The organism is Scandinavium tedordense, assembly GCF_024764965.1.
In the GTDB taxonomy this organism is placed as follows: Bacteria; Pseudomonadota; Gammaproteobacteria; order Enterobacterales; family Enterobacteriaceae; genus Scandinavium; species Scandinavium tedordense.
Window position 1 is genome coordinate 114819 of the sequence record NZ_JALIGG010000050.1, and the last position, 56854, is coordinate 171672.

Genomic DNA, 56854 nt, shown 5'->3' on the forward strand with positions numbered 1-56854 from the left:
GATAACGATTTACGCGGGCTGGAAAAAATCAGTGAACTGCTCCGTTATTCCGCCCCGGTCTGGCTGTGGCAGCTGTGTGACAGCACCTGGTCGCAGGCAAAACGCACTGAACAGACGACAGGGGCCAGTTTCCCGCTGCGTGCTAAGCCTGACGATATTACCCGCCAGCTTGAGATGATGCTGCCGGCCCTGCGAACGCAGGGGATGAGTCAGCTTGCGGAGAACAACGGTCACGACTTCCTGCTGCGCCTGGGCCAGCACCTCAAAGACGGCGGTATCGCCCGCTGGTCGCAACAACTGGTGCCATGGCTGTCTGCCTCACAGCAGCGCGTTCCGCTGCGTGGCCTGATGTTCAGCCTGCCGGACAGCCACCCTGTTCATACGTCAGAGGGAACAGCCGACGCTGAGAAATATATCCCCGAATCACAACGCCATGCGCTGACCCTGCCGGTGACCTGGCAGGGAATTGTTGATGACTGTACCCGCGTGCGTGGCCGCCGTATCGGTATGGCGTGGGAGCAGACGCTTGCCTGGACGCTGATGGCTATTATCGGTGTCTGGGGGGCGGGGACGCTGCTGTCGTTTGCGGTCAACCGTCTGCAGATTGTCTCCGTGGCGCAGCAGGCGCATGCTCTGGTGGAGCATCCTTCCGTATCGGATTATCAGCTGACGGCTCTGCATACGCTGCGTAATGACGCCGGCCGCCTGCAGCACCGTCTTCAGGACGGCGCGCCATGGTATCAGCGCTTCGGTCTGGACCATAACCAGCAGCTGCTCGACGCAATGCTGCCCTGGTACGGCGTGGCGAACAACCGCCTGATCCGCGACACGGCAAATGCCGCCCTGACACAGAAGCTCAGCGCGCTGGCAAACTCCGCACCCAACGGCGACCAGCGGGCACGGCTGGCGAAACCGGGTTATGACCAGCTGAAAGCCTGGTTAATGATGTCCCGTCCGGATAAAACCGACGGCGCATTTTACGCGCAGACCATGAAAGCCGTGCAGCCGACGCGCACGGGTATTTCAACCGGTCTGTGGCAAAGCCTGTCGCCGGATTTGTGGGCTTTCTATATCTCCGAACTGCCAGCGCAGCCGCAGTGGAAAATCACGCCGGATGTGCAACTGGTCAGCCAGAGCCGTCAGGTGCTGTTACAGCAAATTGGACGACGTAACGCTGAAAGCACGCTGTACGAGAACATGCTCAGGTCCGTGCGTCGTAACTTCGCTGATGTGTCTCTGGAAGACATGACCAGTGGTACCGATGCGCGACGCCTGTTTACAACCGATGAGGTGGTGCCGGGCATGTTTACCCGCCAGGCGTGGGAAGGGGGTATTCAGCAGGCTATCGAAAAGGCCGCAAATTCCCGCCGGGATGAAATCGACTGGGTGCTGAGCGACAGCCGAAAAGCGGTTTCCTCAGACCTGTCGCCGGAAGCCCTGAAAGCGCGTCTGACGCAACGCTACTTCACCGATTTTGCCGGTAGCTGGCTGAGTTTCCTCAACAGCCTGCGACTTAATCCGGCAAACAACATTGCGGACGTCACCGACCAGCTGACGCTGATGAGCGATGTCCGCCAGTCTCCGCTGATTGCCCTGATGAACACCATCGCCTGGCAGGGGCAGACCGGCCAGCAAAGCGAAGGTCTTTCAGATTCCATCATCAAATCGGCTAAAGACCTGGTTGGCGGAAAAGACAAGCCTGCGATTGACCAGTCTGCGTCAGGGCCACAGGGGCCGCTCGATGAAACCTTTGGTCCGCTACTGACGTTGATGGGTAAAAACAAAGGCAGCAACGTCATGTCGGCTGACACCTCACTGAGCCTGCAGACGTATCTGACCCGCATCACCCGCGTACGTCTGCGTCTGCAACAGGTGGCCAGCGCTTCAGACCCGCAGGAGATGATGCAGACTCTGGCGCAGACCGTATTCCAGGGTAAAAGCGTGGATCTGACCGACACCCAGCAATACGGCAGCCTGATTTCGGCAAGCCTTGGCGAAGAGTGGAGCGGTTTTGGCAGCACGATGTTTGTGCAGCCACTGACCCAGGCCTGGGAAACCGTTCTGCAACCCTCTGCCGCCAGTCTCAATGACAAATGGAGCCGCTCGGTTGTCTCGAACTGGCACACCGCCTTTGACGGGCGCTTCCCGTTCGCGGCGAGTAAAAGTGATGCCTCTTTGCCGATGCTGGCTGAATTTTTGCGCAAGGACAGCGGACGTATTGAGCGCTTCCTGACCACAGAGCTTAACGGTGTGCTGCACAAAGAGGGTAGCCAGTGGGTACCGGATAAGGTCAACAGCCAGGGACTGAGCTTTAACCCGGCCTTCCTGAAGGCCGTTAATCAGTTGAGCCAGCTGTCAGACATTCTGTTTACCGATGGAAGCCAGGGCATCAGCTTTGAGCTGCAGGCGCGCCCTGTACCGCAGGTGGTGGAAACCCAGCTGACCATCGATGGTCAGCCGCTGCACTACTTCAACCAGATGACCGACTGGCAGAGCTTCCGCTGGCCGGGAGACACTTATAAGCCGGGAACCATGCTCACCTGGACCACAGTCAACGCCGGTGCGCGTCTGTTCGGGGATTACAGCGGGACCTGGGGCTTCATTCGCTGGCTGGACCAGGGCAAGCGCCAGCAGCTTGACCGCAGCCAGTGGATGATGAGCTTTACCGCCCCGGATGGTCGAACCCTGCAGTGGGTACTGCGCTCACAACTCGGAAAAGGTCCGCTGGCGCTGCTGGATTTACGCGGTTTCACGCTGCCGGATCAAATATTCAGTGTCGACAGCGCGGCCACCGCACAGGCGCTGATGGCCAACACCGGAAACAGTGACATGGATGGAGTCGAATAATGAGCACTTTGCAGAATCTGGTTGCCGCCTGTCAGGCTGACGACACTCAGCTGCGTCAACAGGCGCAGGTCCGCACGGAAAACTGGCAGCCCTGGCTTGCTCCGGTAAATGACACCAGTCCGACCGGAGAAGATCCGGGCTATGACGATGATTTTCAGCGTATCCGCGAAGAGGTCAATAAGCTCTCCGGTATCGATACCGGGCTGATTTGCACGCTTGCCGAAAAACTGCTGACCACCACGGCCAAAGATATCCGGATTGCCACCTATTACTGCTGGGCGCGTCTGCACCAGGACGGGGAAACCGGTTTTGCCGAAGGGCTTGAGCTGCTGGCGGGATTGCTGCAGCGCTATGGTACGCAGCTTCATCCGCAGCGTGAGCGGAGCCGTAAACCGGCGCTGGAGTGGCTGGCAGGCTCCCGTGTTCTGGACAGCCTGTCACTCTGGCCGGAAGTGGTACGCGACGATGCACTGCGTACCGCCGGTGCACTGTTGCTCATCCGCGACAGTCTGGAGTCAGAACCGGAAGCGTCACGGCCAGAATTGAATGCCCTGTACAGCGCGCTGGAATCTCGCCTGATGAAAGCCGGTGGCGTGGATGCTGTGGTGCCGCAGAACGCCGGTAACACGACGCAGGCCCCGCAGAGTTCAGACTTCACCGACCCAAATGCGCCGGTGCTCAGCCGTATCACCTCAGGACAGGATTTGCTGGCCCAGGCCCGTACCCTGACGGAGTATCTGCGTGAACAACCCGATGGCTGGCTGGCCGCACACCGTCTGATGAAAAGCCTGCGCCATGACACGCTGAGTGCTATTCCGGCACCGGATACAGAAGGGAAAACGCGCATCGAGCCGCCGCGCGCTGATCAGCGGGCCATGCTCAAACGCCTGTACCTCCAGCAGAGCTGGCTAGAGATACTGGAGCAGGCGGACAGCGCCTTCTCCCGTGGCGCCAATCACCTCTGGCTTGATTTACAGTGGTATATCCACCAGGCCCTGGTGAAGTCGGGGCAGGATGTGCTGGCCTATATCATCGCCGCCGACCTGAAAGGACTGCTGCGGAGGCTCACCGGGCTTGAAACCCTGGCCTTTAACGACGGTACGCCGTTTGCTGATGAGGTCACGCTGAACTGGATAAATCAGAGTGTGCTGGACGATATGCCCGGCTGGCAGGACGAGCCGGTCAGCGCCGTCAGTGAGACAGATAACGATATCCTGGCCCTTGAAACGGAAGCGCTGGAGAAAGCGGACACTGACGGCCTGGATGCCACATTCCGCTGGCTGCAGACTCGCCCTGGCACAGACGCAACAAAAGACAAATGGTTGCTGCGTCTGCTGATGGCCCGCGTGGCTGAGCAGAAGGGCAGGAATGAACTGGCCCTGCATCTGTTGGGTGAGCTCGACAGTGCCGCACAGTCAATCACCCTCATGCAGTGGACACCGGCACTGCTGTTTGAAGTGAAATCACGTCGCCTCAGACTGCTGCGCATGAAAGCCACACGCAGTGAAACCGATAAATCACGGCTTCAGCCTGAGATGGATTTACTTTTGTCCGGTCTGATTGCGCTCGATCCGGCCAGCAGTGCGGTACTTTGCGGGTAACCCGGACTGAATTCAGCAAAAAGGAAAACATATGCCAGCAGAAGGCTTTTATCTGGTGCAGGGCGATAAAACGACCTGTGGCGGGAAAATCACCACGGGTGCAGAGGATCACACGCTGTTTGATAAACCTGTAGCCCGGGAGCAGGACAGTGTGACCTGCGGTCAACATCCCGGGCTTTTCAGGATAGCCGGGGGCATCGACAACGATACCATTCATGACCGGCGAATGGCCGGAACCCTCGACAGCTACAGTACCTGCCCCTGCAAGGCGAAGTTTATTCCGTCGATGATGGATGATACATACGAGAAGAGCAGTGGAGCTTCCGCTGGAGAATCTGCAGCAGGTTTTACAGCGGCTCCTACGCAGACCTCTCCTGAGCTGCCTGATTATCTGACCGGTGAGCAAAAACCGACAGGATTTGTGCCTGATTATCCTGTCTTGATAAATACCCACCACTTACCCGATGACAAACTTCGGGCTATGCTGGAAGCTAATAGACAGGATTGCATGATCCTGACTTTGCCTGAATGCCTTGAAATAATAACGTCATGGGATTTTGTTCAGCATACATGGACCTCTATTACAACGAGCACTCCTGGCAGCATCGTAAAAACCTACTGGACGAATATTAATGATGTAATAAGTGCGTCAAAAATTGTCACTCAGTTGGGTGCAATGGGGATAAAAGGAACCGTATTTGTTAACCATAAAGGAACTGAGCTTATAAAACTCACTGGTTATCCAGGGATCCGAAAAGTTCTTAATGCCCCAGTATTTTCATTGAAACACCCAAAAATCATTGAAATGGCAATTGGCAAATACGGACTGGCAAAGACTGTTGTAGACGGAACCATTGTGGGATTAATTTATGTATCTGCTGTTGATACAGTTGACTTCATTCTCAATGATGAAACATCCCTTGCGGAGTTTATGGGGACATTAGCTACCGATGTCGTAAAAGTTGGTCTTTCGTCAGTTGTGATTTGGGGCGTTGGTTATGCTGTGAATGCATTTTTACCCTTTGTTCTTGGACCTTTAGCAGTTGTTGTATTTGCTGGAGTGGGTACAGCAATAATACTTAATGCTCTTGACAAAGAATATGGTATTACAGATAAGCTGGTAGCCTATATAGAGTCAGCACAGCAGGAGTTTGTTGACAGAGCCAGAGGTATTGAGAGTGGAGTGTGGGATTTGGGGGCTATGTATGTAGATGGCATGCTTGATAAGGGACGACGGGTTATCGAGGCAGAAGTTAAACGCTATATCCGAAATGCTATCCGTGATGTTGGCTTGAGGAGCTTGGAATAAATGTTTCCGTTGAAAGAAAGAATAATTCTTTTCTTTTTAAATATGCTGATTGCATTTTTGATGATTGTATTCACTTATGTGGGTGTTACATCAGTTATTAAATACCTGTCATTTCCAGATGTGTTTGAATACTCAACAGGGTGCGTTATTTTATCTTTTTCAGCTATTGTTCTTGGGCCGGTGTTTATTAGTGGGTTTCCGGTGGTTTTTCTTGGAAGACGGTTTGAGCATAAGATAGCAGCCATTTTAAACAAGGTAATAATTTGGGGGTTTGTTTTAGCTATTTTATCGGGCGTTCTGTTTCGCATCTATTATATTTCGGAAATTAAGAGTCAAGGGTATGTTGAATGTCAAGATAAAAATCTTGGGGCCTTTTCTGCACTGTCGACAAGATATGCTTTAACATTGGATGATTGTGGGCGGTAAAGAAAATAGAGAAATGCCGTATAATAACGTGGGGCTTTGTTGAATAAATCAGATGTGGGGCAAGCATCTTCGTAGCCGGTTGCAGTTGTCAGATAATACGCACGCTTTCTGGCATGCCTGCCTTCGTCATTTTGTTCAGCGCACGCACCATGGCCAAAGCCTCTGCAACCTGACCATCGTAGTCACGCAACGTCAGCGAACCACTGCTTTACCCTGTACATTGCCGTTTCCGCTATCGACCGACGGTTGTAATCTGTTGTCCATTTCCACCGTGCATTGCTTCCGCTCAGCCGTTGATTCGCAACAGCACGATTGCGGTCTGCATACTCACCGGGCGAGTAGCCCGCTCCCTTTCGGGGAGGAATGAGCGCGCTGATTTTCTTGCGACGCAGCTCGTAGTGGCACCGTCTGGTGTCATAAGCCCCGTCGGCGCAGACGGCCCTGATTTTCCTGTGCGTCTGACGGATAAGCCCCGGGAAGACCTCTGCATCCGTCACATTGTTCAGGAAGAGGTCAGCGCAGATAACCTCATGCATAATGGCATCCACGGTCAGATGCAGTTTCCGCCAGACGTGGCGCTTTTCCTGGCCGTGTTTTTTCACTTTCCACTCCCCCTCGTCGAAGACTTTTAAGCTGGTGAAGTCGATAACCGCATGGGTAATTTCGCCGCGCGTGGTGTTTTTGAACGGGATGCTGACGGACTTAGCCCGCCTGCTGACGCAGGAGTAATCCGGACAGCGAAGAGGAACGCCCATCATGGCAAAAATGGAATCAATAAAGCCCTGTGCGGCTCGCAGGGTCAGGCGGAAACACGTTTAACGACCAGGACGGTGGTGATGGCGAGGTCAGAATAGCGCTGAGGCCGTCCCCGCGATGTGTGTGTGGCGGGCTCATACCAGGCCTGAATAACCTCGTCATTAAGCCAGAAAGTGACGGCGCCGCGGTTGATGAGGGTTTTGTTGTAGCTGCGCCAGTTGGTGACTTTGAATTTCTGCTTTGCCATGGGACGGCCAGTGTTGCCGGATGATGCGTGATCTGATCCTTTCACTCAGCAAAAGTTCGATTTATTCAACAAAGCCCGAGTCTGAGATAAAAAAGTATCTTAAGAAGTATATTGGCGACCTTACATCGCAGGTGATTGATTTATGAGCCCTAAACATAGATTTTTTGGTAACCTTATTATTTGGTGCATTTCATCATTAGGCTCTCTGTGGTTCGCAATTGATGCATATAGTGAGTTATTTGGGTTTGGAAGTGACATTGTATTTTCACCGACAGTCTCCGCGTTGCTAATGATTCCGGTTATTCTGATATTTCCATGTATATATTGGTATTTGGCTATGCAGTACGGCGAGGAACAGGCGGTTATTAAATGTAAAAAAACAAGCAGAGCATTTCTAGGTCTGGTTGGTGTTTTCATCGTAAGTTCTGTCATGTTTTCCTACGCGTATACCTCGACTCTTGAGAGTAAAGGCTATGTGAAATGCACCGGCCGCCCTGATGGATGGATGCCGAGGATGGCCACTGAGTATGTACTACCACCATCGGTATGTGGGCAGCATGATAATTAATAAGAGGTTCCTGTCCTCAGGAACATGTTCAGCACAATTTTATTTAGATAATACTATTCATGCGGCAATTACTGAGCAGAAATATATATGGATGATTTAACCCTGCGTTATTATGACGCTGAAATGCGCTATCTGTTGGAAGCCGGAGAAGAGTTTGCCCGCGCTCACCCTGAGCAGGCAGCAATGCTCAATCTCGATAAAGCGGGGGCGCGCGACCCGTACGTGGAGCGCCTGTTTGAAGGCTTTGCCTTCCTGATGGGACGCCTGCGCGAGAAGCTCGACGATGACCTGCCTGAACTGACGGAAGGGCTGGTCAGCCTGCTGTGGCCGCATTACCTGCGTACCATTCCGTCAATGTCGGTGGTGGAGTTCACCCCCGACTGGCGCGAAATGAAAGAGCAGATGCGTATTGTCAAAGGCTTTGAGGTGAACTCGCGGCCGATCGGTGAGAAGGGCACACGTTGCCGGTACACCACCACCAAAGAGATTACCCTTCAGCCATTGTCGCTTGAGAGTGCCAGACTGGCGACCGATCCAGATGGCCGTTCGGTCATCACGCTGCGCTTTAACTGCAGCCATCTCGCCGACTGGAGCCGTGTCGATCTCAGCCAGCTCCCGTTCTACTTCAACGCAGACGCACCGCTGGCCTGCGCCATGCATGAGGCCTTTACCATGAACGCGGCCCGCCTGTGGTTGCGGATGCCGGGTGACATGGACAGAAGACCGCTCGACGGGTATTTCACCGCGCTGGGATTTGGCGATGATGACGACCTGTGGCCGAAGGGTAACAGCAGCTTTAGTGGCTACCAGCTGCTTCTGGAGTACTTCACCTTCCGTGAGAAATTCATGTTCACAGGGCTGCGTGGGCTGGAGACCGTGGTCTTTCCGGCTGAGCTCCCCTGGTTTGAAATCGACGTGGTACTGGCGGAGCGCTGGGAGCATGACTTCAGCTTTACCGAAAAGCATCTGCGCCTGAACTGTGTACCGGTAATTAACCTGTTCCCGCTGGAATCCGACCCGCTGACGCTCAATTCATTGCAGACCGAATACATGTTGCGTCCAATGCGCGTGCAGGATGGCCATACCGAGATATACGCGGTGGAATCGGTGATGTCATCGAGCCAGCATACCTACGTACCGTTTTCGAGTTTCCGCCACAAAGGCGGAATGATGCGTCATGAAGCGCCGGAATATTATTACCACACCCGCGTGCGCCGTGGCCCGTCAGGACTGCATAACACCTGGCTTATCCTTGGCGGTGAAGCCTTTGATAACCACACGGTACCGGAAGACGAGAGCCTGTCGCTGACGCTGACCGGCACCAATGGCCAGCTACCTCGCAGAGCGTTGCAAAGTACCGTGCTTGATACGGTGATGAAAACCACCTCTGCCAGCATCGCCGTGCGTAACCTGTGTGCCCCAACGTTACCCTGTTATCCACCGGCGCAGGACCGTTTCCACTGGCGTGTGCTGAGTCACCTCGGCAGCGGGTTCCTCTCGATGATGGATAATGCTGACGTATTGCGTGGCACCCTGGCGCTGTACGAATGGACCGATAGCGAAATGAACCGCCGTCGCCTGGAAGCCATCATTGACGTTAAGCACAGTGAAACCGAGCGTTTCGAGCAGGGCTATCTGGTACGCGGCGTGCAGATTGAAGTGACGCTGGACAGTAACGGCTTTGCCGGGCGTGGCGATATCTGCCTGTTTGGCGAGATGCTGAGTCGCTTCTTCGCGCTCTACACCGATATCTATCTGTTTAACCGCCTGATTATCATCCTGCAACCGACCGGAGAGCGCCTGGAATGGGAAGAGAAGCACAATCGCCGCATTCCCGGCTGACCCCAAGGCTGGAAGCCGATCTTCACCGGATTAACTTTTACCGATTTTGCCAGCTGCTGGAAAAGCGGAATCCGGGTAAACCGCTGCTGGGCTCAACCAGCCATCCTGTGGATGACCCGGTGCGCTTTGCCCCGCATCCGGGGATGGGGTTCCCGGCAAGCGAACTGAAGGCTGTCGAATATGACGAAGACGATGACAGCAGGCCACCGCTCATCCGCACAACCTTTCTGGGGATGTATGGCGTCGATTCTCCGCTGCCGACCGCGTATCTCGATGACATCACCCAGCGCCAGGAAGGGCACGAGGCGCTGCAGGGCTTTCTGGATATCTTCAGCCACCGCATTCTGACGCAGTTTTACCGTATCTGGCGCAAATACTCCTACCCGGCTACGTTTGAGCCTGGCGGAACCGACAGCATTTCGCAGTCACTTCTGGGTCTGGTAGGGCTGGGTATTCCCGGTACCGCAGAGCATATCGCCACCCCGGTGTCGCGCTTCCTGTCGCTGCTGGGTGTGCTGCAGTTGCCTGGTAAAACCCAGGAGGGGATGCAGGCCCTGGTGAGTCTGTTGGCACCCGATACCAGGGTGCAGGTGCATCCGTATTGCCTTCGTCCGGTGGAGGTCAGTCAGCCATTGGGCTTTTACGGTGATGACGATTTTCTGCTGGACGGTAACACGCCGCTTGGCGACGAAGCGATGGATGCCAACAGTCAGCTGCTGATTGCCCTGTCCACCGATAACGAACAGGAATCGCAGGGCTGGAAACCGGACGGCCTGCTGTATCAGGATTTTCTGGTGATGCTGCGGGTGTATCTGGGCTGGCGCTTTAAGGCAAAAATCACCCTGACCACCGCCACCCGTCTGCTGGCCATTCCGCCGCTTGGCGAAGGCCCATTCTGGCTGGGGATGAATGGCGTGCTGGGCGCGGAAGATGAAGACATCCCGGACGATATCCCGCAGACCTTTACGACGGAACTGGGTTACTACACCGGGCTGGAGCCCGCAACACCACAACAAGGAAACCGACGTGTTACGTACAAGTTTGATTAAACCCGCGTGCTGGCTACCTGCACTGCTGGCGTTCAGCCTGACGGGCTGTGGCGTGACGCAGGGCGTCGCAGATGGCACCAAATCGGTCTATACCGCCGTGTTTTACAAGAAAATCAAAGTGCTCCATCTGGACTTTACGGCGCGTGAAGCTCTGAACACCGATGCGCGCGAAAGCAATTCGCTGTCAGAGCCGGTGGTGGTCCGTATTTACCAGCTGAAAGACCGCAAAGCATTCGACAAAACGGTCTACCAGCAGCTTCTCAAGGACGGCGACACTATCCTGAAAGCTGACCTGCTGGCGACCCGCGATGTGGTGGTGAAACCGGGCGGAGATGCGAATTTCGATATGCCGATGGAAGAAAACGCACAGTTTGTGGCCGTGGTGGGGCTGTTCCGTCACCCGGATATGGTCAACAGCACCTGGAAGCAGGTTCTCAAACGTGAAGATCTCGATCCGGATAAACCCCGTATTCTGGAAGCAGGGAATAACCATCTGACGTTACAGCCGCTGAAGGATGACTGATGCCACAGGGACACAACACACCATCGCTGTATGAAATGCTGAGCGGTCATTTTTCTGGTGGCCTGAGCCTCAGCCAGGTCAGTGAGCAGAACCAGGTGATTTTATCTGTACTCGATAACATGCAGCGGGTGCTTAACTGCCGCGCAGGTACGCTGGCGCACCTGCCGGACTACGGCCTGCCAGATATGACCAAAATCCTGCAGGGAATGCCGGGTACGGCCCATGAACTGATGGGCACCTTGTCGAGCGTATTACTCAAATACGAGCCGCGGCTGAAGAAAATTGACGTGGTGTTGCTTGAGCAGGAAATTCCGGGGGAGCTGCGTTATGCGATTGATGCCGAACTGAAAGGTATTGGCCTTGTGCGCTACGGCACTGAGTTTATGCCAGAGGGAAGGATCCTCATCCGACACCTCAGACAACAACAGTATCTTGATACCCACACGCGTTTGTAAGCGAGTGGTTTATTGAAGGAAATACCATGTCAGTCAAAGAACAATTTCTAAGTAAGCTCCGGGCGCCAAAAAACACTGATGGCCCGTTCAATAATAAGGGACAGGCAGATGTCGCACAGTTTCAGAGCCGGATGATACAGCTCCGTGAGACCATGGCAGGCTGGCTCGAGGGGACGGGAATAGATATTGAATCCATTGACGTTTCATTGATAGAGCTGCTTATCGGTGAGGGAACATTCGGTGTACCCGGCATTGTGCTGCGGCTGGGTGACCACAAGGTAACTTTCACGCCTGTGTTTTTATACGGTCAGGGTGTGACCGGTTGCGTGAATGTTAGTCTTTGTGCGGCTGGTAGGATGAGCCAGTTGTGTCGCTTGTTTATGCGCAGCAGCGAGCATGATAGCTGGAGCTGGAGTCCTGGATATGGCGGAAACAGAAAAGCGCTTGATGAAGAAGCCTTTTTTCTGATTATAGGCGGCTTGTTGGAATAGTGTCTGGCTCGTCAATATCTGCATTATCTCACCATGCACCTGGCGGATCTCGTACGCGCCTGGAAGACTGGGGCTTCGAAAATCGAGCAACAGCACCGAGGGGAGGCGACACTGGTCCCCAACCGGACAAAGAGAGCTGTGGAAAAAGCCTGGGGCCGCTTAATCAGAAAACGGCGGGCGGACTGGATGCCTTTACGGGGAAATAAGCACAAATAAATCCAGCATAACCGAGCCCTGTCAGCAGGGACCTGTGACGCACTGTTGCCTTTCGCCTGGACTTCTCCGGGAATAGCGCGCCGCTGTACCCCATGTGTTTTATCAGACGCAGATACTGGTCCATCAGGCTGGTATCTGCGTCCGGATATGCCAATCATTTTATTTCCAGGGAATTTGTTATGACCGGGACTGCTGCTGCGGGCGTACCTCGTCGCTCGATGGCGATTGCTGCACTGTCGACCATTGTGGAATGGTACGACTTTACGCTCTATCTGTATTTCGCCACGGTGCTGGCCCGCGTGTTTTTTGGCGGCGGGGATGCATCGCTGGGCATTACGTTGGCGGGTTTTGCTGTCTCCTGGCTGCTACGCCCACTTGGCGCATTTTGTTTCGGACGCATCGGTGACCGTTATGGCCGTCGCCGGATGCTCCTGATATCCATGGCGATGATGACCGCAACGATGCTGTTGACCGCGCTTTTACCAACATACGGACAAGCAGGGGGCGCTGCAGGTGTGTTGCTCTTGCTGTTGCGCGGTGTAATGGCTTTCGCGGTCGGTGGGGAATATACCGGCGTCGTGGCATATCTGCTGGAAAGCGCACCAGAACAGAGGCGAGGACTGGTGACCTCACTGGCATCAGCCGCCAGCGAAGTGGGGGCGCTCCTGGCGGTTGGGGTATCGGCACTGACGGTCAGCCTGCTCAGTAATACTGCACTTGCCACGTGGGGCTGGCGTATCCCGTTTGCCGTCGGCTTTGTGCTGGCCGGGGCATTGTGGGTAGCACGCACCGGCCTCGAGGAATCGCCGGCGTTTTTACGCCATCAGCGAGAGTCGACGCCACTGTCGCTGGTCACCTCACTGAAACGCTTTCGTCATGCCATTGGCCAGTCTTTTGCTATCTCTGCGCTGGGGTCAGTGACGTATTATCTTGGTATTACGTATGTACCCGCATTTCTGGTTTCCACGGGAACTTTTTCAGAAAAAAGTGCGCTGTCATTATCTTTCGTGGCTGCACTGTCGGTGATTATCATCACGCCCTTCATCGGCGCACTGTCAGACCGGGTCGGTCGCAAACCCATTTTACTGTTTCTGTTGATGGGAAGTCTCTTTATGCCGTTGTCAGTCTTCTGGCTGATGAGCGGTGGCCATTACCTGATTTCGATGGCTGGTGCTGTGATGCTGGCCTGTCTGGCGGGGGGGATCAGTGCTGTTGGTGCACCTGCAACGGCTGAATTATTCCCGGTGGCCGGCAGGTTGACTGGCCTTGCGCTCGGCACCACCGCGGCAACGGCCGTCTTTGGGGGAATGACCCCCTGGCTTGCCCAGACCCTAATCAACCACAGTGGTAGTCATCTGGCGCCCGGGTTAATTATCACGCTCGTGGCGCTGGGTGTACTGCCAGTGTTTCTGCGCATGCCGGAAACGGCACCGGGTAAACGCAGACACGCGTCTGCCGGGCTGGCTTCAACAAAAACGTAATAAGCGGATCGGCTTCTCCGGAGTCCAGTTTGCTTTTCCCATTCCCCCTTTATCTCGCTGTTTATGGATACGTTCATGCCTGATTTATCTGCACATCAAGTAAAAACGGGTTGTGACCCACGTGCATTACCGGATTTTATTGCCCTGAATAATGAAATGAGCAAGCTGATGCACCCGGCCCGTCCGGATGTAGACTGGATGCGTACGGAGGTGCTGGCCCTGTCTTTGTTTGAACGTAACGGGGTTGAGTTGCAGACAGTGGCCTGGTATACGTTGGCTCGCACCCATCTGGCTCGGGTCAGTGGGATGAACGAAGGCCTGAATATTCTCTGCGCTCTGCTGGGGTATCAATGGGCGCAGTGCTGGCCGTTACAGACTCATGCCAGGGCAGAGATACTGAACAGTCTGATGCAACGATTGCAGAAGATCTTTCGCACCTTTTCACTGGGACCTGGCGATGTCCCGGCTCTTGAGATTGCCGAAAAACGGCTTCAGGAGATAAAAGATATTCTCAGGCGGCAGGAACTGAATCACGCCAGCCAGATGAATCCGCTGGTGCAACTGATACGCCGTGCACTGAGTCATCTCGAGAACAGTCCTCAGCCTGATGTTGACGAAAGGGACGCCACGTTACCTGACCAGACTTTATCCCTGACAGAAGAGGTTGCTGCACAGACCAGCCGCCTGGTGTATGTCATCAATACTAAACCTGAGATTCAGGTAACAGAGGACATCCCGGCGACATCAAAACGCTGGCCTTCTTTTATCGCTGGCATGGCGACGGCACTGATACTCAGTATTGCCACCGTTTTTAGCTGGCAGGCTCTTCATCATCCGGATGAGGCAGCCCAGACGATGGCAGCATCGGTCGCCGGGATACCAGAGCCGATGACCCTACTGCAGATCGACGCCTTCCGCGAAACGGAGAGCAGCCAGTCACATTCCCGGCAGTGGATTGCGCGAATGGCAAACCAGGTAAACTGGATTAAGACACAGGCACCCGGTTGGCGACTTCGCTACGCTCAGGGGCTGGTCTATCAGGCGAAAGCGCTGTGGCCTGATGACCCGGCAACCCGGGCACTGGTGCAGCAGTGGGAGCGGTATCAGGCAGGCAGAACACTGCCATCCAGTGAACTGAATGGCTGGCATGATGGCATGATGCAGCTCCGGGCGTTGTCGGCACAGCTGGATGCACTGGACAGGCACAAAGGAAAATACCTGACGGGTAGCGAGCTGAAGACGATAGTCTGGCGTATCACCCGTACGTTTGCCAGTGCTGTCCCGGTGGAGGAACAGCTTCGACGGTTGGTACCCGACGCGGGAGGCACCGATGCCCCCAAAGCTGACGCTGAGGAGGTAGCACGCCATCTGGATTCGTTGATCCATGTGCTGGAGCAGCTTTCGGCATTTCAGGTCGATGTTTTGGCAGAAAAGCCAGTAATTCCAGCCCTCGATATGAGCAGCACTAAATGATTAAGCTCCATTTGGTTAATGTCCTTATCATTATTGTGATTACTATGTAATTGGAGTGTTAGTGAAAAAGAAAATAATCTGGACAACCTTTTCGGCTTCTAAAGTCATAATGATTGTCGGTCATTTCTACTACGGATGGTGGTAGTCAGTTAACACGGAAAGAGTATGGTTAGCGCCATAATGGCCCTGGTGAATCGCAATCGTAGTTGAACCTCCCCGGTTTTCCTGGAGAGCATTTTCGCCTGAGTAATTAGGTTGCCACATCCCGGACCCTGTACACCATTCTGTAGAAATGCCTTTTCGCAGAAGTGACCGGCCTGGTGGACGCCGAGCTCGATAATAAAACGACACATTACCAGTCGTCAGTTTGGAGTTGTATTATCCATTTTTGCAAAGCTGCCTGGATTGCTTCTGCTCATGCAATGTGGACACGGCTGTAAGCGAGATTCTGGTTTTGAAATTGTTCCGGACTGAGTCGGCCACAGGAGCTATGACGTCGTCATCAACTGTAGTCATGCCCAATATAATTAAGCACTGTCTGCGGCATTATCTCCCGGTAGATAAAGTACTCGCAGTGGAAACTCCACATTCAGGGGGGATTTTTTCCTAACAAAAACTATCGTAACAGAACCTTTTCCACTCATGCTTCAGTCGCGCCTGATAATCAGCTGAGCCGTTTCTGTCGTCGACGCTACAGCTCGTATTGCGGAGAAACCAACCTTATGCCGACGATTTAATCGCCCGAGATTTTAAAGCGGTTTTGCCGAATCAATAATGGTTGTGGTTGATTTGGTCATGTGAGCCACTCAACTGGTTGAGAGTTTAATCACTTAGTCGCGTGCCGCTATTCGCGGGTAGGCGCAGTGGTAGCATTTAGATGGGGGGCAGCTACTTTAGACTGTTGATATTTATGTCTGCGCTATTTAGCACCACTACTCAAGACTGTTAGCTGACAATCTGCTACAGTATTTTAGCACTATGCAAAACATAAATTTTACAGTGTATGAAAAATAAAATAACTCGTGACGAGTTTAATGAAATCAAGCAGCGATTAAAGTCGATAAGTCATACATGGAGTGATTTGTGGGACTTCCTTTCTCTAACGGATATTAAAGTAAGCGAAGCAGTGCAATTACAATACACTGATATTTATGAAAGCCTGCTGGATTGTACACATAACGGCATTGCTTTGGGGTTATCACCTGAGGCTTTAGGCTTGATTAATCGTAGAAAGAAATTAAATTCGAAGGATAGATATATATTTCAAAGTCGCTCTAATCGAGTGAAATACAAAGAGCAGCCTGTAACTGTTATTGCATTTAACGCAGCGCTGAGAAATGTTGGTATATCTATTGGGCTTAATAAGATTAGCAGTAAACATGCAAAATATAAAATCCAAGTAAGACTGCTACCTCCATGTTGAATGGAATTCGCTGGGGGTTTTAATGTTTATTCTGGAAATATAAAATGATGTGGCTCGCAGTGTAAGTATATGCAGGATGCTTACAAGGTGTGTTAGCTTTTGTAAAAAAACAAACAATGCTATTTTAAAGCCCCGGCCCACTGGATGTGGAACGGGGCTTTTATGTTATTTATACCTTTCCGCTGCAGGGTAAGCGTCTCATGGAGGACGTCTGTTGGCGTCCCTCCGGTTCAGAGAAAATAATGTCCATCATTTATAATGGACATTATCGCCATGAAATACCGGACATTACTCCTCGATGCGCTGCACATACATTTTGATGAGCGTTTACTCCGGCTCGAAGTCGGTCGCCGCCTGGGTATTCCTAAAAGCACTATCTGTGATTTTTTTGCTCGCTTCGCAAAGCACGAAATAAGCTGGCCGTTGCCTGCTGACATGCAGTCCGAAAAACTCGAATATCTGGTTTATCCAGGCAAGGGCACAGCACACTTGCCTGAAGCCCCTGAACCTGTTTTACCCGAAGCCCCCGCCGTCTGTAAGCGACCACGCAGGCCCAATTTTCCCCGTGAGTTCAAAATCGCACTGGCAGAAAAGTCGCTGGAGCCGGGGGCTAACGTCGCACAACTGGCACGTGAACACGGCATTAACGAAGGGGGCTCATAAAATTATGGCCTACCTGCCTGATCACCTGGAGGATGCAGAAAATGAGCTCACCACGCTCAGCCGGGAGCTGTTCCATGAGATGTTGCAGGAACTCCAGGACAATCAGCAGCGGATTAAAGCGCTGGATCTGCGTCTTGCGCTTATCAGCCAGCAAAATGAGGATACCCTCAGACTGAAAAGCATACCCGGTATCGGGCCATTAGGGGCTTCTGCCCTGACGGTAGCTCTGGGCGACAGCGCTGATTTTCAGAATGGCCGGCATTTTGCCAGCTATCTGGGGCTGGTTCCGAAGGAGCACAGCAGTGGAGGTAAAGTCAGACTGCTCGGGATAACAAAACGCGGAGATGGTTATCTGCGAGGACTGCTTATTCATGGAGCCCGCTCAGTGGCTTACCGGGTCATTGTAGTGGCACACTGAATTTGGCCACCTGAATAGAGGTGATATCATCGCCTCATCGTCAAACGTAACAGACGAAGGGATTTAGTTCATTTATCTATTGTTCCTGATCGGCCAAAGATATCTGTTTTCCGTGATTGCTTGCCCGGGAGCACTGTTATTGGGTAAGGCACGGAAGGGCGGTACTTTACTGGTCACGTATTTTGGTGAGGAGTTTTAGGTAGGCGAGATGGTGCACGCCGTCGGTGCCACCGAGTCATTGGTATAGCTGATTCGGGGAGGGATGACGCTCGTGATTGCCATTTTTCCTCCCCGGTATCTGCTATCTTTTGTCCACTCTTTCAGGTTCATAAAGATCGTTGATGTAACAGGCGTACCATTGCATCATTTCCCGCCTTCCATCCAGATACTGAGCGTGGTTATATGTGCCGCGAATTGAGTTCTTATCCACGTGAGCGAGTTGCATCTCGATCCAGGCTGTATTAAACCCCTGCTCATGCAGAATGGTGCTCATGGTGTGCCGAAAGCCGTGGCCGGTAGCTTTACCATCGTAACCGATACGTTTGATCACCATGTTAATACTTGCCTCACTCATTGGTTTGTTGATGTTGCAGCGCCCTGGAAATACCAGTTGATACTGACCTGTGTAAGTCCGTAATTCCCGTAGTATTGCCAGAACCTGGTCTGACAAAGGCACCAGATGTTTACGGCGCTTCTTCATACGGCTTTCAGGGATCGTCCATAACGCATTCTCCAGATCAAACTCTTGCCACTCTGCAGCCCGAAGTTCGATCGTACGCACTCCCGTTAATAGCAGCAGACTGGTTGCCATGCGAGTAATGCAACTGCCGTGGTAATTAGCCAGACTGTCCAGAAACGCCGGTAATTCAGATGCCTGAAGGTGAGGGAAGTGCTCGGTCTTTGGCGCGGTCAAAGTACCGGTCAGTTCTGCAGCAGGATTAATCGTCGCACGCCCGGTCGCGATGGCGTAGCGGAAAATCTGATTACAGTACTGCCTGACCTTGCGGAGTTTCTCCAGCGAACCACGTTTTTCAATCAGACGTAAAACCTCCAGCATCTCTAACGGAAGGATCTCTGCGACGGGACGTTTGCCCACATACGGGAAGATATCCTTCTCCAGAGCCTCCAGAACGCTCTCAGCGTAGCTTTCCGACCATGAGATACACTTGTGTTTATACCACTCCACAGCAAGCGCTCTGAAGGTATTAACGACAGATATCTTTTTGGCGAGTTTTTCTCGCTGCTTTTTCTCGCTCGGGTCGCCGCCATCAGCAATCACCTTTCTGGCCTCATCGCGTTTTACGCGCGCGTCAGCCAGAGAGACTTCTGGGTAAACGCCGATAGAAAGCTTTTTTTCTTTACCGGCGATTCGGTATTTCATGCGCCAGTATCGTTTTCCGGTGGGGGTTACCAGGAGAAAAAGGCCACGTTCGTCAGAGAGTTTATAGTCCTTCTCTTTAGGTTTGGCAGTCTCGACCTGCCGGGCTGTCAGTGCCATATGGGGGCCTCAAATTTCGTTGAACACGAAGAGCCCCCTGAAAAGCCCCCAGATGCAACTTGATTAAGGTAGAGTTGAGTTGAGGTCAGTGGAGTTCGGAATGTTCGAAAGTGATATATGGCAGTGATTATACTTGAGTTTTGTGGAGTTTTGGAGATGTACATAGAAGTGAAAGTGGTGCCCGGACTCGGAATCGAACCAAGGACACGGGGATTTTCAATCCCCTGCTCTACCGACTGAGCTATCCGGGCAACGGGGCGCATTAAACTAAATTCGACACGCGTCGTCAACGAAATTTATGTGTTTCGCGACGGACTGCGCAATCTCTCACCATTCGCGATCGCTGGCGCGCTTTCAGTTACTGCTGTAGCGCCAGTATTTTATGCATTAATACTGAATTTATATTGAAGGTGGCAGCGATTTATAGAGCGATAAATAGGGTTTTATGCATAAAGAATTCATCTTGCGCCCCTGTTGGAAAGGTGTAATCATTGCGCGAATTTTCTCCTTTCAACCCATGGGAGCAGCGGAATGTTTATCCTCGAACAACATTGCCTTATCCACTTCGCGCGCGTGCGAAGTTGCTCCCGTATCCTCGCAGAACCTTCTATGCTCACCATGCGGTGAGGGAAACGCACGCTCACTGCAGGACAACAGTAAAATCAGATCTCGTCTGCTTTTACTGATGTCTGGCGGTCGGAGCTGGTCACCAGTCGGACCCTGACAGTTTATGGGCACGGTCAATACCGTGTCCGGGCCTTTTACTCTCCCGATTTGGGTAGTCGCGCTTATGAAATCTTTGCACATTGCCGCCAGCCGTGAGCTGGTCACTCGTCTTTCCAGCCACCGCCGCGTGGTAGCGCTGGACAGTACCGATTTTACCGACGTGGCGGCAGTCGTCATTACCGTGGCGGACAGCCGCAGCGGCATTCTCACGTTGCTAAAGCGCACCGGTTTTCAGCTGCCGGTGTTCCTTTTTTCTGAAGAACCCGTGGATGCACCGGAAAGCGTTGATGCCGTTATCGGCGGCAGCGTTCAGCAGTGGCTGGAGCTCGAAACCGCCGCCACGCGCTATGAAGAGAATCTTCTGCCGCCGTTCTTCGACACGCTGACGAAGTACGTCGAAATGGGCAATAGCACCTTCGCCTGCCCGGGCCATCAGCACGGTGAGTTCTTTAAAAAGCACCCGGCCGGTCGCCAGTTCTATGACTTTTTTGGCGAGAACCTTTTCCGCGCCGATATGTGCAATGCCGACGTCAAACTGGGTGATTTGCTGATCCACGAAGGGGCGGCCAAGCGCGCGCAGAAATTCGCGGCAAAGGTCTTTAATGCCGATAAAACCTGGTTTGTGCTGAACGGTACGTCGGCGGCGAATAAGGTGGTGACCAATGCGCTACTGACCCGTGGCGACCTGGTGCTATTCGATCGCAATAACCACAAATCGAACCACCACGGTGCGCTGTTTCAGGCCGGGGCAACGCCGGTGTATCTGGAAGCCGCGCGCAATCCGTTTGGCTTTATCGGCGGCATTGATGAGCACTGCTTTGACGATAAATACCTGCGCGAGCTGGTGCGTGAAGTGGCCCCGGAAAAGGCGGGCGATACGCGTCCGTTCCGCCTGGCGGTGATCCAGCTCGGCACGTATGACGGCACTATTTATAACGCCCGTCAGGTGGTCGATAAAATTGGGCATCTGTGCGACTACATTCTGTTTGATTCCGCGTGGGTTGGTTATGAGCAGTTCATTCCGATGATGGCCGACTGTTCGCCGCTGCTGCTGGAGCTGAACGAAAACGATCCGGGTATTTTTGTCACCCAGTCAGTGCATAAGCAGCAGGCGGGCTTCTCGCAGACTTCGCAAATCCATAAGAAAGACAATCACATTCGCGGTCAGGCGCGTTTTTGCCCGTATAAACGCCTGAACAACGCCTACATGCTGCATGCATCAACCAGCCCGTTCTATCCGCTGTTTGCGGCGCTGGACGTGAACGCCAAAATTCACGAGGGCGAAAGTGGTCGTCGTCTGTGGGCGGAATGCGTGGCGCTGGGGATTGAGGCGCGCAAAGCGATTATCGCTAACTGCAAGATGATCAAACCGTTTATTCCGCCGACGGTGGCGGGCCGTCCGTGGCAGGATCATCCGACGGAAGCCATTGCTCGCGAACGCCGTTTCTTCAGTTTCGGGCCGGGTGAGGAGTGGCACGGGTTTGAGGGCTACGCGCAGGATCAGTATTTCGTCGATCCGTGCAAGCTGCTACTGACCACGCCGGGGATTGATGCTCACACCGGTAAATATGCGGCGTTCGGCATTCCGGCGACGATCCTTGCGCACTATCTGCGTGAAAATGGCATCGTGCCGGAGAAATGCGATCTGAACTCGATCCTGTTCCTGCTGACGCCTGCTGAAAGCACCGAAAAGCTGGCGCAGCTGGTGGCGATGCTCGGGCAGTTCGAACAGCACATTGAAGACGATACGCCGCTGGCCGAGGTGCTGCCAACGATTTACAGCAAGTATCCGGTGCGTTATCGCGATTATACGATCCGTGAACTGTGCCAGGAGATGCACGATCTGTACGTCAGCTTTGACGTGAAGGATCTGCAAAAGGCGATGTTCCGCAAGGAGAGTTTCCCGGCGGTGGTGATGAATCCGCAGGATGCCAATATCGAGTTTATTCGCGGCAACGTCGAGCTGGTGCGTCTCAGTGAAGCGGAAGGGCGCATCGCCGCGGAAGGCGCGCTGCCTTACCCGCCGGGTGTGCTGTGCGTGGTGCCTGGCGAAATCTGGGGCGGCGCAGTGCAGCGCTATTTCCTTGCACTGGAAGAGGGCGTCAATATGCTGCCGGGCTTCTCGCCGGAATTGCAGGGCGTGTACAGCGAAAAAGACGCCGATGGCATCAAACGGCTGTACGGCTACGTGCTGAAGTAGTGTTGTCCTGGCCGGGCGCGGAGAAGTTAGCTCTCATGCGCCCGGCGATACAGCCGCCGAGGGTGGCCGATTTTACCGTACAGCATTTCCACTTTTAGCAAACCCGCCTCGACGCTGTGTTCCAGATAACGTCGGGTCGTGGTTTTGCTTAACCCCGTTTCCACCACCACGTCATCCACGGAAAAAAAGCGTTCAGGCTCTTCCTGAAACAGCGCTTTCACGCGTTCCAGCGTCTTCTCCTCAATGCCTTTGCTGCCGTTATCGAGCCGGTAGTTTTTCGCCTGGAGCTGGTACAGCGAATCGACGTTTTGCTGATCGACAATCTTCCATACCCGCTGCTGTTCGTGAAACTGCACAAACCGCTCCAGCGACTGGCTGAGACGCTTCCAGGAAACGGGTTTGAGAATGTAATCAAACGCACCATTACGAATCGCCTGACTACAGGTGTCCATATCGCTGGCGGCGGTGACAAATATCACCGAACAGTTGGCGAGGTTCAGATTCGGGGTATTCAGCAGCGTGATGCCTTTGCCGTCTGGCAAATAGTTATCCAGCAGCACCAGTTGCGGATGCTTTTCGTTGAGCAGCGTTTGCGCCTCGGCTAACGATGAGGCAATTCCGACCAGCCGTAGCCGTGGGTGTTTGCGGATAAGCTCCGCGTGCAGGGCTGCGAGCTCGCTTTCATCTTCTACAATCGCTACATCAATAATGTCGTGTTGCATGATTCTTCTCTTCCTGGTTGAAGCACAGGGATAAACACGGAGAAAATGGTTCCGCTCGGTTCGTTGTCGGCCACTTCGATAGTGCCGCCGGCCTGGGTCACGTAGCTGTCGATAAGGTACAGCCCGATGCCGTGGTCGCCGCGGGTTTTGGTGGTGACGCCCCTTTCAAAAATGTGATCGCGGAGTTCCGGGATAATCCCGATGCCGCGGTCGGCCACTTCAATAATGAGCTCCCGCTCGTTTAAGCGAATCAGTACTTCGACCGGCGCGTGGGGTAGCACGGCGCGCTGGGTGGCTTCGATCGCGTTGTCGAGCAGGTTCCCGATGATGGAAATCACCTCCGCCTCCGGCAGCGTCGGGAAGGGCTTATCCATGCCGCAGCCGGGATCAAGCTGCAACTCGACGCCCTTCTCACGCGCCCTGGCCGCTTTGCCGAGCAGCAGACCGCAGATCGTCGGCGAGCTGAAGCGCGCGGAAAGGAAATCGAGCAGTTCCTGGGCATGCTCCGACTGTGCCTGAATAAAGCGGATCGCCGCGTCGTAATGACCCATATGCAGCAAACCGGAGAGGGTGGTCATTTTGTTGAGCTGTTCGTGACGCATAATGCGCAGGTTATCGACATAGCGCTTTACCTGGCTAAGCTGCGCGCTGAGTGAGTCAATGTCATTGCGGTCGCGGAAGGTAATCACCCAGCCCTGTAACGCGTTTTCGAGCATGATCCTGACCCGGCTGGCGAGTACTCTGCTTTGGTTAAAATGGCACATTTCATCGTGCGTATCTTTCGCCAGCATGACAGCGGGATCAAAGAACGGAACCGGGGCAATCACATCGCCAATCGGCAGCCCACGCAAGCGTCGCGCAGGCTGGCTGAGGTTCAGTAATTTACGCGCCGCCTGATTGATAACCTCAATACGGCCATCTTTATCAATGGCGATTACACCTTCAAAAATGGACTCCATCATCGCTTTTTGCTGACGCACCAGCAGACCGATTTCCCGTGGTTCGAGCGAGAAAATCTGTTTTTTGATGCTGCGGGTGAAGAACCACGAGAAGACAAAGAGTGCGATAAGCAGCAGAACGGCGGCAATCAGAATATTGACCATTTTGCTGACGGTAACGTCGTCGAGATAGCTGGTGAGATAGCCCACCGACACGATGCCCACCACCTTACCGTCATCATCCAGAATGGGCGCTTTGCTGCGCAGTGAAATACCGAGTCCGCCTTTGCGGATGGTGATGGTGCTTTTGCCTGCCAGCACTTCCTGATTGTCACCCCCGACCAACTCCGTACCGACGCGGTCGACAAAAACAGAATGGAATAAATGGCGGGCGTGGTTATCGCCAATCACAATAAAACTGGCATCGCTGTGCGCCGCAAGTTTATGCATGAAGGTATCAATGGCGGGGATGTTTTTATTGGCGACATCCTGGCGCAGGGTGGGAATAAGGGCAATTTCTTCTGCCTGTATTTTCGCTCTAATGCTCATTTCCTGATACAACTGACGGCCCATGTCGACATAATAATATCCGCCGAGCAGGGCAAAAAGCACAGAGAAAAAGGCCACCAGGGATATAAACAGTTTTATCTGGAAAGACAGCTTCATTACCATCGCACGCGCTCATAAAAATGGTATTTACTGTATCATCAAAACCAGCCGTCACGCCGCTTTTCACTGAAACTTGTGATCGTTTGCACAGCCACTTCTCTGAGGGGTTTCGCAATAATTAACACCATAAAAACCACACGTAATAATAAGATGTAGATCACGTTCAATAATTAAAACCATTAACACCATAGTGACCATAAAAACTTCGGTTTTAATCTGAATTTCCTCACGTAAAAGCGAGTGTGGGCCCTCTAAGATGAAAGCGTGAAATAACCAAGGGGCCGATGATGAGCACGACCGATGATTCTTTTACCGTTAACCATGAAACAATAAATATTCCGAAAACATCACTGAGAGAGAAGTGGTGGCACATTATGGATAGCTGGAAAATAGGGATCATTCCTCTGCCACTGTTTCTGCTTGCCGGGACGCTAATCGCCATTGATTGTCTCGGGGGCAAACTGCCGAGCGACATCGTGGTGATGGTCGCCACGCTGGCCTTCTTCGGCTTCGCCTGTGGTGAGTTCGGCAAGCGTTTGCCGATTGTGGGTAAATTCGGCGCGGCGGCTATCTGCGCCACGTTTATTCCTTCCGCGCTGGTCTATTACGGCCTGCTGCCAGATGTGGTTGTGGAATCGACCACAAAATTCTACAAATCCACCAACATTCTGTACCTCTACATCTGCTGCATTATCGTTGGCAGCATCATGAGCATGAACCGCACCACGCTGATTCAGGGCTTCCTGCGCATTTTCTTCCCGATGTTGTGTGGCGAAGTGGTCGGTATGGTCGTGGGGATGGGCGTCGGCATGGCGCTGGGGCTGGAACCGTTCCAGATTTTCTTCTTCATCATTCTGCCTATCATGGCTGGCGGCGTGGGTGAAGGGGCGATTCCGTTGTCGATAGGCTATGCCACTTTACTTCATATGGATCAGGGGGTTGCGCTTGGGCGCGTGCTGCCGATAGTGATGCTGGGGGGGCTGACCGCGATCGTGATTTCAGGCTGCCTGAATCAGCTCGGCAAGCGCTACCCGCATCTGACCGGCGAGGGGCAACTGATGCCTGTGAGTGACGGTGAAACTGATTCTGCCCCAGACGCGGCAGTCTCCAGCGGGAAAACGGATGTGACGACTATCGCGTCGGGTGCGCTGCTGGCGGTACTGCTCTACATGCTCGGGATGCTCGGCTACAAGTTGATTGGCCTGCCTGCGCCGGTGGGAATGCTGTTTATCGCAGTGTTCATCAAGCTGGTGAATGGCGTATCGCCGCGCCTGCTGGAAGGCTCCCAGGTGGTGTACAAATTCTTCCAGACCGCGGTGACGTACCCGGTGCTGTTCGCGGTTGGCGTGGCAATCACACCGTGGAATGAGCTGATGGCGGCATTTACGATCAGCAATCTGCTGGTTATCGTCAGCACCGTGTCTGCGCTGGTGGCGACCGGGTTCTTTGTGGGTAAAAAGATTGGCATGCACCCGATTGATGTGGCGATTGTTTCCTGCTGCCAGAGCGGGCAGGGCGGCACCGGGGATGTGGCTATCCTGACCGCAGGTAACCGTATGAGCCTGATGCCGTTTGCTCAAATCGCAACGCGTATCGGCGGGGCCATTAATGTGGCGGTGTCGCTGCTTATCCTCAGTAAATTTCTTGCCTGATTAACGGGCGAAGGAGAGAAAGAATGACCCTCGAAACGCTGCACCGACCGGGCGTGACACTGGACCAGATGCTGGCCGCGAAGGACAACCGCGCTGCGCGTCAGGCCGACTGGTTGCAGCATTACGGCCAGCCGGTGGTGTCGCTGACGCTGGTGACGCCTGGCGAAGTGAAAGACAGTATCCGCTATCGCAACAGCATGGGCGTTGCCATTCAGGCCTGCGACCAGCTGCTGTGGCAATATCACTGGCAGGTGCTCGACCGCCAGGTGCTATGGCTGCCGACCGGGCCGGAAGCCCTGTGGTGCGTGGCGCATAGCGCCGCTGAAATTAAAGCGTATGCGACTACCCTGGAGCAGTCGCATACGTTGGGGCGTCTGTGGGATATCGACGTGATTTGTCCGCAGAGTGGGCCGGTTGGGCGCACCTCATTGGGCCGCTCACAGCGCCGTTGCCTGCTGTGTGATGAACCAGCTCATGCCTGCTCGCGTTCCCGTCGTCATGAGCAGGCGTTAGTGGTTGCCAGCGTGGAGAAGCTGATTGATGACTGGTTTGCCCGCGACTAAACCGCGCATTAAAAATGTCCCGGCATTGGCAGAGGAGGCGCTGTGGCAGGAGCTGGAACTGACGCCAAAACCAGGGCTGGTGGACCGGCGCAACAACGGCTCTCATCGCGATATGGATCACGCGCTGTTTGTGCGAAGCATCCGGGCGATTACACCATGGTTTGCGCGTTTTGCTGAACTCGGGGCACAGCACGCGACGCGCGATATGACCGAACAGCTGCGTATTCTGCGCCCGATGGGTATCGCCTGTGAGCAGGCGATGTACGCGGCAACCGACGGTATTAACAGCCATAAAGGCGGGATATTTTCCCTCGGCCTGTTGTGCTTTGCTGCCGGAGGCATGAATGACGTAACTGCAGAGAATTTATGCCTGCAAGTTCGGAGGATATGCCAGGGTGTGGTCGCCCGCGAACTGATGGCACGCCCAGCGGCGAGCACGGCGGGCGAGCGTCAGTTTCAGCAGTTCGGCCTGACGGGCGCGCGCGGCGAAGCGGAAAGCGGTTTCGCGACGGTCAACGCCGTTTTACCGCACTGGAACCGCTATCGACTTGACGAGATGTTGCTGCGACTCATGTCTATCAATACTGACAGTAATTTGGTGTCGCGCGGCGGAATGGCCGGGCTGGAATACGTCCAGCACTCTGCGCAAAACCTGTTGCATGACGGCTGGGATAAATACGCGTTAGAGGCGATGGACGATGCGCTGATCGCGCGGAATTTAAGCCCGGGTGGCAGCGCGGATTTGCTGTCGGTGGCGTGGGTACTTGGGGAGCTGTAGGCCCGGCAGCGTAGTGCCGCCAGGCCTTAATGTGAAAATCGATTAGTGGGCAACCGGCTGTGCGGTCGCAACCGTTGGCACATGTTTGTATTTGAACAATGCCACGAATGCGAAGGCCAGCACCAGCGAATAACCTGCGAAAATCAGCCATACGCTCTGCCAGTCGGTATTGCCGTTCACGGTGTACATCTCAACCACTTTACCACTCACCATGCCACCCAGGATGCAGCCGAAGCCGTTGGTCATCATCAGGAACATCCCTTGCGCACTGGCGCGAATTTCAGGTCGCACCTCTTTCTCAACAAACACCGAACCGGAAATGTTGAAGAAGTCGAACGCGCAGCCGTAGACGATCATCGACAGCACCAGCAGGATGGTGCCGAACGCGGACGGGTCGCCATAGGCGAACAGACCGAAGCGCAGCATCCACGCAAAGATACTGATAAGCATCACGTTCTTAATACCGTAACGGCTCAGGAAGAACGGGATGGTGAGGATGAACAGGGTTTCGGAAATCTGGGAAATCGACATCATCACAGATGCGTGTTCAACGATAAAGCTTCCGGAGAACAGCGGGTTGTTATCGAAACTGTGCAGAAAGGTGTTGCCGAACATGTTGGTGATTTGCAGCTCCGCGCCCAGCAGCATGGAGAAGATAAAGAATATCGCCATGCGCTTGTTTTTAAACAGCGCGAAGGCGTCGAGGCCCAGCATGGTACTCCAGCTTTGGTTTTTCTGCTGCCGCGAAACCGGAATATGCGGCAGTGTCAGGGTGAACAGAGTAAGAACCAGCGACAGCCCTGCGCCGATGTACAGCTGCATGTGGCTCAGTTCAAAGCCTGAGAAGCTCACCGCCCACATAGCCATGATAAAGCCGATAGTGCCCCAGATACGAATCGGCGGGAAATCGGTGACGATGTCCATGCCCACAGATTTCAGGCGATAGTAGGAGATGGTGTTCACCAGCCCAAGCGTCGGCATATAGGCCAGCGAGTTGAGCAAGATGACGATAAACATTTCGCCCGGCGTGGTGACCTGCGCCGCCATAAACAGCGTGCCTGCACCCACTAAATGGCACAGCGCGTAGACCCATTTCGCACTGATCCATTTATCTGCCACGATGCCAAGCAGCGTCGGCATAAAGACCGCCGCAATCCCCAACGAGCTATACACCGCACCGATGGATGCGCCGTCGAATTTGAGCGTGACGAACATATAGGAGCCGAGGGTTGTCAGCCAGCTCCCCCAGAGGCAGAACTGCAGGAACGACAGTATTTTAAGCTGCAGCTTAAGGTTCATGTTATTTTCCTCACAAAGTGACCGGCTGGATGTTTTTATAGAAACATTTATGGCGTGAATTTGATGCGATTCTATCGGTGTCGGGCGCGTCGTTTTGTTACCTCCAGCAAAAAAATGCAATATTTATTCTTTTGCAGAGTGGATTAGTGACGCAAATAACATTTTCGTATGGTGGGGGCGGATTTTGTGCGGGCTGATGCCCTCACCCGTGGGGTGAGGGCATAGATTACTTCCGGCGGTAACTCTTCTGCGTGTTGTTCACTTTATACAGATAGCGGCGCGATTCTTGCGACGGATGACGCGTCGTCAGCGTCTGATAAACGTCACCCGGCGCCATGCTGTTAATGATGTTCGCCGCCTGAACTTTATCGCTGGAGAAGACGCGGAGCACGCTACCTGCGCCGCCGTTATAAGCGGTGATCACCGCGTAACGGCGTGAGGTCGGGTTATCAATTCCACCCAGATAAACATTGCTCAGCATCGCCAGATATGCGGTGCCGGTATCAATGTTGTTGGCCGGGTCAAACAGGTAACTGCGGCTTGGTGTCCCGGATTTCCCCTGCGCCTTATACACGTCTTTTCCGGCGGTATGCTGTACGACCTGCATCAGTCCCAGCGCATCGGAATTACTGACGGCGTAGGGGTTGAATGAGGATTCGGTCTGCATAATCGCCAGAATCAGCGACTCATCAACGCCATACTTGCGCGAGGCCTGACGTACCATGCCGATGTATTTATGCGCACGTTTATCGAGGTGGTTTGGCACCAGATTGATGGTCACGCTGTAGATAACGTGCAGCCCATTGCTGCGGCTCTTCAGGCGGTTTTGCAACAGCCAGTCAGCGTAGTTCGACGCGCGGCCTTGCCAGCGAATCGGCTGCCCGGTGTTATCCACCACCTGACCATACAGGAACGGCTCTTTGGAAATCTGGATATCATCGGCGTCGGAATAGAGATCGACTGAACCCGGATCGTCGCCCATCAGGAGTGTTTTGATGATGGTCTGACGAAGATGGCCGGCAGGATCGGTTCCGGCGATGGTTTCAAAGGTGATGGTGCCGTTATCAAAGTTGATATGGCTGCGAGTGTAATACTGGTCGGAATACTTCACGTAGTCCTTCGGTCCGGCGACCAGAACTTCGTTGTATCCCCAGATATTCTCGATGTTATGGGCAAATTGCCCCATCAAAATGTCAAAACCGTTGGTGTCTTTTACCCAAGCGTCATTATAAGACGTGCTCTTTTTGGAGCCTGAACACGAAATGAGCAACGGCGCAATCAGGGCTAGCGCTAAATATTTTTTCATCATTCCGGGAAGTGTCGTCAGGTTGAAATAAAGGGCCGAATGGCCCTTATTGTTTTTCTGGCGGCGTATAGCCTTCGATGTGAACGTCCTTGCCCTCGAACAGGAAGTTAACCATCTCCTGTTCCAGCAGCTTGCGATGCTCCGGGTTCATCATGGTGAGTTTTTTCTCGTTGATGAGCATGGTCTGCTTATGCTGCCACTGGCCCCAGGCTTCTTTAGAGATTTCGTTATAGATGCGTTTTCCGAGCTCGCCCGGATACAGCTGGAAGTCCTGGCCTTCAGCGTCGCGCTGCAGGAAGGTACAAAAAATGGTTCTGCTCATGACTATTCCTCTTTATGGCCGTCGCTCAAACCAGAGCGCCGGCGCGTAACTGCTGTAACAGACGCTCCACGGGTGCCGCCAGCCCGACTGACGGTGGCTGAGCTAAGTTATACCAGAGAGCGCCGCCTTCATCCATGCACGCGTCTATCGACTGCACGCTGAGCCACATAGGCACAATATCTAAATGGAAATGGCTGAAAGTATGGCGAAAAGCCGTTTGCTGCGCGAGTGACGTGGTTTTTATCTGACGTGCGGCTAACCATTCGAGGAGTTCTTCTTCGGCGGTAAACTGCGGGAAGCAGAACAGCCCGCCCCACAGACCGCTTGGGGGACGCTGAAGCAGGAACACGTCGTCGTCGTGCTGCATAATCAGAAAATATCCCACGCGCTCCGGCAGGATCTGCTTCGGTTTCTTGCCGGGATACTGCGCCCACGAGTGGTTGGCATATGCCACGCAGCCGTTGTTCAGCGGGCAGAGTTCGCACTTAGGTTTTGAACGGGTGCAGACTAGCGCGCCCAAATCCATCATCGCCTGATTAAAACGCTCCACGCCTTTCGCCGGGGTCACGTCTTCACTGATTTCCCATAGCCGTTTTTCCACCTCTTTCTTGCCCGGCCAGCCGCTCACCGCATAGCAGCGAGCGAGCACGCGTTTCACGTTGCCGTCGAGAATAGGGAAATGTTTGCCGAGCGACAGCGAAAGCACCGCGCCCGCAGTGGAACGACCGACGCCGGGGAGTGCCGCCACTTCGTCAAAAGTTTCCGGGAATTTACCGTTGTGCAGCGTCGCGACCTGCTGTGCGGCTTTGTGCAGATTGCGTGCCCGGGCGTAATAGCCGAGGCCCGTCCACAGGTGCAGCACTTCGTCGAGCGGTGCATTAGCGAGATCGGTGATGGTTGGAAAACGCGCCATAAAGCGCTCAAAATAAGGAATAACGGTAGCAACCTGAGTTTGTTGCAACATCACCTCAGAGAGCCATACTTTGTACGGCGTTTTTTCCATTTGCCAGGGCAGGGTCTTACGCCCATATTTGTCGTACCAGTCCAGCACCTGGGCTGAAAATTGAGAGGCTTGCATGGCTACCGATTCGCTGTATCAGGGACGCAGATTGCAGCACAGCGCCATCGGGCTGTAAACCGGATCTTTCCCATGCTTGCATACTTCGCCTGAGTTTGGATAATGCCCGTTTCCCGAATACTCATCAGGTAGACAGAATTTTTATGAACAACGACGTCATTTCACCGGATTTTGATGAAAACGGCCGCCCGCAGCGCCGTATTCGTAGCTTTGTCCGCCGTCAGGGCCGCCTGACCAAAGGGCAGCAGCACGCGCTGGATAACTATTGGCCGGTGATGGGTGTCGAGTTTAGCGAAACGCCTGTCGACTTTGCCGCTCTGTTTGGTCGCGACGCGCCAACCACGCTGGAAATCGGCTTCGGCATGGGCGCATCGCTTGTCACCATGGCGAGCGCGAAACCAGAGCAGAACTTTTTAGGTATTGAAGTGCACTCTCCGGGCGTCGGTGCGTGCTTAGCGTCGGCCCATGAAGAGGGCGTGGAAAACCTGCGCGTGATGTGTCACGACGCGGTTGAAGTGCTGCATAAAATGGTTCCTGACAATTCTTTGAACATGGTGCAGCTGTTTTTCCCTGACCCGTGGCACAAAGCACGTCATAATAAACGCCGTATCGTTCAGGCTCCTTTTGCAGAGCTTGTGAAGAGTAAGCTGAAGCTTGGCGGCGTCTTCCACATGGCGACCGATTGGGAAGCGTATGCAGAGCACATGCTGGAAGTGATGTCGTCGCTTGACGGGTATAAAAACCTCTCTGAAAGCAACGACTACGTACCGCGTCCGGAATCACGTCCGGTAACCAAATTTGAACAGCGTGGCCATCGTCTTGGTCACGGCGTTTGGGACTTAATGTTCGAGAGGGTGAAATAATGGCGAAGAACCGTAGCCGTCGTCTGCGTAAAAAAATGCACATCGACGAGTTTCAGGAATTAGGATTTTCCGTTGCATGGCGTTTCCCGGAAGGCACGACTGAAGAACAAATCGACCATATCGTTGATGAGTTTATCAACGAGGTGATTGAGCCGAATAAACTGGCCTTTGATGGCAGCGGCTATCTGGCCTGGGAAGGTCTGATTTGCATGCAGGAAATCGGTAAATGTACCGAAGAACACCAGGCCGCCGTGCGTAAATGGCTGGAAGACAGGAAGTTCGAAGAGGTACGCACCAGCGAACTTTTCGACGTTTGGTGGGACTAAACAAACATAAAGGGCCAGCAATCGCTGGCCCGTTTTGTCTTTACAGGAGTTTCTATGATGCGCAAAACGCTGCTGGCAGCGGCTCTCTCCGTCACCGCATTTGCCGCTCAGGCGGATTATCAGTGCAGCGTGACCCCGCGTGATGACGTTATCCTCAGCCCGCAAACCGTGCAGGTGAAAGGGGAGAACGGCAATCTGGTCATCACCCCTGATGGCAACGTGATGTATAACGGCAAACAGTACACTCTCAGCGCTGCTCAGCGTGAGCAGGCGAAAGACTACCAGACCGATCTGCGCAGCGCGCTGCCGTGGATTGACGAAGGCGCCCGTTCCCGCGTCGACAAAGGCCGCGTCGCGCTGGACAAAATCATCACCGAGCAGGTTGGGGCCAGCAGTAATATGCATGGGCGTCTGACCAAACTTGATGCCCAGCTGAAAGAGCAGATGAACCGTATTATTGAGCATCGTACCGATGGCCTGACGTTCCACTACAAAGGTATCGATCAAGTTCGCGCTGATGGCCAGGAACTGGTGAATCAGGCGATGGGCGGTATTCTACAGGACAGCATTAATGAGATGGGCTCGAAAGCGGTCGTCAAAGGCGGCGGTAATCCACTGCAAGGTATTTTAGGCAGCCTCGGCGGCCTGCAGGGCGCGATTCAGGATGAGTGGAAGAGCCAGCAGGCAGATTTCCAGAAGTTCGGCAAAGACGTGTGTAGCCGTGTTGTGTCGCTGGAAGATAGCCGTAAGACGCTGGTCGGTGGGTTGAAGTAACGGTTGCTGTTTTCCCCCTCACCCTAACCCTCTCCCCAAAGGGGCGAGGGGATTGATCGAGTTTTCCCTTTCTCAAAGAGTCGACTGGACCGTCAGGGCTTTTCCCCCTCTCCCCAAAGGGGCGAGGGGATTGATCGAGTTTCCCTTTCTCAAAGAGTCGGCTGGACCGTCCGGGCTTTTCCCCCTCTCCCCAAAGGGGCGAGGGGATTGATCGAGTTTCCCTTTCTCAAAGAGTCGGCTGGACCGTCCGGGCTTTTCCCCCTCTCCCCAAAGGGGCGAGGGGATTGATCGAGTTTTCCCTTTCTCAAAGAGTCGACTGGACCGTCAGGGCTTTTCCCCCTCTCCCCAAAGGGGCGAGGGGATTGATCGAGTTTCCCTTTCTCAAAGAGTCGACTGGACCGTCAGGGCTTTTCCCCCTCTCCCCAAAGGGGCGAGGGGATTGATCGAGTTTTCCCTTTCTCAAAGAGTCGGCTGGACCGTCCGGGCTTTTCCCCCTCTCCCTTTTAGGGAGAGGGCCGGGGTGAGGGTAAAATCTCACGTAACACTTCCAGTATTCTCTCCAACACAGCACTCTCGTTATCCTGCAATTCATTATTCCAGAACCTCAAAACGCGCCAACCCCGCTGGATAAGAAAGTCACTTCGCTGTTGGTCATATCCCTGACGTTCCCCATGCTGACCACCATCCAGTTCAATCACCAAACGAGCTTCGCAGCAGGCAAAATCAAGAATGTAATGTTCAACAGGGTGCTGCCGACGGAATTTATACAGACAGAAGCGGCGGCTACGTAGCAGATGCCACAGCTTTCTTTCTTGTGGAGTGAGTTCACGTCGGAGCTGACGCGCAAAGCTTCTGATCTTTTCCATCCCCCCAATCTGCCAGCATTTACTTCAACTAGCAGAAAGGGAGATGAAATCCTGAATCGTGCTTCAGGAATCTTCGGAGAGGAATAGCTCGAGCAGGGAATTGAGGAACAGTTTCCCATGTTCGGTAATCTGCCAGAACTGCTCACACTCGCTGAGATAACCCTGTGCGATGGCTTCGTCAATCTGCGCGCGAACCGCAGATTCCGGCAAACCCGTGAACGCGGTAAATTCAGCACGAGGGGCAGGCTCCAGCAGGCGGAAGCGGTTCATAAAGAACTCGAAGGGTTTGTCTGCGGTTTCGACGTCGTGCTGACGCTCCAGATATCGGCCTTCCATATAGCCACGTGGATGACGGGTTTTGGCGGTACGCAGAATGCGCCCGTCCGGGAACGTCACTTTACCGTGCGCGCCGCAGCCAATGCCTAAGTAATCGCCAAAACGCCAGTAGTTCAGGTTGTGCTGACACTGATAGCCCGGCTTGGCGTAGGCGGACGTTTCATATTGCTGATAGCCCGCGGCACTCAGCAGCTGGTGGCCCTGCTCATAGATATCCCACAGCGCATCGTCGTCCGGTAGTTTTGGCGGGCGCGAGCTAAAAAGCGTATTCGGTTCGATGGTGAGCTGATACCACGACAAATGCGGCGGATTGAGCGCAATCGCCTGACGCAGATCGTCCAGCGCTTCTTCCAGCGACTGGTCCGGCAGGCCGTGCATCAGGTCGAGGTTAAAGCTGCGTAGATTCAGACTCGTCGCCAGATGTGCCGCGCGTTTCGCTTCGTCAGCGTCGTGAATGCGCCCCAGACGTTTGAGTTTGGCTTCGCTAAAGCTCTGCACGCCAATCGAAATGCGGTTCACGCCCGCGCGCTGATAATCCACAAAGCGGTCGGCTTCCACCGTGCCTGGGTTGGCTTCCATGGTGATTTCTGCATCAGCCGCCAGATTCAGGCGCGCGCGGACGCCATCCAGCAATGTTTGCATCGCCGGGCCAGAGAGCAGGCTCGGCGTGCCTCCGCCAATGAAAATCGTTTTTACTTCGCGTCCCTGTGCGTAAGGCACGTCGACGTCTAAATCGGCGAGCAGATGCTGCACGTAGTCGTCATGCGGCACTTCGCCTTTCAGCGCGTGCGAATTAAAATCGCAGTACGGGCACTTCTGCACGCACCAGGGAATGTGAATGTAAAGACTCAGCGGAGGGAGAACGATCATTAACGCAGTGCTTCCAGTAACAGTTTCAGCGCCTGTCCACGGTGGGACACGGCAATTTTTTCTTCACGGCTCAGTTCAGCCGCCGTTTTACCGGCGTCGGGAACAAAGAATATGGGGTCGTAGCCAAAGCCACCGTTGCCCGTGGCTTCACGGGTAATCACGCCTGGCCAGCTGCCGTGGCACACCAGCGGCGTTGGGTCTTCGGCATGACGCATGTACACCAGCACGCAATGGAACTGCGCCTGGCGTTGATCGTCGGGCACGTCTTGCAACGCAACCAGAAGCTTTTCCAGATTCTGCTGGTCGCTGGCATCTTCACCTGCATAACGCGCAGAGTAAATCCCTGGCGCACCGCCGAGAACGTCAACCGCCAGGCCGGAATCATCAGCAATGGCAGGCAGACCGGTGACTTTCGCGGCGTGACGCGCTTTGATAATCGCGTTCTCAATAAAGGTCAGCCCGGTTTCTTCCACCGACTCGACGTTCAGTTCGGTCTGTGCGACCACGTCGAGACCAAAATCGTTTAACAGCGAGGCGAGCTCGCGCACTTTACCGGCGTTACCGGTAGCCAGAACTACTTTTTGCATGGGATGTCCTGTCAGATGAGCGCGTCAACGCCCGAAGGGATCTGTTGCGGTTGAATGATTTTTACCTGCTTGTGGCGGCCCAATTCGCCTTTCTCAATTATCACCTGGCTCTTCGCGACGCGAAACTGCTTAGCGAGATATTTTACCAAATGCGCATTGGCCTGGCCGTCCACTGGCGGTGCGGTGATGGCGACTTTTAGTTCGTCGCCATGCAGTCCGACAATGCTGTCACGGCTGGCTTTCGGCTGAATGTACAGCCGTAAAACCAGCCCGTCGTCGCAGACTTCAACGGCACTCATAGCGCCATCCACAGCCCCGGCAGCAGCATATTTCCGGTAGCCTGTAACAGCTCGGAGATGCCCATATTGGCCACGTACAGCAGCAACACGAGGATCATCGGCGAGAAGTCGATGCCACCCATCGATGGCAGCATACCGCGAATTGGACGCAGCAGCGGGTCGGCCAGCTGCATCAGCACAAACTCCACCGGGCTACGGCCGCGGCTGACCCAGCTCATAATCGCCATCAGCATCAGCACCCAGAAAATCAGCAGGCCGATGGTTTTCACCAGAATCAGCACCGCGGAAATCCAGATAATGGGCTGGAAGGTGATAACCATAAACAGCACGATAGCTTTCAGTACGCAGAGTACGAAGGCAATCAATAATGATGAACTGTCAATCGGCCCCATCGCAGGAATAACGCGACGCAGCGGCCCAACCAGCGGTTGAGTGGCTTTCACCACGAACTGCGAGAAAGGGTTGTAAAAATCACAGCGAGCCCACTGCATCCAGACGCGGAGCAGCATCACCATCGTGTACAGCTCAATCACTGTCGAAAGCAGGAAAGTCAACGTCTTCATGGCGTTCCTCAGTTTTCCTTATTTATTGTTGTGTGTAATCGCGCGCACCAAAAATAGCGGTACCGATGCGCACCATCGTGCTACCCGCCGCAATCGCGGCTTCCATGTCGTCTGACATGCCCAGAGAGAGCGTGTCCACGGACGGATAACGCGTTTTCAGCCGGGCAAATGCTACCGCCATTTGTTGCGCTACCGCAAACTGCCTTACATATTCTGACTCAGGCGCCGGAATGGCCATCAGCCCACGCAGGCTCAGACCTGGCAGAGCGGCCACTGCGGCGGCCAGCGCATCGATTTCCTCTGGCGCGATACCGGATTTGCTCGATTCATCGCTGATATTGACCTGAATAAGCACATTCAGCGGCAGCAAATGCGCAGGGCGCTGCTCGCTCAAACGGCTGGCGATGCGCAGGCGGTCAACGGTGTGACACCAGTCGAAATGCTCTGCCACCAGCCGACTTTTGTTCGACTGCAGCGGGCCAATAAAGTGCCACTGTAGGTCATTTTGTCCCGCTTCCTGAAAAAAGCGGACCTTTTCTATTCCTTCCTGAACGTAGTTTTCACCAAAGGCGCGTTGGCCCGCAGCGATAGCTTCTTCGATGGCGCTCGCAGGCTTCGTTTTACTCACTGCAAGCAACGTAACTTCTTCTGGAGCACGGCCGCAAAGGGCGACAGCGGCTGAGATTTTGTCCCTGACCTGTGTCAGGTTATGCGCAATGTCGTTCATTTTCAGGATGATGGTATGGATATGCAGGAAATTGTGGCCCTTAGTGTAAAGCATAATGTCTCGGATCTACACCTGTGCAGCAATGGCACGGTGCGCTGGCGGCGGCGAGGACTCCTCGAACCGGCACCTTTCAGTGCGCCGGAGCCACAAACGCTGTTGCAAAACTGGCTGAGTGAAACGGCGATACGGCATTGGGAAAAGGAAAACCAGTGTGATTTTGCGGTGCAGACGGACAGCGGCACGCGGCTGCGCGCCAGTGTGTTCCGGCATATGGACGGCGTATCATTAGTGTTACGACTGTTGCCGGAAATCTGTCCGCAGCTGGCGGCGCTTGGCGTGCCGCCCGCCATCAGCGAACTGTTAGCCGGAGAAAGCGGGCTGATTCTGGTGACGGGTGCCACCGGCAGCGGTAAATCCACCACACTGGCGGCGATGGTTGATTATCTCAATCATCAGCGTGACGGGCATATTCTGACCCTGGAAGATCCGGTCGAGTTTATGCATCACAGTGAGCGATGTCTGATTCATCAGCGTGAAGTTGGGGCGCATTGCGGGTCATTTTCTGCGGCGCTGCGTGTGGCATTGCGTCAGGACCCCGATGTGATAATGCTCGGTGAACTGCGCGACACCGAAACCATTCGCCTGGCGCTTACGGCGGCAGAAACCGGGCATCTGGTGCTGTCGACGCTGCACACGCGAGGCGCGGCACAGGCCATTGAAAGGCTGGTGGATGTATTTCCGGCCGGGGAAAAAGAGCAGGTTCGCAGTCAGCTTGCAGGAAGCCTGTGTGCGGTGCTGTCGCAAAAGCTACTGCCCGATAAACAGGGCGGGCGCGTGGCGCTGTACGAATTGCTGGTCAACACGCCTGCGGTCGGCAGTCTGATTCGCGATGGCAAAACCCATCAGCTGCCCGGCGTGATGCAGGCCGGGCAGCAAATGGGGATGATGACGTTTACGCAGTGTTTCCAGCAGCGACAGGAAGCAGGCCGCCTTTAGCGAACGTTGAGTGAATAGACTGCGGGCAGCGCGCCCGCAGTGGCGAGAATTTCCAGCCGCACTTCACGTACGCGAATGGCGGTGGGGAACTCATGCCTGCACACGGAATGGTGGTTGTTTTCGACTTCTGTCAGTAACGTTTCGTCCGCCCACAGGCGGTAATGGGTGATGCAATGTGGTGTCACCGCGCTGGCATGGCCCATCTGCACCGTTTCCATCGCGTTGTCGAAATCGTTGTCCTGCACCAGCGTCAGGCGGTGAATCGTCAGCATCTCTGGCCAATGCCAGAGAATCGTCGGGTTTTTATCGTTTAGCGCAGGAACCCAGGCGTTAGTTTGCTGTTCCGGGCGCAGGCGACCATTGAGCAAATGCGTTGCCGGATAGCAGCGCCGCAGCGTAGCAAAACGCAGGGCGGGCAGGATCTGATTCGGGTGGCGGCGTGGTAGCCAGAAGTCGAACTCGTCCACGCCGTAGTCGCCGTCGACCACCTGGCGAGTGTGTTTGGCGACGCGGGCGTTCAGGCTGTTGAACACGGTCATGATGCCGGGAAGCCGAACGTCGGTCAGCGCGATGTCGATATTTTCCTGTGCGTCGAAGGCAACGAAAACGTACTGGTCACGATCGCTTACCCAGTCGAGCTGGCAACGGTATTCGCCTTCTCCATTTACGCTAATGCGATGGCTGGCGTAACGTAACTCCGGCGTGAAGTTCCCGGGGCGTAGGCTGCCCAATAGCGTAATATCTAGCGTCTGCGGGTTTTGGCTGCGTAAGGTGAATGACAATTCAGGCAGTGTTTCACCGGTTTTCATGGGCAGCAGAAGTGCCATTCGTTCGCGCAGAGAGTGCCACGTACCGTTCGGGGGCAGCTCGCTCAATTGCAGTTCGCTGCTGACGCTGATTTCAGCGCCAAGGGCAGGGTCATCCAGCCACTGGCGCGGAATATAACAGCCCGATGCCTGCAAACGCTGCTGCAGTTCGCCGATGCATTGCTGGCCCGCCAGCGCTTTTGGCGTGATGGCGTGCTCATGACAGAGTGCCGCACCTGCGCCAGCCACTTCGCCGAGTAGCCCGCAGGTACACATCACGCGGGCGCTACCGAAGGCGACGTGCGAGGCGGAAATCAGTCGTCCGGTCAGGAATAAGTTATCCAGCGAGCGGCTGTAAAGGCTGCGCCAGGGGATGGTGTAGGTGCCTTTACTGTGAAACTGACGGCAGCCGTCGTGGGTGCTGTAAACGCCATCAGCGGGATGCAAATCTATCGACCAGCCGCCATAGCCGACGGCGTCATAATTATCGCGCTGTTCGACAATGTCTTGCTGACTCAGCAGGTGATCGCCCATAAAGCGGCGGCTTTCGCGCTTGCCGGGCACCGAGCCGACCCATTCGATAGTCATGTTGGCGGCTTCAGGAAACTCGCCAGAATTTTTGATGTGATCCCACACGCCCCAGACGATTTTCCACAGCTCCCACTTGATGGTTTCGCTTTCATAGACGGTATCGAGGCGACCGCCCCATTCTAGCCACCACAGGTCGCAGCCGTTCAGCGTGGACGTGAGCCGCTTATAGCGCGGTATGTCGGTTATTTCTTTTAGCGCAAAAGAGGGCGGGACAAAGTTGACCGGACCCTCGGTCTTTTTGGTGTAGAAATAGATCGAGTGCCCGAGTTTGTGGCCGAAGTTGTCGCCCGGGGCCATTTTTTCGCCCAGTTCACTTTCTTCCTCTGCGCCTTCGCGGAATTCAGCGCCTGCCAGATAGCCCAGCACACCGTCACCGGTGGCATCGCAAAACTGCGAGGCGGAAACCAGGTAGAAGGTTTCATTAATGGCGTTAAAGGCGCTGACTTGAGTGATGCGGTTATGCTCTTTTTGCACTTCATACACGGCAGTGTTGAGCAGTAACGTCAACCCTGGCTGGCTGCGCGCCATATCCAGCAGCACCAGGTCGAACATCACCGGGTTACCTTCTTTATTGCGCCACAGGTTTTCCTCCATGATTTCACCCATGATGCCGCCTTCTCTCGCCCAGCGGTTGTTGTTGCCCATGTGCGATGTTGCGCCGTTGGCCCATAATCTGACTTCGCTCGACGCGTTGCCGCCGAGAACCGGACGGTCCTGAATCAGGATAACCTCCAGCCCGCGACGTGCAGCCGCGAGGGCGGCGCATAGCCCAGCCAGACCACCTCCGGCTACGACAAAATCAGCGTGCAGCGGTTGCACAGGAAAGGTTCTGCTGTCACATGGCGGGTAGATATTCATTACCTTGTATCCTTTTGAGCTGGCGCTAAAATCATTGCTTTATAATCCTGTAACGGACGGAGCGTTAATGTCCTCTCAACCGAACCAAAGCCTGATCGATGGCATCCGCTGTTTGCAATATCTGGTCTCCAGCGGCCGGGCCATTGGCTGTCGTGAGTTGGCGCGCCTGATGGGAATCAACACCACACGCGTGAACCGACTGCTAATGACCATGGCGTCGATCGGCCTGACCATGCAGGACGAGCAGCGACGCTATCTTCCGGGGCCGGGCATTCATGCGCTGGCCGCTCAGGCCATTCGCGGCTCCGCGCTGTTTTCTCATGCGTTGCCGATCCTCGAACGCGCCGCTCCTGGCGATCTGGTCGTGGCGATGGGCGTTCTATGGGAGGACCAGGTGATTTATATCTGGCACTCGGAGCCGGGCAGCAAAATGAGTCAGGCACTGGCCGGTTTCCATATGCTGCCTGCCTGGCAGTCGGTCATCGGTATGTCTCTGCTGGCTGGCGAAAACGACGAAAGCCTTCAGAAACGTTTCAGTCCAGAGCAGTGGCAACAGCTGGCGCCTCATGTGCATCAGCAGCGTGAAAAAGGCCACGTGGTCTGGCATCACAGCGATGGCGAAGTCTCGATGGCACAGCCTTTGGGCGAACATTCCGCCTCATTAGCGTTTGCAGGCATGTGGAACCCGGAACCTGCCGAGGTGGAACGCCGCCAGCAATCGCTGCATGAATTGGCTCGGATGCTCATAAAATCGTCATGACCTGGTCTGTTTCTTTTATAGAAACAAACCAAGTCATGATATGCAAAAAATACAGTCATAATCCGTGAGCGCGATCGCGAGATTGACGCCTGAAACATAAAATTATTTATGCAGTATTTAATATTTATTTGCATGGGGCGGATAAAATTAAATTTCTTTATAAGGAAAATACTTCATTAATGCTAATTGATGGGGAGTCTCAACTATGGAGAGTTTTTAAATGCTTGATGTTTCTGAGAGTGTAAGCCAGCCACGTCAACGTCTTCTCGTCACTCATCCTTCAGTCCAGGCGAATGCCTTCGCGAATTATCTATCTGATCTACTGTCGGTTTTTGTCAGCGTTCACAATATTAATACACCACTTGTGCAGCGTTTACCGCGCGCTACCGTAGTCCTGTTTGATATTGCGATATCGAATAAAAAACTGAATGGGATTTGGCAGGATATTATTCAATCGCAGCTGGAAAACCCACGTTTTCTTATTATCAACAGTGCACAAAAGTATGAGCTATACGAAATGGCAAAATGGCCCGCGCTGTACGGTATATTTCGTCACGACGATGATGAATCGCGCTTAATTGAGGGTGTCAAAGCTGTGCTTCATGGCGAGCAGACGGCTGAATTGAGCGTGATGCACCCGGCAATGTATGCCGTGGAACACACGTCCAGCAAATCTGACAATATTCCGTTGACCGAACGTGAGTGTGAAATCCTCAATGAATTGCGCCATGGTGCAACCAATATGGATATCGCGCGGGCGTTGTTTATTAGTGAGAATACGGTACGAACGCACCTGTATAACGTTTTCCGCAAGCTAAGCGTTAAAAACAGAACCCAGGCGGTGAGTTGGGCGAACGAGAATCTGCGTCACTGATGCGCATTTGCCCGGCGAAGCGACGCTGACCGTGCCGTTGGACTTTGTAGACCGTTTGTAGGCCCGGCAAGCATCGCGCCGCCGGGCAATTCAGAATCCCTGCTCGAAAAAGCTTTCCAGAATCACTACCGCGGAGGCGGAATCCACTTTCCCTTTGTTCAGCGCCCGGTAACCACCGTGCTCGAACAGGCCAGCGCGTGCTTCTACGGTGCTCAAACGCTCATCATGAAGGATGATTTTTACCCCGAAGCGACCGTGAATTTTATTGGCAAAATTACGTGCGCGTGCGGTAAGCGGCTGTTCGGTGCCGTCCATATTCAGCGGCAGGCCAACAACCACGGCTTCCGGTTGCCACTCTTTGAGTATCTTCTCGACAGCGTTCCAGTCCGGCGTACCGTCCTGTGCTTTTAGCGCACCAAGAGGACGCGCAGTGCCCGTCACGCGTTGCCCGACGGCGACGCCAATGCTGCGAGTGCCGAAATCAATACCAATCAGGGTTCCACTCATCAGGCGTGTCCCGCCACGCCAGGCATGGTCTGAATATCAATGCCAATCAGACGGGCCGCGTCGCGCCAGCGATCGGCAATTGGTGTTTTGAACAAAATGTTGAGATCGGCCGGAGCGGTCAGCCACGCATTTTCCAGGATCTCCTGCTCAAGCTGGCCTTTTTCCCAGGAGGAATAACCCAGCGCAACCAGCACTTCCGACGGCTGTTCAGCTGTGCCGAGCGTTTCGAGCACGTCGCGAGATGTGGTGATGATCGTGTTGTCAGATATGCGGATACTCGAGGCGAACGACGAAGGAGGTGTATGCAGGATAAAACCGCGATCTTCTGCAAGAGGACCACCCAACATCACCGGTTTGTCGAGGCGGATCTCCGGATCGCGCGGATCAGGGGTGATTTTCAGCTTTTCCAGAATCCCTTCAACCTTCAGATTTTCCATCGGTTTATTAATGATGATCCCCATCGCTCCGTCATCATTGTATTCACAAATGTAGATCACGGCGCGGCGGAACATCGGGTCCTGGAGAGCAGGCATGGCAATAAGAAAGTGGTGCTGTAAATTCATTGTCAGAGGTTCTGTTTCCTGGTTTAAAAAGCAACAACGGCCAGTATGCGGGCAAACCAGGGCGCTGTCGAGTGAAGGCAGGATTGCTCCCGCCTAAGACTGCAGACAAAGAAGGAAAAAGCGTGGTTTTTCCTTCTTTGTGGTTATCAGCCGAAAATCAATAAATTGATTTTCCTTATTTTTGATCTGGGTGCTTTACGAATACGGCATCCGTTTTCGGGCGGGATTGCTCCCGCCTTTGGTCGCGACTTACTTACCCAGACGCTTTTCGATAGCGTCCATCAGCATACCGGTGATGGAGACAGGGAATTCGGCTTCGATTTCGCGAATGCAGGTTGGGCTGGTGACATTAATTTCTGTCAGGCGATCGCCGATGATGTCCAGGCCAACGAATATCAGGCCTTTCTCTTTCAGCGTCGGGGCCACTTTACGGGCGATTTCCCAGTCGCTTTCAGAAAGCGGACGCGGTTCGCCACGGCCACCTGCGGCTAAGTTGCCGCGGGTTTCGCCGCCCTGCGGAATACGCGCCAGGCAGTACGGCACCGGTTCGCCGTCAACGACCAGCACGCGCTTGTCACCGTCTTTGATGGCAGGGATATAGTTCTGCGCCATGCAATAACGGTTACCCAGCTCAGTCAGGGTTTCAGCGATGACGCCCAGGTTTGGATCGCCTTGCTTCACGCGGAAAATCGACGCGCCGCCCATGCCGTCCAGCGGCTTGAGGATGATGTCGCCATGTTTTTCCCAGAACGCTTTCAGCTGGGCCTTGTTACGGGTCACCAGCGTTTCCGGCGTCAGGTCGGCAAACCAGGCGGTGAACAGCTTTTCGTTACAGTCGCGCAGGCTCTGCGGTTTGTTAACGATCAGCGTGCCTTTTTCTTCTGCGCGCTCAAGAATGTAGGTCGCGTAGATGTATTCAGTATCAAACGGCGGATCTTTACGCATCAGGATGACATCCAGATCGGCCAGCGCCAGATCCTGTTCACCGTTGAAGGCATACCAGCCGTCATAGTTCTGCTCAACGCTCAGCAGACGCGTTTGCGCCCGCGCTTCGCCGTTGTTCAGATAAAGATCATTCATCTCCATATAGTGGAGTTCGTAACCACGACGCTGCGCTTCCAGCAGCATAGCGAAGCTGGAATCTTTCTTGATGTTGATCTTCGCAATGGGGTCCATCACGATGCCGAGCTTGATCATTGTTCTTCTCCATTAAAAAAGCTGGCTACAAGGTGTTATCGTTGCAGGCCGTCTGGGAGCAGACAGCGCGCAACATTTGTAGCGTACAGTGGTACGTGAAAATGTGCGCACTACCGAAAGCCAGAATGGCAAAAAAGATAGCCTTGTAGCAGTTTTTAGCCCAGATCGCCAAAGCGCACTTGCAGTGCGGTAATGGCGGTGAGCGCCGTGGTCTCAGTACGCAGAACGCGAGGTCCTAACAGAATATCAGTAAACGCATAGCGGGCGGTCATGGCAATTTCATCTGCCGATAATCCGCCTTCCGGGCCGATGAGCAAACGCACGCGCTCAACGGGCTGCGGCAGCGTGTTGATGCTGGCGCTGGCGCGCGGATGCAGATTGAGCTTTAGCCCACTTTCTTCTTCTGCGCACCACTGTTCCAGCGTCATCGCCGGGCGAATTTCCGGGACCACGTTACGGCCGGACTGTTCGCAGGCGGCGATGGCAATTTTCTGCCATTGCTGGAGCTTCTTGTTCAGTCGTTCAGCATCCAGTTTAACGCCACAGCGCTCGGAAAAGAGTGGCGTAATGAGGCTTACACCCAGTTCGATCGATTTCTGAATAGTGAATTCCATTTTTTCACCGCGCGACATCACCTGCCCGAGGTGAATGTGCAACGGCGATTCACGATCGTCGGTCTCGGCGCTCAGCACATTGACCCGCACGCTCTTTTTATCGGCCTGAATAATCTCGGCTTCAAAAACCTGGTTGCTGCCGTCAAACAGCTGAATGGCCTGGCCAGTACTCATGCGCAGCACGCGTCCCACGTGATTGGCGGCGTCTTCGCTCAGGGCAATCTCGCTGCCAGCGGTAATAAACTCAGGGTGATAGATGCGGGGAATGCGCATAGTCTCAGGATTTCCGGATATCAGTTAACGTTTGACGCTAGTGTAGGGTAGCTCTTTTGCGCCTGGCAAGCCTGCTGGACGTAAGGGTTGTGATTCCCTTGTACTCTGGCGATGCGCTCGTCACGCGTACACTCCCAGGCGCTGACCGGATACTGCTTGTCCCATGCGGTGAACAGCTGCGTTTGCTGGCGAGAAAGCGGGAGTTTGTACTGGTCGCGCATATAGAAGTAGGTGCGGGCGATGGCCCCACGTGCGCGTGCCGGCGGTTCGGCGATTTTGTCTTTAAAATCGACCTTCATTGAACACTGGCCGTACTGGCCTTCGCCGCCGTTCCACTGACTGTACATAAAGTTGTTCCGATCACCGTTCACTTCGCCGACCGCGGGCTGCAGGTTATGCATGTCGCTTTCGATTTTGCGATATACCGGATCTTTGGCGCAGTTTTTACGTCCGCCGTCCTGCCAGCACTGCATCAGATGACCGAACTGCCAGGCCGGCATTACGTGTTCCCATTCGACGCGGCTGGCGCGGGTTTCATTTTTACGCACTTTATAACCGCAGGATCCCAGGTCGATTACGCCTTTTTTGCCCTGCCAGTTGATTTTACAGCCGCAGTAAAAATCGCCGGGAACGTCAGCGTTGACCTTCACACCGGCGGTTTTTGCCTGTGAAAAACTGTTGATACCGTCGGCCAATGCCTGGCCTGAAAGGGCAGTGGCAAAAAAAGCCAACGCCAGAAGAGATTTACGGGACATCAGGAACTCCGTGTCAAAACGAGCCCGCAACGTAGCGAATGCTGTTGCCAGATGCAATCAGCTAGATCAGAAAAACTTCCAGTAATTTCCGAAGGTTACTTTTCAGCCACCAAAGGCGTGCCGCAGTGCACGCAGCGATAAACAGCTTCGCCGCGCAGAACGCGATTGTGGCGGCGTACGGTGAGCTGATGCTGCTGACAGCCGCAGCGATAGGGAAAGGTATTTTTGCGCACGGATTCCAGTTCGAACTGATGTGTGCGGCGGGCGGGGACGCCGAGCACGCTCTCCATCATCCACTTCCACTCTTTTCCGTGTGGGGCCACGCGACCAAAACGCTTCCAGACCAGTAAATGCGCCAGTTCGTGCGGTACCACTTCGTCGATAAACGCCTGCTGATTCTCCATCAACAGCACGGGGTTTAGGCGGATTTCATAACTTTCCAGCCAGGCCGTGCCTGCGGAAGTGCCGCGCTGTTGCCAGGTCAGTTTTGGCTCAGGGTATTCGCGGCCGAGCGTCAGATTCGCCTGGGCGAGTTTTTCCCGCAGGCTGCGCATAACGGCTTGCTGAATGGCGATGGGGAGGCGAGGGGTTTTCATAACGCAGAAGGATAAAGCCGGGAAACGGGGAGTGCAAGAGAAGGCTTCCCTCCTGGCGGAGGGAAGCCCGGGAACTTAGTTATGCGCACCGATCTCGCGCAGACGACGGCCTTTCATCAGGTTGCGTTCGATGTGTTCCAGCGACACGTGTTTGGTTTCTGGAACCAGCCACAAGGTCAGGACGATGAAGAAGAGGTTCAGCCCGCCGTATACCCAGAAGGTGTTGGCGTTGCCGAGCGAGTTCAGCATAGTCAGGAAGGTTGCACCGACAATCATGTTGGCAATCCAGTTGGTCGCGGTAGAGCAGGTGATACCAAAATCACGCCCTTTCAGCGGCTGGATTTCCGAGCACAGAACCCAAATCAGCGGACCGGCACTCATGGCGAAGCCAACGATAAACATCAGTAGCATCGCAACCGCAAAGTATTGTGCACTCGGGGTATGGATGCCGTTATGCATCATGGTACCCAGCACGCCCATACCGACCGCCATCACCAGGAAGCCCAGTACCAGCGTAGGTTTACGACCCCATCTGTCCACCAGACCGATAGCAATAAAGGTCGCCAGCACGTTGGTCAAACCGACGATCACCGTGCCCCACATCTGCTCGGTAGTATTGGTGTAACCCGCCAGTTCGAAGATTTTCGGCGCGTAGTACATGATGACGTTCATCCCGGTGAACTGTTGCATGACCTGCAGCAGCACGCCAAGAAACACCGCGCGGCGGAAGTTGCTGTTCTCTTTAAACAGCGCCCAGCCGGACTGTTTGATCTTCAGGCTTTCGCGGATCTCTTCCAGCTCCTGTTTCGCTTCGGCGCTGGTATCACGCAAGCGTTGCAGGACGCGTTCGGCATCGTTGAAGCGACGTTTAGCAGCGTACCAGCGCGGGCTGTCCGGCAGGAAGAACACACCAATCAGCAGCAGGATTGCCGGGATGATGATAACGCCGAGCATCCAGCGCCATGCGCCGCTGTAGCTGAACGCCGTATCGGACAGATAGGCCGCGAGAATTCCGATGGTAATCATCAGCTGATACATCGAAATCATACTGCCGCGAATTTTCTCCGGCGCGATTTCAGACAGGTAGAGCGGCGCGGTGTAAGACGCTACGCCGACTGCGAGGCCGAGCAGCACGCGTGACATCAACAGTATTTCTACGTTCGGCGCAGCAGCGGAGCACAGCGACCCGAGCACGAACAGAACCGCACCAATCATTAGGCTCTTTTTACGCCCAAGACGATAGGAGAGCCAGCCGCTGCCGACGGCACCGACGGCGGCACCGAACATCATCGAGCTGACGACCCATTCCTGAGTGTGCGAGTCAATCTGGAAATCATGGGCGATAAACGGCAACGCGCCGGCAATCACACCGATATCAAGGCCGAACAGTAATCCCGCCAGGGCTGCGAGAAAACAGACGAAGAACGTTATGGCCTTGTTGGAATATCCCTGTTTTTTATTGTCAGGCATTATGCCCTCCAGTTGGGTTATTAGTCTCATCAATGTAAAGGTTAGGTTAGGAGGGCGTGAAAAGATGTGAGATAAATCACATTGGTGTAATCGGTTACATAAGTGTCATGTTATGTAAATTGAGTAAATTATTAAAAATCATGAGGATAGGTGTTTGGTTGGGGTGGCAAAGAATACAGAATTCAGACTTAACTGAAATGAAATGTAACGGAAGGCAATGTTTCATCATGCAAAGCGAATAATCTCAAAAATAAGCAATGAATCCACATGTAATCGCTTTCATTAAAAAGTAGTCAGAGAATTTTAGTATAGACAGAGCGGGAGAAAGGCGATGGCGTTTTGCGCAGGCAGAAATGCAAAAGGCCAGCACGAGACTGGCCTTTGAAGGGTAAAAGCAACGGTTTATTTCAGACCGGCAGCTTCACGCAGCACATCGGCTTTGTCGGTTTTTTCCCACGGGAAATGTTCGCGACCAAAGTGACCGTATGCAGCGGTTTCTTTGTAGATTGGGTGCAGCAGGTCCAGCATCTGAATCAGGCCGTATGGACGCAGGTCGAAGAACTCACGTACCAGCAGGGTCAGCTGCTCAGTCGATACTTTTTCAGTGCCGAAGGTTTCGACCATGATGGAGGTCGGCTCTGCAACGCCGATAGCGTAGGACACCTGAATTTCACAACGGTCAGCCAGACCCGCAGCAACGATGTTTTTCGCTACATAACGTGCGGCATACGCTGCTGAACGGTCAACTTTAGACGGATCTTTACCGGAGAACGCGCCGCCACCGTGACGAGCCATACCGCCGTAGGTATCAACGATAATCTTACGACCGGTCAGACCACAGTCACCCATTGGACCGCCAATAACGAAGCGTCCGGTTGGGTTGATGAAGAATTTGGTCGCGCTGTTCAGCCACTCAGTCGGCAGAACTGGTTTGATTATCTCTTCCATCACTGCTTCCTGCAGGGATTTCTGATCGATATCTTCAGCGTGCTGAGTAGACAGAACGACCGCATCGATGCCGACGATTTTACCGTCGTCATACTGGAAGGTTACCTGGCTTTTTGCATCCGGACGCAGCCATGACAGGGTGCCATTTTTACGCACTTCAGCCTGACGCTGCACCAGACGGTGTGCGTAAGTGATTGGCGCTGGCATCAACACGTCGGTTTCGTTGGTCGCGTAGCCAAACATCAAGCCCTGATCGCCTGCACCCTGCTCAAGCGGGTCAGCACGGTCAACGCCCTGGTTGATATCCGGAGACTGCTTACCAATCGCGCTCAGTACCGCGCAAGAATTGGCATCAAAGCCCATATCGGAATGCACATAGCCAATTTCGCGCACCGTGTTACGGGTGATCTCTTCGATATCAACCCACGCGCTGGTGGTGATTTCACCACCGACCATAACCATGCCGGTTTTGACGTAAGTTTCGCAAGCAACGCGTGCTTTAGGATCCTGCTCGAGGATCGCATCGAGTACGGCATCGGAGATTTGGTCAGCAATTTTGTCTGGATGCCCTTCAGATACGGACTCGGACGTAAAGAGGTGTTTTGCCATTTTTTATTTCACCTGGAAAGAATTTGGTTAGCGCAAACTGTTGTAGATAAAGACTTTGATAGATGTTTCGACCAAAGGCTGCAGGTAAACCTACTAACAGTCTGGGTGTTAATCAGTATAGATGGATTAACATCTGGATGGCTATTTTAGGTCAGATATTCGCCCGATTTCCAGTTTTTTTTGAGATGCGTCTCATCTGAGCCGCTTTTGCGCTGGAAATTTTTCCTGACAGCGGTGGAAGAGTGCGCATTTTTATTTTGCTTTTTACCCCGGTTCTCGGTATAAAACGCCGCGCGCGGCTCTCCTAAAAAGCGCATGACGAAATCTGTCGTGTCGCCACTTCCAGCCGGGTTAAGCAGTGTAATTTTTGGCTTTGGCTTGTCGCTGGCCCCGAAGGGTTGGCGTGGAGGTGATACGACATAATGAACCAGCGTTTTTTGCAGACTCAGTCATGCCATTCAGGCGTGCGTTTATACCCCGCAACTTTTTTCTCTTCGATAAATACCTGCCGAAGTTATTCCCATTCGGGCACATCTCAGGACTCCAGGGCCGGCAAGGCGCTGTGATAATGGGACTTGGGCGCTCCTGTTCGTAAGGGGTTTTCTCGTGGTTTCTCCGGCGGTCCTACAAACCCCGGGTCTATGTTTTACAATTATATGAACATGAAACCGGTCGCGCAGGCGGACGTTCAGCATACTCTGCTGGAACAGACGGCTGTTTATGGGTTGTTATCGCTTTATAACATTGCGATAGTAGTCAACTGTTTTACACTTTCGACAACATTTGAGGTTCGCTATGTCTGACGACATGTCTTTTTCTTCCCCTTCGTCAGCCGGCGAGCAGGGTGTACTACGTTCCATGCAGGAGGTGGCAATGAGCTCTCAGGAAGCCAGCAAGATGCTGCGGACTTACAACATTGCCTGGTGGGGCAATAATTACTACGACGTGAACGAACTGGGCCATATCAGCGTTTGTCCCGATCCTGATGTCCCAGACGCACGCGTAGACCTCGCTAAGCTTGTTAAAGCTCGCGAAGCGCAAGGACAGCGACTGCCTGCATTATTCTGTTTCCCGCAGATCCTGCAACATCGCCTGCGTTCGATTAACGCTGCGTTCAAGCGTGCGCGTGAATCTTATGGCTATAACGGCGACTACTTCCTCGTTTACCCGATCAAGGTAAACCAGCATCGCCGTGTGATTGAGTCCCTTATCCATTCGGGCGAACCTCTGGGTCTGGAAGCCGGTTCCAAAGCGGAACTGATGGCGGTTCTGGCACACGCAGGTATGACCCGCAGCGTTATCGTCTGTAATGGCTACAAAGACCGCGAATATATTCGTCTGGCGCTGATCGGCGAGAAGATGGGCCACAAGGTCTATCTGGTTATCGAGAAGATGTCTGAGATTGCGCTGGTCCTGGAAGAAGCCGAGCGTCTGAATGTGACCCCGCGCCTCGGTGTGCGTGCACGTCTGGCTTCTCAGGGTTCAGGTAAATGGCAGTCTTCCGGCGGCGAAAAATCCAAATTCGGCCTGGCGGCAACTCAGGTGTTGCAGCTGGTAGAAACTCTGCGCGAATGCGGTCGTCTGGATAGTCTTCAACTGCTGCACTTCCACCTCGGTTCGCAGATGGCGAACATTCGCGATATAGCCACCGGCGTACGTGAATCTTCCCGTTTTTACGTTGAGCTGCATAAGCTCGGCGTTAACATTCAGTGCTTCGATGTCGGCGGTGGTTTGGGCGTGGACTACGAAGGAACCCGCTCGCAGTCTGACTGCTCGGTCAACTATGGCCTGAATGAGTACGCGAACAACATTATCTGGGCTATCGGTGATGCCTGCGAAGAGAACGGTTTGCCACACCCAACGGTGATTACCGAGTCCGGCCGCGCCGTGACCGCGCACCACACGGTTCTGGTGTCGAACATCATCGGTGTTGAGCGCAACGAATACACCACCCCAGTTGCCCCGGCTGAAGATGCGCAGCGCGCGCTGCAAAGCATGTGGGAAACCTGGCAGGAAATGGGTGAACCGGGCGGACGTCGTTCACTGCGCGAATGGCTGCATGACAGCCAGATGGACCTGCATGATATTCACATTGGTTATTCTTCCGGCACCTTTAATTTGCAGGAACGCGCCTGGGCAGAGCAGCTTTATCTGAGCATGTGTCACGAAGTGCAGAAACAGCTCGACCCAAGCAACCGTGCGCACCGTCCGATCATTGATGAGCTGCAGGAACGTATGGCGGATAAGATTTACGTCAACTTCTCGCTGTTCCAGTCTATGCCGGATGCATGGGGTATCGATCAGCTGTTCCCGGTCTTGCCGTTGGAAGGGCTGAATCAAGTGCCGGAACGTCGTGCTGTGCTGCTGGATATCACCTGTGACTCTGACGGTGCTATCGATCATTACATCGACGGTGACGGGATTGCCACCACCATGCCAATGCCGGAATACGATCCGGAGGACCCGCCGATGCTGGGCTTCTTTATGGTTGGTGCCTATCAGGAAATTCTGGGCAACATGCATAACCTTTTCGGCGATACCGAAGCGGTGGACGTGTTTGTCTTCCCTGATGGTAGCGTGGAAGTGGAGCTTTCCGATGAAGGCGACACCGTGGCGGATATGCTGGAATACGTGCAGCTAGACCCGAAAAAACTGCTGACGCAGTTCCGTGACCAGGTAAAACAGACCGATCTTGACGATGCGCTGCAGCAGCAGTTCCTCGAAGAGTTTGAAGCTGGTTTGTATGGCTATACTTATCTGGAAGACGAATAAAACAGGGCGCTTGACCCGGTCAAAATTTTGACGATAATTTGCCCTAACAAGCTGTAAAACGAAAAATTCCCTTCCTCGTCGGGCCTAACGACGCGGAGGGGATTTTTTTTCATCTTTTTTTCATACACGACGGTTAAAGAGGTCATTTCCATGAGCACTTTGGGTCATCAGTACGACAACTCTCTGGTATCTAACGCCTTTGGTTTTCTGCGTTTGCCGCTGAACTTCCAGCCTTACGATAGCGACGCCGACTGGGTTATCACCGGTGTGCCGTTTGATGCGGCGACTTCTGGGCGTGCGGGCGGGCGTCATGGTCCAGCGGCTATCCGTCAGGTGTCTACCAACCTGGCGTGGGAGCACAACCGCTTCCCGTGGAACTTCGACATGCGCGAACGTCTGAATGTTGTGGACTGCGGTGACCTGGTTTACGCGTTCGGCGATGCCCGTGAAATGAGCGAGAAGTTGCAGGCCCACGCAGAACGCCTGCTGGCAAATGGCAAACGCATGCTGTCCTTCGGCGGCGACCACTTCGTGACACTGCCATTGTTGCGCGCGCACGCAAAACACTTCGGTAAAATGGCGCTGGTACATTTCGATGCGCATACCGATACTTACGCGAACGGCTGCGAATTTGACCACGGCACCATGTTCTTCACCGCGCCGAAAGAAGGTTTGATCGACCCAAATCACTCGGTGCAGATTGGTATTCGTACCGAGTTCGACAAAGATAACGGCTTTACCGTGCTGGATGCAGCACAGGTGAACGACCGCGGTGTGGACGATATTCTTGAGCAGGTGAAAAAGATCGTCGGTGATATGCCGGTGTATCTGACCTTTGATATCGACTGTCTGGATCCGGCGTTTGCGCCGGGTACCGGTACGCCGGTAATCGGCGGTCTGACGTCGGATCGCGCGATCAAACTGGTTCGCGGTCTGAAAGATCTGAACATCGTTGGTATGGACGTAGTGGAAGTGGCTCCGGCTTACGATCAGTCAGAGATCACCGCACTGGCCGCGGCGACGCTGGCGCTGGAAATGCTGTACATCCAGGCAGCGAAGAAAGGCGAGTAAGTCTCAGGCACTTGCTGCTGCTGCGCGACGCATGCGCAGCAGCAGCATGCTGCCGGCAACCAGAGTCACCATCTGCGATGCCACCAGCACCGAAAATCCGGAACTGACCGATCCCGCCGATTTCATCACCATGCCCATCAGAAGCGGAATAAACGCAGCACAGATATTGCCTATGCCATTGATTATCCCATAAGCGCTGCCTACGGCTTGTCGCGGCGCATGATGCTGCACCACTGCTGGTATCGCAGCCCCCTGTAGACCCCAGAAAATATTAGCTGACAGCATAAACAGCGCCAGCAGCGCCGGTTGCTGACTGAGCATCAGCGCCAGTACTGAAAAGGCCGTCAGGGCTCCACCGATGATAAACATCAGTGGTGCCTGTTCCGGGCGCATCTTATCGAGCAAGACACCGCCAAGAAATTTAGAGCCCAGGCTGAGCAGAAAAGGGATCGCGGCCAAGAAGCCGGTGGCCTGCAAGGAAAAGTGGTGTTCATCTCGCAGCCAGGCTGGAAGCCAGGCACTGCTGCCCCACAGATAGCTGAGGGTGGCAATTTCAACCAACAGGATCCAGCCGAGGAGAGGGGTATGCCAGGCCAGGAGCCAGGTTTGCTGAAAACCAGCGTTACTGTTTTTCGGCATAGCGACGGGGGTGGGCAGGAAGCGCCAAATCAGTCCGCCGCCGAGCACCAGGTTCAGTACCGCCAGACTATAAAACGATCCCATCCATCCCTGGTGGGCGACTAAAAAAGTGACCAGCGGAAACCCGACGGCCAGCCCCAAAGAGACGCCCAATGCGGTGACGGCATTGGGTTTGCCAATCTCTTCAGCTGCAAAGTTATCGCTGATAAAACGCGTTTTAAGTGAAAACAGCGGACCTTCCGCGACACCCAGAATAATGCGGGCGACCAGCATCCCCATCAGCGAACCCAGCAACGGTGAAATCGCGCAGACTACCGCCCAGATAGCGATGCTGGCTAACAATCCCTGTCGGTAATTCCACTGACTTTCTATTACCGGTGTTAAGAGTAATGCTGAAAAACCATAACCCAGAAGAAAACAGGTCATCAGCATTCCCTGTAACATTCTGTTTTCATTTAACTGGAAATGGGCGGCAAAATCTGGATTCAGTATCATTACTGAAATATTTACCCGATCGATATAAGAAATAATAATTAACAATAGTAATGCTATTGTCCCCTGCCATTTTGTGGTCATCTTTATTTTTTCTCCCAGTCATCGAACAATCAACATTGTTATTTTTAAATAGTGGTGATAGTCACGCAGGTAAAATGATTCACCAGTGAAACTCATTGTTTTAATTCAATAAATTAAAGATTGGTTTCACTGGTGAAACGTTATGTAGCGTGGCATTTATCATTTTTAATAACGATCTAGAAAAGAAGTCAATAGTCATTTTCGAAAATTAAATGGCCAGGTTAATTTATTCTCATACTGTGCTTTGAATATCACGACTTCCACTTTCCGTCCTTTTTCGTGATCGGTTGCACAATTAGCTCATTAAATAGCGGGCGATTAACAAATCCTTCACATTGCCGCTTGACGAAAGAGTGAACGCTTTTATATTGACCGTATTAAATAAGAAACAGAGTTTCATATATGAAACAAGGCCTGGAGGATCGTAATGAGCTGGATAGGCGTATGTGACGCAGAGCAGGTACAGGAAGATTTCCCTTATAGCGGCAACATCGACGGTAAAGAAATCGGCATTTATCTGATTGAGGGGGAGTATTACGCGTTGGAAGACGTATGTCCCCATGCCTATGCGCTGTTAAGCCAAGGTTTTGTGGAAGACGGCAAGGTCGAATGTCCGCTGCATGAAGCGGTATTCGATGTGAAAACCGGCCAGTGTCTGCATGGCCCAGGTGGCCGTAACCTCAATCGTTACCCGGTTCGGGTATTCGATAATCAGATCCAGATTACTTTTATCGAGGAGAGCGTGGCATGAGCGAAACCCTGAACTTCAACCCGGCGCTGCCGGAAAGCCGCCAGTTTACGCCACCCGCTGAAGGCGGGAATGGCAATATTCATAAGCCCGGCGACTATCACAATCTTATCTGGCAGACCCGCAGCCGCGTCCCGGAAAACTGGGAGCTGCACCTTATCGCCACCCTCGAAACGCTGTTTGAACAGGGAGCGGAGAGTCTGGCGCAACTGACAGAAGGGCTGAATGCGCTGAAGATGCACGATCAGCAAGGCGAGCCCTGGAGCGAAGCCAGCTTTCAGGCTTTTTTGCAGGTGAACGGTTACTGAGGACACAGCGATGACGACAACGGTACAAAACTATCTCGATAAAGGGTTACGTGGCCTGTGGTATCCGGTGCTGGCAAGCTGGGAAGTGCAATCCGCACCGGTCGGCATTACCCGTCTCGGCGAACAAATTGTGGTGTGGCGTAATAAAGACGGTCAGCTTCAGGCGCTGGAAGACCGCTGCCCGCACCGCGGTGCTCGCCTGTCGATGGGCTGGAACCTCGGCGACCGTATCGCCTGCTGGTATCACGGCGTGGAAGTGGCCGGTAACGGCGAAGTGAAAGATGTTCCGGCGGTGGACAAATGTCCGCTGGTGGGCCAGCAGTGCGTACGTAGCTACAGTGTTCAGGAAGCGCATGGGGCGATCTTCCTGTGGTTTGGTGTTACGGCCGATCAGCCGCCGGAGGAGCTCACCTTCCCGCAAGAGCTGGCTGACAACGACAAATACAGCAATTTCCTCTGCACCGCCGCCTGGAAGTGCAACTATCAGTACGCGTTGGAAAACGTCATGGACCCGATGCATGGCACTTACCTGCACTCATCTTCGCACTCGATGGCGGAAGGAGAGCGTAAAGC

General features: G+C 53.9%; 53 protein-coding genes, 1 tRNA gene and 4 pseudogenes (2 of these 58 only partly in view). 32 read left to right on the top strand and 26 right to left on the bottom strand.

The window, feature by feature from the left end; genetic code table 11:
- The 4 genes in view from MUU46_RS04690 to MUU46_RS04705 are tightly spaced (at most 31 nt apart) and all read left to right on the top strand, a layout consistent with a single transcriptional unit that may run on beyond the window.
- A protein-coding gene (locus MUU46_RS04690) for an ImcF-related family protein (RefSeq protein WP_258964924.1) crosses the window boundary here: on the top strand, positions 1 to 2847 show its 3' portion. The gene continues 621 nt to the left of window position 1, outside the view; only the last 2847 of its 3468 coding nucleotides appear in the window; its start codon lies off the left edge, out of view; its stop codon occupies positions 2845 to 2847.
- Complete coding sequence (gene tssA, locus MUU46_RS04695) at positions 2847 to 4448, top strand: type VI secretion system protein TssA (RefSeq protein WP_258964925.1); 1602 nt, start codon at positions 2847 to 2849, stop codon at positions 4446 to 4448. The genes MUU46_RS04690 and tssA overlap by 1 nt, the downstream gene beginning before the upstream one ends.
- A gap of 31 nt (positions 4449 to 4479) precedes the next feature.
- Entirely contained in the window at positions 4480 to 5757 is a 1278-nt protein-coding gene (locus MUU46_RS04700) for a PAAR domain-containing protein (protein WP_258964926.1), read from the top strand.
- Complete coding sequence (locus tag MUU46_RS04705) at positions 5758 to 6183, top strand: DUF1240 domain-containing protein (protein ID WP_258964927.1); 426 nt, start codon at positions 5758 to 5760, stop codon at positions 6181 to 6183.
- Between the two features lie 88 nt (positions 6184 to 6271).
- Here MUU46_RS04705 and MUU46_RS04710 read toward each other — a convergent pair.
- A pseudogene (locus MUU46_RS04710) lies at positions 6272 to 7218 on the bottom strand (IS5 family transposase).
- Positions 7219 to 7328: 110 nt separating this feature from the next.
- On the opposite strand from MUU46_RS04710, the gene MUU46_RS23095 reads away from it, so the two are divergent.
- From MUU46_RS23095 to MUU46_RS04745, 8 genes are all read left to right on the top strand, one after another.
- A complete protein-coding gene (locus MUU46_RS23095; protein WP_509908879.1) occupies positions 7329 to 7754 on the top strand; it encodes a DUF1240 domain-containing protein in 426 nt (141 codons plus the stop codon).
- A gap of 87 nt (positions 7755 to 7841) precedes the next feature.
- Positions 7842 to 9596, top strand: coding sequence for a type VI secretion system baseplate subunit TssF (tssF, locus tag MUU46_RS04715; protein WP_258964928.1), 1755 nt, complete (start codon positions 7842 to 7844; stop codon positions 9594 to 9596).
- Positions 9560 to 10645 (top strand): type VI secretion system baseplate subunit TssG, encoded by a 1086-nt coding sequence (tssG, locus tag MUU46_RS04720; RefSeq protein ID WP_258964929.1) that lies wholly within the window; start codon positions 9560 to 9562, stop codon positions 10643 to 10645. The genes tssF and tssG overlap by 37 nt, the downstream gene beginning before the upstream one ends.
- Positions 10623 to 11168 (top strand): type VI secretion system lipoprotein TssJ, encoded by a 546-nt coding sequence (tssJ, locus tag MUU46_RS04725; protein ID WP_258964930.1) that lies wholly within the window; start codon positions 10623 to 10625, stop codon positions 11166 to 11168. Before tssG ends, tssJ begins: the two co-directional genes overlap by 23 nt.
- Positions 11168 to 11623, top strand: coding sequence for a type VI secretion system baseplate subunit TssE (gene tssE, locus MUU46_RS04730; protein WP_258964931.1), 456 nt, complete (start codon positions 11168 to 11170; stop codon positions 11621 to 11623). The genes tssJ and tssE overlap by 1 nt, the downstream gene beginning before the upstream one ends.
- 26 nt (positions 11624 to 11649) lie before the next feature.
- Positions 11650 to 12114 (top strand): hypothetical protein, encoded by a 465-nt coding sequence (locus tag MUU46_RS04735; RefSeq protein ID WP_258964932.1) that lies wholly within the window; start codon positions 11650 to 11652, stop codon positions 12112 to 12114.
- A 395-nt stretch (positions 12115 to 12509) separates the two neighbouring features.
- Positions 12510 to 13811: an MFS transporter gene (locus MUU46_RS04740; RefSeq protein ID WP_258964933.1), complete on the top strand. Its 1302-nt coding sequence runs from the start codon at positions 12510 to 12512 to the stop codon at positions 13809 to 13811.
- Between the two features lie 75 nt (positions 13812 to 13886).
- Positions 13887 to 15284, top strand: coding sequence for a VasL domain-containing protein (locus MUU46_RS04745; protein ID WP_258964934.1), 1398 nt, complete (start codon positions 13887 to 13889; stop codon positions 15282 to 15284).
- Positions 15285 to 15699: 415 nt separating this feature from the next.
- On the opposite strand, the pseudogene MUU46_RS04750 reads toward MUU46_RS04745, so the two are convergent.
- A pseudogene (locus tag MUU46_RS04750) lies at positions 15700 to 15861 on the bottom strand (IS3 family transposase); the annotation flags it as partial.
- A gap of 426 nt (positions 15862 to 16287) precedes the next feature.
- Between MUU46_RS04750 and MUU46_RS04755 the strand changes: the two are divergent.
- The 3 genes and pseudogenes from MUU46_RS04755 to MUU46_RS04765 form a co-directional block, all read left to right on the top strand.
- Entirely contained in the window at positions 16288 to 16707 is a 420-nt protein-coding gene (locus MUU46_RS04755) for a site-specific integrase (RefSeq protein ID WP_258964935.1), read from the top strand.
- Positions 16708 to 16980: 273 nt separating this feature from the next.
- A pseudogene (locus MUU46_RS04760) lies at positions 16981 to 17358 on the top strand (transposase); the annotation flags it as partial.
- Positions 17348 to 17773 (top strand): annotated as a pseudogene (locus MUU46_RS04765) (transposase); the annotation flags it as partial. The pseudogenes MUU46_RS04760 and MUU46_RS04765, both read left to right, overlap by 11 nt.
- Before the next feature lie 316 nt (positions 17774 to 18089).
- Here the strand turns inward: MUU46_RS04765 and MUU46_RS04770 are convergent.
- Together MUU46_RS04770 and MUU46_RS04775 are read right to left on the bottom strand one after the other, a co-directional pair.
- Positions 18090 to 19286 (bottom strand): tyrosine-type recombinase/integrase, encoded by a 1197-nt coding sequence (locus tag MUU46_RS04770; protein WP_258964938.1) that lies wholly within the window; start codon positions 19284 to 19286, stop codon positions 18090 to 18092.
- Positions 19287 to 19461: 175 nt separating this feature from the next.
- Positions 19462 to 19537 (bottom strand) — tRNA-Phe (locus MUU46_RS04775).
- Between the two features lie 539 nt (positions 19538 to 20076).
- Here MUU46_RS04775 and MUU46_RS04780 point away from each other — a divergent pair.
- Positions 20077 to 22212, top strand: a complete 2136-nt coding sequence (locus MUU46_RS04780; protein WP_258964939.1) for an ornithine decarboxylase — start codon at positions 20077 to 20079, stop codon at positions 22210 to 22212.
- 26 nt (positions 22213 to 22238) lie between these two features.
- Here MUU46_RS04780 and MUU46_RS04785 read toward each other — a convergent pair whose 3' ends face one another.
- Complete coding sequence (locus tag MUU46_RS04785) at positions 22239 to 22934, bottom strand: response regulator (RefSeq protein ID WP_159758591.1); 696 nt, start codon at positions 22932 to 22934, stop codon at positions 22239 to 22241.
- Positions 22910 to 24538 carry an ATP-binding protein gene (locus MUU46_RS04790; RefSeq protein WP_258964940.1) on the bottom strand — a complete coding sequence of 543 codons (1629 nt, stop codon included), beginning with the start codon at positions 24536 to 24538 and terminating at the stop codon, positions 22910 to 22912. The genes MUU46_RS04785 and MUU46_RS04790 overlap by 25 nt, the downstream gene beginning before the upstream one ends.
- A 290-nt stretch (positions 24539 to 24828) precedes the next feature.
- On the opposite strand from MUU46_RS04790, the gene MUU46_RS04795 reads away from it, so the two are divergent.
- Genes MUU46_RS04795 through citG form a run of 3 tightly spaced genes read left to right on the top strand, consistent with a single transcriptional unit; the run spans position 24829 to position 27534 of the window.
- Positions 24829 to 26193 (top strand): 2-hydroxycarboxylate transporter family protein, encoded by a 1365-nt coding sequence (locus MUU46_RS04795; RefSeq protein WP_159758644.1) that lies wholly within the window; start codon positions 24829 to 24831, stop codon positions 26191 to 26193.
- A 23-nt stretch (positions 26194 to 26216) separates the two neighbouring features.
- Entirely contained in the window at positions 26217 to 26756 is a 540-nt protein-coding gene (gene citX / locus MUU46_RS04800; RefSeq protein WP_258964941.1) for a citrate lyase holo-[acyl-carrier protein] synthase, read from the top strand.
- The gene (citG, locus tag MUU46_RS04805) at positions 26734 to 27534 is read left to right on the top strand and encodes a triphosphoribosyl-dephospho-CoA synthase CitG (RefSeq protein ID WP_258964942.1); all 801 of its coding nucleotides are present in this window, start codon (positions 26734 to 26736) and stop codon (positions 27532 to 27534) included. Before citX ends, citG begins: the two co-directional genes overlap by 23 nt.
- Positions 27535 to 27576: 42 nt before the next feature.
- On the opposite strand, the gene MUU46_RS04810 is transcribed toward citG, so the two are convergent.
- From MUU46_RS04810 to mutY, 4 genes are all read right to left on the bottom strand, one after another.
- The gene (locus MUU46_RS04810; RefSeq protein WP_258964943.1) at positions 27577 to 28833 is read right to left on the bottom strand and encodes a nucleoside permease; all 1257 of its coding nucleotides are present in this window, start codon (positions 28831 to 28833) and stop codon (positions 27577 to 27579) included.
- Between the two features lie 226 nt (positions 28834 to 29059).
- Positions 29060 to 30139, bottom strand: coding sequence for a membrane-bound lytic murein transglycosylase MltC (mltC, locus tag MUU46_RS04815; RefSeq protein WP_258964994.1), 1080 nt, complete (start codon positions 30137 to 30139; stop codon positions 29060 to 29062).
- 46 nt (positions 30140 to 30185) lie between these two features.
- Positions 30186 to 30461, bottom strand: coding sequence for an oxidative damage protection protein (locus MUU46_RS04820; RefSeq protein ID WP_110511928.1), 276 nt, complete (start codon positions 30459 to 30461; stop codon positions 30186 to 30188).
- 25 nt (positions 30462 to 30486) lie between these two features.
- Positions 30487 to 31539: an A/G-specific adenine glycosylase gene (gene mutY, locus MUU46_RS04825; protein WP_258964944.1), complete on the bottom strand. Its 1053-nt coding sequence runs from the start codon at positions 31537 to 31539 to the stop codon at positions 30487 to 30489.
- Between the two features lie 143 nt (positions 31540 to 31682).
- Here mutY and trmB point away from each other — a divergent pair, with 143 nt between their 5' ends.
- Genes trmB through MUU46_RS04840 form a run of 3 tightly spaced genes read left to right on the top strand, consistent with a single transcriptional unit; the run spans position 31683 to position 33502 of the window.
- The gene (trmB, locus tag MUU46_RS04830) at positions 31683 to 32402 is read left to right on the top strand and encodes a tRNA (guanosine(46)-N7)-methyltransferase TrmB (RefSeq protein ID WP_159758579.1); all 720 of its coding nucleotides are present in this window, start codon (positions 31683 to 31685) and stop codon (positions 32400 to 32402) included.
- Positions 32402 to 32728, top strand: a complete 327-nt coding sequence (locus tag MUU46_RS04835) for a YggL family protein (protein WP_110511931.1) — start codon at positions 32402 to 32404, stop codon at positions 32726 to 32728. The genes trmB and MUU46_RS04835 overlap by 1 nt, the downstream gene beginning before the upstream one ends.
- Before the next feature lie 54 nt (positions 32729 to 32782).
- Positions 32783 to 33502, top strand: a complete 720-nt coding sequence (locus tag MUU46_RS04840) for a YggN family protein (protein ID WP_159758577.1) — start codon at positions 32783 to 32785, stop codon at positions 33500 to 33502.
- Positions 33503 to 34005: 503 nt separating this feature from the next.
- Here MUU46_RS04840 and MUU46_RS04845 read toward each other — a convergent pair.
- The 6 genes from MUU46_RS04845 to MUU46_RS04870 form a co-directional block, all read right to left on the bottom strand.
- Positions 34006 to 34368 (bottom strand): DUF559 domain-containing protein, encoded by a 363-nt coding sequence (locus tag MUU46_RS04845; protein ID WP_258964945.1) that lies wholly within the window; start codon positions 34366 to 34368, stop codon positions 34006 to 34008.
- A 63-nt stretch (positions 34369 to 34431) separates the two neighbouring features.
- Complete coding sequence (gene hemW, locus MUU46_RS04850) at positions 34432 to 35574, bottom strand: radical SAM family heme chaperone HemW (RefSeq protein WP_258964946.1); 1143 nt, start codon at positions 35572 to 35574, stop codon at positions 34432 to 34434.
- Positions 35574 to 36161 (bottom strand): XTP/dITP diphosphatase, encoded by a 588-nt coding sequence (locus MUU46_RS04855; protein ID WP_258964947.1) that lies wholly within the window; start codon positions 36159 to 36161, stop codon positions 35574 to 35576. Before MUU46_RS04855 ends, hemW begins: the two co-directional genes overlap by 1 nt.
- An 11-nt stretch (positions 36162 to 36172) precedes the next feature.
- A complete protein-coding gene (yggU, locus tag MUU46_RS04860) occupies positions 36173 to 36460 on the bottom strand; it encodes a DUF167 family protein YggU (protein ID WP_110511937.1) in 288 nt (95 codons plus the stop codon).
- Positions 36457 to 37023 carry a YggT family protein gene (locus tag MUU46_RS04865; RefSeq protein WP_159758567.1) on the bottom strand — a complete coding sequence of 189 codons (567 nt, stop codon included), beginning with the start codon at positions 37021 to 37023 and terminating at the stop codon, positions 36457 to 36459. The genes yggU and MUU46_RS04865 overlap by 4 nt, the downstream gene beginning before the upstream one ends.
- 22 nt (positions 37024 to 37045) lie before the next feature.
- On the bottom strand, positions 37046 to 37750 hold the full coding sequence (locus tag MUU46_RS04870) for a YggS family pyridoxal phosphate-dependent enzyme (protein WP_258964995.1): 705 nt from the start codon (positions 37748 to 37750) through the stop codon (positions 37046 to 37048).
- Between the two features lie 15 nt (positions 37751 to 37765).
- On the opposite strand from MUU46_RS04870, the gene MUU46_RS04875 reads away from it, so the two are divergent.
- Entirely contained in the window at positions 37766 to 38746 is a 981-nt protein-coding gene (locus MUU46_RS04875) for a type IV pilus twitching motility protein PilT (protein ID WP_258964948.1), read from the top strand.
- On the opposite strand, the gene MUU46_RS04880 is transcribed toward MUU46_RS04875, so the two are convergent.
- On the bottom strand, positions 38743 to 41001 hold the full coding sequence (locus MUU46_RS04880) for an FAD-dependent oxidoreductase (protein WP_258964949.1): 2259 nt from the start codon (positions 40999 to 41001) through the stop codon (positions 38743 to 38745). The two genes, MUU46_RS04875 and MUU46_RS04880, sit on opposite strands and share 4 nt — an antisense overlap.
- 67 nt (positions 41002 to 41068) lie before the next feature.
- Here MUU46_RS04880 and MUU46_RS04885 point away from each other — a divergent pair, with 67 nt between their 5' ends.
- Together MUU46_RS04885 and MUU46_RS04890 are read left to right on the top strand one after the other, a co-directional pair.
- A complete protein-coding gene (locus MUU46_RS04885) occupies positions 41069 to 41761 on the top strand; it encodes an IclR family transcriptional regulator domain-containing protein (protein WP_258964950.1) in 693 nt (230 codons plus the stop codon).
- Positions 41762 to 41981: 220 nt separating this feature from the next.
- On the top strand, positions 41982 to 42635 hold the full coding sequence (locus tag MUU46_RS04890) for a LuxR C-terminal-related transcriptional regulator (RefSeq protein WP_258964951.1): 654 nt from the start codon (positions 41982 to 41984) through the stop codon (positions 42633 to 42635).
- Between the two features lie 90 nt (positions 42636 to 42725).
- On the opposite strand, the gene ruvX is transcribed toward MUU46_RS04890, so the two are convergent.
- The 8 genes from ruvX to metK form a co-directional block, all read right to left on the bottom strand.
- Positions 42726 to 43142 carry a Holliday junction resolvase RuvX gene (ruvX, locus tag MUU46_RS04895; RefSeq protein WP_159758559.1) on the bottom strand — a complete coding sequence of 139 codons (417 nt, stop codon included), beginning with the start codon at positions 43140 to 43142 and terminating at the stop codon, positions 42726 to 42728.
- Positions 43142 to 43705 carry a YqgE/AlgH family protein gene (locus tag MUU46_RS04900; protein ID WP_185153751.1) on the bottom strand — a complete coding sequence of 188 codons (564 nt, stop codon included), beginning with the start codon at positions 43703 to 43705 and terminating at the stop codon, positions 43142 to 43144. The genes ruvX and MUU46_RS04900 overlap by 1 nt, the downstream gene beginning before the upstream one ends.
- 249 nt (positions 43706 to 43954) lie before the next feature.
- Positions 43955 to 44902 carry a glutathione synthase gene (gshB, locus tag MUU46_RS04905; RefSeq protein ID WP_159758557.1) on the bottom strand — a complete coding sequence of 316 codons (948 nt, stop codon included), beginning with the start codon at positions 44900 to 44902 and terminating at the stop codon, positions 43955 to 43957.
- A gap of 155 nt (positions 44903 to 45057) precedes the next feature.
- Positions 45058 to 45789 (bottom strand): 16S rRNA (uracil(1498)-N(3))-methyltransferase, encoded by a 732-nt coding sequence (rsmE, locus tag MUU46_RS04910; RefSeq protein ID WP_258964952.1) that lies wholly within the window; start codon positions 45787 to 45789, stop codon positions 45058 to 45060.
- A gap of 20 nt (positions 45790 to 45809) precedes the next feature.
- Positions 45810 to 46544, bottom strand: a complete 735-nt coding sequence (gene endA / locus MUU46_RS04915; RefSeq protein ID WP_159758553.1) for a deoxyribonuclease I — start codon at positions 46542 to 46544, stop codon at positions 45810 to 45812.
- Between the two features lie 95 nt (positions 46545 to 46639).
- Positions 46640 to 47140: a SprT family zinc-dependent metalloprotease gene (locus MUU46_RS04920; protein WP_258964953.1), complete on the bottom strand. Its 501-nt coding sequence runs from the start codon at positions 47138 to 47140 to the stop codon at positions 46640 to 46642.
- Between the two features lie 75 nt (positions 47141 to 47215).
- A complete protein-coding gene (locus tag MUU46_RS04925; RefSeq protein WP_258964954.1) occupies positions 47216 to 48610 on the bottom strand; it encodes a sugar porter family MFS transporter in 1395 nt (464 codons plus the stop codon).
- 402 nt (positions 48611 to 49012) lie between these two features.
- Positions 49013 to 50167, bottom strand: a complete 1155-nt coding sequence (gene metK / locus MUU46_RS04930) for a methionine adenosyltransferase (protein WP_159758547.1) — start codon at positions 50165 to 50167, stop codon at positions 49013 to 49015.
- Positions 50168 to 50589: 422 nt separating this feature from the next.
- On the opposite strand from metK, the gene yqgG reads away from it, so the two are divergent.
- From yqgG to speB, 4 genes are all read left to right on the top strand, one after another.
- The gene (gene yqgG, locus MUU46_RS23040; protein ID WP_445326597.1) at positions 50590 to 50733 is read left to right on the top strand and encodes a small protein YqgG; all 144 of its coding nucleotides are present in this window, start codon (positions 50590 to 50592) and stop codon (positions 50731 to 50733) included.
- A 90-nt stretch (positions 50734 to 50823) separates the two neighbouring features.
- The gene (yqgB, locus tag MUU46_RS04935; RefSeq protein ID WP_159758637.1) at positions 50824 to 50970 is read left to right on the top strand and encodes an acid stress response protein YqgB; all 147 of its coding nucleotides are present in this window, start codon (positions 50824 to 50826) and stop codon (positions 50968 to 50970) included.
- The gene (gene speA / locus MUU46_RS04940; protein WP_159758545.1) at positions 50963 to 52939 is read left to right on the top strand and encodes a biosynthetic arginine decarboxylase; all 1977 of its coding nucleotides are present in this window, start codon (positions 50963 to 50965) and stop codon (positions 52937 to 52939) included. Before yqgB ends, speA begins: the two co-directional genes overlap by 8 nt.
- A gap of 150 nt (positions 52940 to 53089) precedes the next feature.
- The gene (speB, locus tag MUU46_RS04945; RefSeq protein WP_159758543.1) at positions 53090 to 54010 is read left to right on the top strand and encodes an agmatinase; all 921 of its coding nucleotides are present in this window, start codon (positions 53090 to 53092) and stop codon (positions 54008 to 54010) included.
- Positions 54011 to 54013: 3 nt separating this feature from the next.
- On the opposite strand, the gene MUU46_RS04950 is transcribed toward speB, so the two are convergent.
- On the bottom strand, positions 54014 to 55225 hold the full coding sequence (locus tag MUU46_RS04950; protein WP_258964955.1) for an MFS transporter: 1212 nt from the start codon (positions 55223 to 55225) through the stop codon (positions 54014 to 54016).
- Positions 55226 to 55652: 427 nt separating this feature from the next.
- Between MUU46_RS04950 and MUU46_RS04955 the strand changes: the two genes are divergently transcribed.
- The 3 genes in view from MUU46_RS04955 to MUU46_RS04965 are tightly spaced (at most 10 nt apart) and all read left to right on the top strand, a layout consistent with a single transcriptional unit that may run on beyond the window.
- Positions 55653 to 55976 (top strand): Rieske (2Fe-2S) protein, encoded by a 324-nt coding sequence (locus MUU46_RS04955; protein WP_159773963.1) that lies wholly within the window; start codon positions 55653 to 55655, stop codon positions 55974 to 55976.
- Positions 55973 to 56281 carry a recombinase-like helix-turn-helix domain-containing protein gene (locus MUU46_RS04960; RefSeq protein WP_258964956.1) on the top strand — a complete coding sequence of 103 codons (309 nt, stop codon included), beginning with the start codon at positions 55973 to 55975 and terminating at the stop codon, positions 56279 to 56281. Before MUU46_RS04955 ends, MUU46_RS04960 begins: the two co-directional genes overlap by 4 nt.
- Positions 56282 to 56291: 10 nt before the next feature.
- On the top strand, positions 56292 to 56854 hold the 5' portion of the coding sequence (locus MUU46_RS04965) for a Rieske 2Fe-2S domain-containing protein (RefSeq protein WP_258964957.1). Its footprint extends 460 nt past the window's final position; only the first 563 of its 1023 coding nucleotides appear in the window; its start codon is at positions 56292 to 56294; the stop codon falls past the right edge of the window.

Bases quoted from the DNA above. Each gene is read 5' to 3' on its own strand.
- tssA (WP_258964925.1), top strand. From the start codon at position 2,847: ATGAGCACTTTGCAGAATCTGGTTGCCGCCTGTCAGGCTGACGACACT.
- MUU46_RS04700 (WP_258964926.1), top strand. From the start codon at position 4,480: ATGCCAGCAGAAGGCTTTTATCTGGTGCAGGGCGATAAAACGACCTGT.
- MUU46_RS04705 (WP_258964927.1), top strand. From the start codon at position 5,758: ATGTTTCCGTTGAAAGAAAGAATAATTCTTTTCTTTTTAAATATGCTG.
- MUU46_RS23095 (WP_509908879.1), top strand. From the start codon at position 7,329: ATGAGCCCTAAACATAGATTTTTTGGTAACCTTATTATTTGGTGCATT.
- tssF (WP_258964928.1), top strand. From the start codon at position 7,842: ATGGATGATTTAACCCTGCGTTATTATGACGCTGAAATGCGCTATCTG.
- tssG (WP_258964929.1), top strand. From the start codon at position 9,560: ATGGGAAGAGAAGCACAATCGCCGCATTCCCGGCTGACCCCAAGGCTG.
- tssE (WP_258964931.1), top strand. From the start codon at position 11,168: ATGCCACAGGGACACAACACACCATCGCTGTATGAAATGCTGAGCGGT.
- MUU46_RS04735 (WP_258964932.1), top strand. From the start codon at position 11,650: ATGTCAGTCAAAGAACAATTTCTAAGTAAGCTCCGGGCGCCAAAAAAC.
- MUU46_RS04740 (WP_258964933.1), top strand. From the start codon at position 12,510: ATGACCGGGACTGCTGCTGCGGGCGTACCTCGTCGCTCGATGGCGATT.
- MUU46_RS04745 (WP_258964934.1), top strand. From the start codon at position 13,887: ATGCCTGATTTATCTGCACATCAAGTAAAAACGGGTTGTGACCCACGT.
- MUU46_RS04755 (WP_258964935.1), top strand. From the start codon at position 16,288: ATGAAAAATAAAATAACTCGTGACGAGTTTAATGAAATCAAGCAGCGA.
- MUU46_RS04770 (WP_258964938.1), bottom strand. From the start codon at position 19,286: ATGGCACTGACAGCCCGGCAGGTCGAGACTGCCAAACCTAAAGAGAAG.
- MUU46_RS04780 (WP_258964939.1), top strand. From the start codon at position 20,077: ATGAAATCTTTGCACATTGCCGCCAGCCGTGAGCTGGTCACTCGTCTT.
- MUU46_RS04785 (WP_159758591.1), bottom strand. From the start codon at position 22,934: ATGCAACACGACATTATTGATGTAGCGATTGTAGAAGATGAAAGCGAG.
- MUU46_RS04790 (WP_258964940.1), bottom strand. From the start codon at position 24,538: ATGAAGCTGTCTTTCCAGATAAAACTGTTTATATCCCTGGTGGCCTTT.
- MUU46_RS04795 (WP_159758644.1), top strand. From the start codon at position 24,829: ATGAGCACGACCGATGATTCTTTTACCGTTAACCATGAAACAATAAAT.
- citX (WP_258964941.1), top strand. From the start codon at position 26,217: ATGACCCTCGAAACGCTGCACCGACCGGGCGTGACACTGGACCAGATG.
- citG (WP_258964942.1), top strand. From the start codon at position 26,734: ATGACTGGTTTGCCCGCGACTAAACCGCGCATTAAAAATGTCCCGGCA.
- MUU46_RS04810 (WP_258964943.1), bottom strand. From the start codon at position 28,833: ATGAACCTTAAGCTGCAGCTTAAAATACTGTCGTTCCTGCAGTTCTGC.
- mltC (WP_258964994.1), bottom strand. From the start codon at position 30,139: ATGAAAAAATATTTAGCGCTAGCCCTGATTGCGCCGTTGCTCATTTCG.
- MUU46_RS04820 (WP_110511928.1), bottom strand. From the start codon at position 30,461: ATGAGCAGAACCATTTTTTGTACCTTCCTGCAGCGCGACGCTGAAGGC.
- mutY (WP_258964944.1), bottom strand. From the start codon at position 31,539: ATGCAAGCCTCTCAATTTTCAGCCCAGGTGCTGGACTGGTACGACAAA.
- trmB (WP_159758579.1), top strand. From the start codon at position 31,683: ATGAACAACGACGTCATTTCACCGGATTTTGATGAAAACGGCCGCCCG.
- MUU46_RS04835 (WP_110511931.1), top strand. From the start codon at position 32,402: ATGGCGAAGAACCGTAGCCGTCGTCTGCGTAAAAAAATGCACATCGAC.
- MUU46_RS04840 (WP_159758577.1), top strand. From the start codon at position 32,783: ATGATGCGCAAAACGCTGCTGGCAGCGGCTCTCTCCGTCACCGCATTT.
- MUU46_RS04845 (WP_258964945.1), bottom strand. From the start codon at position 34,368: ATGGAAAAGATCAGAAGCTTTGCGCGTCAGCTCCGACGTGAACTCACT.
- hemW (WP_258964946.1), bottom strand. From the start codon at position 35,574: ATGATCGTTCTCCCTCCGCTGAGTCTTTACATTCACATTCCCTGGTGC.
- MUU46_RS04855 (WP_258964947.1), bottom strand. From the start codon at position 36,161: ATGCAAAAAGTAGTTCTGGCTACCGGTAACGCCGGTAAAGTGCGCGAG.
- yggU (WP_110511937.1), bottom strand. From the start codon at position 36,460: ATGAGTGCCGTTGAAGTCTGCGACGACGGGCTGGTTTTACGGCTGTAC.
- MUU46_RS04865 (WP_159758567.1), bottom strand. From the start codon at position 37,023: ATGAAGACGTTGACTTTCCTGCTTTCGACAGTGATTGAGCTGTACACG.
- MUU46_RS04870 (WP_258964995.1), bottom strand. From the start codon at position 37,750: ATGAACGACATTGCGCATAACCTGACACAGGTCAGGGACAAAATCTCA.
- MUU46_RS04875 (WP_258964948.1), top strand. From the start codon at position 37,766: ATGGATATGCAGGAAATTGTGGCCCTTAGTGTAAAGCATAATGTCTCG.
- MUU46_RS04880 (WP_258964949.1), bottom strand. From the start codon at position 41,001: ATGAATATCTACCCGCCATGTGACAGCAGAACCTTTCCTGTGCAACCG.
- MUU46_RS04885 (WP_258964950.1), top strand. From the start codon at position 41,069: ATGTCCTCTCAACCGAACCAAAGCCTGATCGATGGCATCCGCTGTTTG.
- MUU46_RS04890 (WP_258964951.1), top strand. From the start codon at position 41,982: ATGCTTGATGTTTCTGAGAGTGTAAGCCAGCCACGTCAACGTCTTCTC.
- ruvX (WP_159758559.1), bottom strand. From the start codon at position 43,142: ATGAGTGGAACCCTGATTGGTATTGATTTCGGCACTCGCAGCATTGGC.
- MUU46_RS04900 (WP_185153751.1), bottom strand. From the start codon at position 43,705: ATGAATTTACAGCACCACTTTCTTATTGCCATGCCTGCTCTCCAGGAC.
- gshB (WP_159758557.1), bottom strand. From the start codon at position 44,902: ATGATCAAGCTCGGCATCGTGATGGACCCCATTGCGAAGATCAACATC.
- rsmE (WP_258964952.1), bottom strand. From the start codon at position 45,789: ATGCGCATTCCCCGCATCTATCACCCTGAGTTTATTACCGCTGGCAGC.
- endA (WP_159758553.1), bottom strand. From the start codon at position 46,544: ATGTCCCGTAAATCTCTTCTGGCGTTGGCTTTTTTTGCCACTGCCCTT.
- MUU46_RS04920 (WP_258964953.1), bottom strand. From the start codon at position 47,140: ATGAAAACCCCTCGCCTCCCCATCGCCATTCAGCAAGCCGTTATGCGC.
- MUU46_RS04925 (WP_258964954.1), bottom strand. From the start codon at position 48,610: ATGCCTGACAATAAAAAACAGGGATATTCCAACAAGGCCATAACGTTC.
- metK (WP_159758547.1), bottom strand. From the start codon at position 50,167: ATGGCAAAACACCTCTTTACGTCCGAGTCCGTATCTGAAGGGCATCCA.
- yqgG (WP_445326597.1), top strand. From the start codon at position 50,590: ATGAACCAGCGTTTTTTGCAGACTCAGTCATGCCATTCAGGCGTGCGT.
- yqgB (WP_159758637.1), top strand. From the start codon at position 50,824: ATGAACATGAAACCGGTCGCGCAGGCGGACGTTCAGCATACTCTGCTG.
- speA (WP_159758545.1), top strand. From the start codon at position 50,963: ATGTCTGACGACATGTCTTTTTCTTCCCCTTCGTCAGCCGGCGAGCAG.
- speB (WP_159758543.1), top strand. From the start codon at position 53,090: ATGAGCACTTTGGGTCATCAGTACGACAACTCTCTGGTATCTAACGCC.
- MUU46_RS04950 (WP_258964955.1), bottom strand. From the start codon at position 55,225: ATGACCACAAAATGGCAGGGGACAATAGCATTACTATTGTTAATTATT.
- MUU46_RS04955 (WP_159773963.1), top strand. From the start codon at position 55,653: ATGAGCTGGATAGGCGTATGTGACGCAGAGCAGGTACAGGAAGATTTC.
- MUU46_RS04960 (WP_258964956.1), top strand. From the start codon at position 55,973: ATGAGCGAAACCCTGAACTTCAACCCGGCGCTGCCGGAAAGCCGCCAG.